Raw genomic sequence first — 57,671 nt, forward strand, 5'->3', positions numbered from 1 at the left:
ATATGCCAAAGAAAAAGGCATTATCACAAGCATGTCTCGTACAGGAAACTGCCATGATAATGCCCTCATAGAATCCTTTCATTCTCATTTGAAATCCGAAGGATTCTATGCACAAAATATAAAACAATCGAATAATGCTAGTATAATACAAACTGTGGATGAATACATCCACTACTATAATAATGAACGGATTCAGAGGAAATTAGATAATATGTCACCTATAGCTTATAGGAAACATGTTATCTAGGTGTTTTTTCTTTGTCTCACCAAATGGGGCCAGACCATCCCCATTAACTCACATATACATAGACTTTATTTGTGGATTTCCCATTTTTCATTGTGAAATATACATTTAAAAAGCGTACTCGAAAATAAGATATTATTTGTAATCAGAACATTTTCTTCAACAAGTGTTTATTGAAAAATACCATAACTAGTAGTAGTTCTCTCCACTTTCTCTTAAAAATTAGCATAGTTTGTATGAATTCTATATCGAGTAGAAGACACTCTATCATATAAAGATAAAATAGTAGGTTAATAAACAAGCCATTTTTTTATTAAAACATAGAATAATATGAACACTATTGAAAGGAGGTAGAAATAAATGTCCTGGAAAAATGATTGCTGGAGTTCTCAGAAAAAGCATTGTTGTGATGATAATTGGAGTTCTCAGAAAAAGCATTGTAATGATGATTGGTGGAAATCTAAAGAAAAGTGTCATTGTGATGACGATTGGAGTTCTCAGGAAAAACATTGTAATGATGATTGGTGGAAATCTAAAGAAAAGTGTCATCGTGATGATGATTGGAGTTCTAAACGAAATAAGTGTCGTTGTAAATGTTTCTTTATTTGTTGCCATTGTAAAAGAAAAAATTGGTAATATTTTTAATGTCAACGTAAAGGAAAGAATATGTCTTTTGGAACCAATCGGACTTTTCCGGAAAGTTGATCCCTCACCTACTTCCTTGCTTTTGCTGAATTTTTAGATGGGGGCATTACTGCCCGGCAAATACTAGAATGTAATATATAAAAAGCTGACTGCTTATAGTCAGCTTTTTATATATTAACACGTAAAGGTTTAAACAGACATATAAGCAGTCACGCTTTGTCATCACCTTGTTGTTGTAAATTAGTATTTCTACATTGAATAGACATTCCATAATATCGTATTTTGATTAAAACTAAAAAACATACTTAACACTAATAGTAAAATTTTTCTTCTTCATCAAATTCACTTCTTTTCTTTTTATAAACATAAAAAAAAGGATCTCTATTTATATAGAGATCCTTTCTAACTTTATAATTTACTAGACTGTAACCCCTGAATAAACGGAACTACCTCAGGATTTACAAGCGATGATAAATCACCTAATTCTTTTCCTAAGTAAGCTGCTTTAATAACACGGCGCATTACTTTAGAATTACGTGTTTTCGGTAAATCTTCTACAACGTGGATGTCTTTAGGACACAACGCTTTTCCAATATGAGAGTTTACTAAACTCATTAATTCTTTCTTTAATTCTCCTGTGAATGTTACATGATCTCTTAACACTACAAAACAATGACAAACTTCACCTTTTACTTCGTCAGGTACACCAATTGCAGCAGCTTCGATTACATCGTTATGTTTCACAAGAATAGATTCATATTCAGCAGGTCCAATACGTTTACCTGCAATATTTAACGTATCGTCTGAACGCCCTGTGATGATATATTGTTCACCATCGTAAATGACCCAGTCACCGTGGACCCATTTATTTTCAAAACGCGACCAATATGTGTTTACGTAACGTTCATCATCTTCCCAGAAGCTTTTCGTCATACCTACCCAAGGTTTCTCTAAGCATAATTCTCCGACTTCATCTCGAATTGGTTTACCTTGATCATCCAGTACGACAGCTGCCATTCCTGGTAAAGATGCGTTAAAACTAATCGGTGCTATTGGCTTAATAAGAACATTACCGAAAATCCCACCAGAGATTTCAGTTCCACCTGAGTAGTTACAGATTGGGACATTTCCTTTTCCAACTGTTTCAAACAGCCACATCCATGGATCAGGATTCCAAGGTTCTCCTGTTGATGCGAATACTTCCAAACTCTTTAAAGAATGTTTATTGACATACTCATCACCTTTTGCCATCAATGCTCGGATTAACGTTGGCGAAATACCTAGATGAGTAATCTCATATTTATCAACTGTCTCCCATAACCGGTCTGCTTCTGGGAAGTCTGGAACACCTTCGTACATAACCATCGTTGCTCCATTAATGAGTGAACCGAATAATAGAAACGGCCCCATCATCCAGCCCATATCAGTTACCCATAATACACGATCACCTTGTTTAATATTCATTCCAAATCCTGCATCAAAAGCTGCTTTCAAAGGAAATCCTGCATGCGTGTGTACTGTTCCTTTCGGCTTACCAGTCGTTCCTGATGTATAAATGAGCATTAATGGATCATCACTTTGCATTTCCTCGGCATGTATGAATGGTTTTTCTTTTTCTAGCGTACTCCACGAAAAATCATAGTTATGTGGTGTAAAATCATTTCCTGCATGACGAACGATAACAACTTGTTCAACAGTTGGGCAATACTCACAAGCTTTATCTACTTCATCTTTTAAAGAAACAATTTTACCGCGGCGTGAAAATCCATCTGCGGTAATAATCATTTTTGAACCTGCCGCTTGCACACGTGTCATGACTGCATCAGACGCAAAGCCTGAGAATATTGGTGAAATAATTGCTCCGATTTTCATTACAGCTAGCATCGCAACAACTGTTTCTGGAATCATCGGCATATAAATTGTTACACGGTCACCTTTCTCAATACCCGCGTGTTTCAAACCATTTGCAACACGACTTACCCAGTTGTCAAGCTCTTCATATGTAAATGATTTTGAAGTTCCATTTTCCCCTTCGTACTGAAGTGCTGGCTGTATTCTCGTGTCTTCATCCGCAAGCCAGCGGGATAAAGCTGATTCTACAACGTTACATGTTCCGCCATTATACCACTGTGCAAACGGTGTACCATTTTCTAAATCTAACACGTCTGTATAAGGTTTCATCCATTGATAGCCTACTGCCTTTTCTGCCTCTCCCCAAAACCAAGCTGTTTCCTCGATAGATTTATTATAAAAAGTTCCATAATCTTCATATCCCAATGATTTCATCCAACCATATAAACGTGTTTTTTCCTTGTACTCTTCTGTTGGAAACCAAACTGCTTGTTTCAATGTTTTCCCCTCCTTAACTTTTTGAGCAAGAAAGCCCTAAATAGGGCTTTTAAACTGGATATACAGGATGTTTACGATCCGTGAATACTTGATATTTACTCATATACATTTCGAAACGTCCTTTTAATTCTTCACGTAAATTGTTTGGATGAACAATACCATCAATCACCATCTCTGATGCTAAATGATAAATATCAATATCTTTCTTATACTCTTCACGTTTTTCAGCAATGAAGCTAGCACGCTCTTCTTCTGGTAAAGCTGCAATTTTATTTGCATATACAGCATTAACCGCAGCTTCTGGACCCATTACCGCAATAGAGGCTGTCGGTAATGCCAGGCAACAATCTGGTTCAAATGCTGGACCTGCCATCGCATATAAACCAGCACCATATGCTTTACGAACAACGATAGAAATCTTCGGTACAGTTGCTTCACTCATTGCAGAAATCATTTTTGCACCATGGCGAATAATACCAGCACGCTCTACTTTTGTTCCAATCATAAATCCTGGTACATCCGCAAGGAATAATAATGGAATATGATATGCATCACATAAATTAATAAACTTAGCAGCTTTATCAGCTGAATCATGGAATAATACGCCGCCCTTCATACGCGGCTGATTTGCAATAATACCAACAGGCTTACCATCAATACGTGCTAAGCCTGTAATTAGCTCTTGAGCAAATAATTTTTTCACTTCATAGAATGAACCTTCATCAATAACTCTATTAATGAGATCTTTCATATTGAAAGGAGCATTTTGATTTTCTGGAATGATTTGTTCTAACGTTTTATCGAATTGTTTCGGTTCTTGAGGTGTAACCAATGGAGTCTTTTCTAAGTAGTTATTTGGAAAATATGAAATGTATTGTCTTGCTTGTGTAATCGCATCTTCTTCTGTCTTGCATAAAACATCTCCGCATCCTGATACAGAGCAATGCATACGAGCTCCGCCCATCTCTTCTAAAGTTACCTTCTCACCGATAACCATCTCAGCCATACGAGGAGATCCTAAATACATAGATGCATTTCCTTCTACCATCATTACAACGTCGCAAAAGGCTGGAATATAGGCACCACCAGCTGCAGAAGGTCCAAATAATAAGCATACTTGAGGAACTTTACCTGATAATTTCACTTGATTATAGAAGATTCTTCCTGCACCACGGCGCCCTGGGAACATTTCTACTTGATCTGTAATGCGCGCTCCAGCAGAGTCGACTAAATAAAATAACGGAACACGTAGTTTTTCAGCTGTTTCTTGAATACGTAAAATCTTTTCAACTGTGCGTGATCCCCATGATCCAGCTTTTACAGTAGAATCATTGGCCATTACACATGCAGTACGACCATGTATTTTACCCGTTGCCGTTACAACGCCGTCCGCAGGTAAGCCTGTTTGTTCACAGTTAGCAAATAATGCATCTTCTACATATTCGCCATTATCAAATAGAAGCGCTAAACGATCTCGAACAAATAATTTTCCTTTTGCTTTATTTTGTTCATGATACTTTGGTGCGCCGCCTTGTTTAATCGTTTCAACTCGTTCTTCAAATGAATTAGATTGTTGTTTTTGATCTAACATATTTACTCCCCCTTATACGTTGGTGTGCGTTTTTCCTTAAATGCTTGTAATCCTTCTAATCTATCTTTCGTATGGATTACACCTTCATACGCTTGTTTTTCCATTTGTAATCCGGTATGTAAATCAACTTGAATACCATTTGAAATTGCCTCTTTTGCTAATCGAACAGCAATAGGTCCATTACTAGCAATTTTCTCTGCTATTTCAATCGCTTTCTCTTCAAGTAAATTAGCTGGTACAACAAATTCTACTAAACCATATTCTTTTGCTTCTTGCGCTGAAATACGTCTACCTGTATAAATTAATTCTTTCGCTCTACCAACACCAATTAATCTCGGTAAGCGCTGTGTACCACCCGCTCCTGGTATAATTGCAAGTGTCGTTTCAGTAAGACCAAGACTTGCAGATTCAGCAGCAATTCTAAAATCACAAGCTAAACTTAATTCCGTACCACCACCAAGTGCGATTCCATTTATAGCAGCAATAACTGGCTGTGGTAATTGTTCAACCATCTCCATAGTCGTGCGAATCATACTAACAGCATGGCGAACTTGTTCCTCATTCATACCAGCACGTTCTTTTAAATCAGCACCAGCACAAAATGCTTTTTCACCAGCACCTGTTAGAATAACTACACGCGTATTGGACTCTTCACTTATTTGAGTTAATATGTTTTGTAACTCTTCTAATAACGCTAAAGATAATGAGTTTGCTTGTCTTTCACGATATAACGAAATCTTTACAACGTGAGGTGTTACATAATCAACTGAAATGTTTTGTAATTGTAGCATCTTCTCACCTACTTATCGTTTTATGTTGAAGCGCTCTATACACATGACTCGGTAATTGGATATTTAGCTTACTTTGAATAAATTGACTAGCTCGCAATAACTTTTCTTCGTCTATATTCGTTTGAACTCCTAATTTATGGAGCATATGTACTAGGTCATCAGTAGCAACATTACCTGATGCTCCTGGTGCATAAGGGCAGCCCCCGAGTCCACCACAAGAACTATCAAATGTTGTAATACCGTATTCTAATGATTTAACTACATTTGCTAGAGCCATTCCATACGTATTATGAAAATGCATGGCAAACTGCGAAGCATCATACTTCTTTAATAGATGTTCTAATACTTGTTCTACTTGTAATGGATTCGCTACACCGATTGTATCCCCAAGAGAAACTTCATAAATGCCGTATGAAAATAGTTGATTACATAATTCGTCAACTGCTGTGACACTTATATCCCCTTCATAAGGACATCCAAATACAGTAGAAACATAACCTCTTACCTTTTTCCCTTCGAATAATGCCTGTTTTGTTATATCTTCGATTACTACTAACGCTTCTTTAATCGATTTATTAATATTACTTTTATTATGAGATTCACTTGCTGATAAAAAAACATTCACCTCATCTACATTTTGCAAAAAAGCTCGTTCCAAACCATTTTGGTTCGGAACAAGCGCAGCATATGTAACATTTGGATCCCTTTTCAGCTCAGAAAACACATCATTTGCATCCGCTAATGCTGGGACCCATTTTGGGTGAACGAATGAGGAAACTTCAACATACGACAATCCTGCTTCTGTAAGTAGTTGAATCCATTTTACTTTATCTTTTGTGCCAACAATCTTTTTTTCATTTTGTAAACCATCACGTGGTCCTACTTCTTTAATGACAGCAAAATTAGGTAGTTTCAATTCGCTTCCCCCTATATCTCCCTATTCAATTTCTAATAATACATCTCCTTCATTTACAAAATCGCCTTCTTGCACATTAATTTTCATAACTGTGCCGGCTTCTTCTGAAATGATTGGAATTTCCATTTTCATAGATTCTAAAATGACGACATCCTGCTCTTCCTCTACTGTATCTCCTACTCCTACAACAATCTTCCAAACGTTTCCTGCCATCGATGCGTATACTTTCGTCATCATTTTTTCCCCCTTAATATTGTTAGATCTTATTTTTTAACGAGTTGTTTCGTTACAAAACCCGTTGTATAAATACCCGCTTTGAACACTTCGTCTTCCAAAACTTGCAGTAGCATTGGCGTGTTCGTTTTAATACCTTCTACTTTTAATTCTTCTAGAGCATCATGTAATTTCGAAATTGCTTCTTCACGAGTCTCGCCATGTGCAATGACTTTCGCAATCATTGGATCATAGAAAGGTGTAATCGTTACATGATTTTCTAAGAAGTGATCAATTCGTACATTTGACGGTAATGTTAAATCTGTAATTTTCCCAGGTGACGGGAAGAATGTTTTCGGATCCTCTGCATAAATACGAGCTTCAATGGCATGACCACTACGTTTTACATCATCCTGAGTAAATGATAGTTTCTCTCCACTTGCGATAAGGAGTTGCTGTTCTACAAGGTCTAATCCCGTAATTTCTTCTGTCACTGGATGCTCTACTTGTAATCTCGTATTCATTTCTAAGAAATAGAAATTTTTCTGATTATCTACAAGAAACTCAACTGTACCTGCATTTGTATAGCCAAGTGCTTTGGCAGCTTGTACAGCAACTTCTCCCATCGCCTTTCGTGTACCTTCATCTAAAAATGGTGAAGGTGCTTCTTCGATTACTTTTTGATTTCGGCGCTGTACCGAACATTCACGCTCCCATAAATACACTGTGTTACCATGTGTATCTGCTAAAAGCTGAATTTCAATATGATGCGCATCTGCTATATATCGCTCTAAATACATTTCTCCGTTACCGAAGAAGTTTTGCGCTCTTGTTTTATTACTTTCAAACGCTTTGTTGAGCGTTTGCTCAGTTTCCATCAACTGCATACCAATGCCTCCGCCGCCTGCGGATGCCTTAAGCATTAATGGATAACCAATTTGTTTTGCAATTTCAATTGCTTCTTCAGCAGTTTCAATATTTGTAGTAATACCTGGGACTACTGGGACATCTGCTGCTTGCATTGCGATACGTGATTCAATTTTACTTCCCATCTTCGTAATGATTTCTTCTGAAGGACCGATAAATACGATTCCTTCTTCTTTGCAGCGAACCGGAAAAGACGGATTCTCTGATAATAAACCATAACCTGGATGAATGGCTTCTGCATTTGTCTTCTTAGCTATTTCAATAATTTTTTCAAGGTTTAAATAGCTTTCTTGAACACGCGGTCCACCTACTAAGTAAGCTTCATTTGCCATTTTCACATGAAGGGCATTTTCATCTGCTTCAGAATAAATAGCAACAGTGCGAATGCCAAGTTTTTGACAAGTTTTCATAATACGAACAGCGATTTCCCCGCGATTCGCAATTAATATTTTTTGAAACATAGTGATTCCTCCCTTTTATCTACATCCTAAATGTCTAGCAATTACGAGACGTTGAATTTCAGAAGTTCCTTCACCAATTTCTAATAGTTTCGCATCACGAATATGTCGTTCAACTTCATATTCACGCATATAACCATATCCACCATGAATCTGTACTGCTTGATTCGCAATACGGCTTGCTGCTTCCGATGCAAATAGTTTTGCCATTGCCGCTTCTTTGCCGAAAGGTTTATCGTTATCTTTTAACCAAGCTGCTTTATGTACTAAATTGCGTGCTAGCTCTACTTCAGTCGCCATATCAGCTAATTTAAATTGAATCGCTTGGAAATTAGAGATTGACTTTCCAAATTGTTGACGTTCTTTCGCATATTGTAATGCACGTTCAAAGGCTGATTGCGCAATACCAACTGCCAATGCTGCGATTGAAATACGCCCTCCATCAAGTGTATATAAAAATTGTTTAAAGCCTTTATTTACATCACCAAGAATATTTTCTTTCGGTACACGAACGCCATCAAGTACGATTTCACAAGTATTAGAAGCGCGAACACCCATCTTATCGTAAGGACTTGAAATCGTTAATCCTTCACTCGTAGTAGGCACGATAAATGCAGAAATACGTTTTCTACCATTCTCTTCAATACCGTTGACAGCGGTTACAATAATTGTATTTGCATACTCTGCGTTTGTAATCCAACACTTCTCACCACTGATTACATACTCATCACCATCTAATACCGCTTTCGTTTGAGTACCACCTGCATCTGATCCAGCATTCGGCTCCGTTAATCCGAAGGCACCTAATGTTTTACCTGACGCCATTGGAACTAAATACTTTTGTTTTTGTTCTTCTGTACCGAAATAATAAATTGGAGAAGCACCTAATGAAATTGTTGCAGCATAGCTTAAACCGGTGCCACCACAAGCGCGACCAATTTCTTCAACTGCTAACGCATACGATACCGTATCGCCACCTGAACCTCCATACTCTTCTGGGAATGGGATGCCTAATAATCCTAGTTCGCCCATTTTTTGAAATGTTTCATATGGAAACTCTGCAGTTTTGTCATAATATACAGCTTTCGGTGCGATTTCCTTTTCAGCAAAGTCACGTACCATTTCTTTAATCATTTGTTTTTCGCGAGTTAGAGTAAATTCCATTCCGCTACACACCCCTTATCGAATATTGAGTTTCGACAGCGTGCGAGTTTCTACTACAAACATAACAACTTAAAAGACAAGAATATTAGTTAGACAATTGCTACAATTCTGTCATAACTTAATTTTAAAACAGATTCTGTACTAATGCACAAAAAAATTCCTACATTGTTCTACAACAACATAGGAGATTTTGTGTCGAATTATGTAATTTATTGTTTAATAATCTCTACCTTTTCCCGAATCAGAAATTTCTACTAATGCTTCAGGGTATGGTTCGAAATACGTTTGTCTTAATAAATACTTTTCATCAAATCGAATAGCCCATGATTTTAATATTGTAAGTAAACTACTAAGTGGTATTTTCTTTTCTGCATACTTTTGTAACAGTTCTATAAAATGATCTTTTTCTTGTTTTTTTAACTTTGTTTTAAAATATCCAAAAATGTGCTCGCATACATTTACATTCGATGTATAACGGGGCGCACGCATAAATAATTCATATAAAGTCTTCTCATAGTTTTCAAATACCACTTCAATCTTTTCATTTTTGTGATTTGCAATTATACGCCCTAATTCCTTTTGTTTCACCTGATTATATGCCATAAATAAATATTTATTGTCCGACTGAAACGATACAAGTTCTTTCATATTTTTATTGTGTTTAATCATTTTGTAATATGCGATTGTAAATAACCTTGTAAAGAAATGCTCTCTAATAATAAAATTCGACAATCTACCTTCCTCTTCAATAGGAAGATGCGAAAATTTTTTTACTACTGCTCCGCCAAATAAGCCAGCTCCTTTTCCCTTTGCTGGCGCTTTTTCAAAACCAGAATAAATTTTCACATCACGCGTACCACAACTTGGTGAACGATTCTTTAAAATAAAACCATCCACATCCGGTATCGTTTGTAAAAAGTCATTTGAAAACTGCTCCATTTTTTCAGTTACATCTTCTCGTGTCGACGTTTGCACAAGTCTATTCTCACCATTTTCTTCTACAATTCGTATCGTTTCACGAGGAGTCCCCAATCCAATCTCCACTTCTGGACAAACAGGTATAAATGTAACAAATGGCTGCAAATTTCGTATTGTTACATCTGGAATCATCTCTCCATTATAACGACAAGCATCAAATTCTAAACACTTACTTACGACGATTGTAGGTTTTGCAAATTGTCGCATCTTATTACCTCCTTATTGCTAGCCCGTATAATATAAATTGTACTAAGATTAACATTTTAAGCAAAGTTTGATTCAGTTATTTTTATGAGAAATATATATCCAATGATATATTAACAATCATTCAACTCTATTTTCTATAAATGTGCGCCCTATTAATGAGGGTTTAGATATTGTGAAATGAATAATACACACATGCTTCGGAGAAATTAATGATTAAGAAAGGAGGGATTGTTATGAAAAAGAAATTATCATCTATTTTAAGTGTTTTAGCACTATCTATTATGTTTTTAGGTACATCTACGCAAGCTGAATACGATGGAAATAATATGAATAGAGTTAATAACACTGATATTTCAACTCGAGTAAATGACAATAACTTAGACAGAGTTAATAATGATGTAAGAACTCGAAATGTAAATACAACAAATGATTTAAATGATAATCGTGATAAAAATAATAATTGGGCTTGGCTTGGTTTATTAGGACTAGCAGGATTATTAGGTCTTAGAAGAAGAGACAAAGAAACACGCTGATTTAGAATGTTTTTAGTAAACAAGTACTTATTTATCAAAAATATATAATGAAAATAAATCGCCTTTTTAAAGGCGATTTATTTTTACTAAAAAGTAATGTATGTATTTCACACTTCAACGATTAAAATCGTGGAGTTAATCCATACAATATAAATTGAATCGTATTTTCAATTTCCGCTTCATCATTCCATTTTTCTTCAGGCAATAATAAAAATCGTGTTAATAATAAACCTAATACAGCTGATAAAGTAAGACGTAGTACGGAAGATGGTGGTATCTCAATAATTTCCCCTTCTTCTTGAAATTTCACAATCAACTTTTTGAAATGTGAAAACAGTTCTGTTTCTACTAATTGCTGTATTTCATTTTTCAGTTCTGGTTGGAATGGCACCTCTTGAATTAATATTTTTATCATAGGAAAGTGTTTTTGAGCAAATTTAAACCTATTATGAATTACAACCCTTAAAAGTCCTTCGTATGATTCATAATCCGATTTAAATATTTCTTTTGCAAAGGTTTGTACGAAAAATGGTGCAGCGAACTTAGTTAAAGTTGGCATTACGACCGCTAGTAATAAATCTTTTTTTGTTTTATAGTAGCGGAAGATGGTTCCTTCCGCTACACCAGCACGCTTTGCAATTTCACTTGTTGAAGTTGAAGCGTATCCTTTTTCTCCAAACATATCAACAGCCGCCTCTAATATTCGCATTTGACGTTCATTTCGTTTATCCGTATTAGTTGCAGCTATTAATTCCTCCAGCCAATCCTTCTGCATTTATAAAGCTCCTTTTTGTCATTATTATATTTTGCGATGTTTCTTTAAAGCAAATACATTTCCTACTGCAAATAATAGTGAAAAAAGTAATAATACAGTAAGATCTAATACAATCTCTGTAAACCCTTGATTCCGAATCATCACTTGTCTCATTGCGTCAGCGCCGTATGTGAGTGGAAATACTTTCCCTAACATTTGTAGCCACTTGTTCATAGATTCCATTGGAAACAATCCAGAAAAGAAGATTTGTGGCACAATAACAAGCGGTATAAATTGAATCATTTGAAACTCATTATTTGCGTATGCCGATAAAAACGTACCTAATGTTAGTGCAGTTAAAGAGAGCATACATGTAATAAGTAACGTTAGCCATATGGAGCCAGCTACGTATAAATCTAAAATATAAACGGAAAAACTTACGATAATAATGGATTGTATAAAGGCAAAGATTCCAAAACCAATAATATAACCTGCGACTATTTCCCATCTTCTTACTGGGGTGGATAATAACCTTTCTAGCGTACCACTTAAACGTTCTCTTACGAAAGATACACCTGATAATATAAATACAAAGAAAAATGTAAAGAAACCAATTAATACAGGACCAAGCCCATCAAACATCGTAAAGTCTTTAGAGCCATGTAAATAATTTACTTCAGGTTTCATAATCGATACATCATTCTTCTCTGTGCTTTTTTGCAATACTTGAAGTACAGCACGATTTTTTGACGAATCACTACCTTCCAACAGAAGTTTCATTTTTCCATTCTCTATTCGAAATACTGCATCTACCTTTTGTTTTTCCAACTCAGAAATCGCCTTTTCCTTACTGTATTCATAAATTGACGCTTCTTGATTTTTCATCACTTTTACTATTTGAGCGGGCATATCAACAACAGCAATTTGCGGTATATAGTCTTTCTGTGTAAACACTAGTGACAAAAGCCAAAGTAATAACATCGGTGCTCCAAACATCATTGCTAACGAACGCTTATCTCGAAAAAATTGACGAATAATACGTATGATTACACCAGTAACTCTCATGATGGCACTACCTCTTCTAGCAAAAAGACATCTTCAATCCGTCCAGATGACACGCGTTTTTTCAATTCTTCAGTTGTTCCAACCGCAACTAGTTTCCCTTCTCTAATTAACCCTAGACGCTCACAAAATTCAGCTTCATCCATAATGTGCGTCGTTACAATAATCGTTGTGCCTTTCTTTTTAAGATCATAAAATTTTTCCCAAATCGTTTTTCTAAGAAGCGGATCTATCCCCACTGTAGGCTCATCTAAAATTAATATTTCTGGTTCGTGAAGGAGCGCTATTGCTAATGATAAGCGTTTTTTCATTCCACCTGAAAATTGTTGTACTTGCTTTTTCATATACTGTGACAATTGTACAAGTTCAAAAACCTCTGCAATTCTTGTCTTTTTACGTTTTCCCTTTAGTCCATACATCGTTGCTATAAAATCTGCATTTTCATATGCTGATAATTCTTCGTATAATGCATCCGCCTGGGCCATATAACCAATTCGTTTCATCTCATTTAAATTAGGCATATTAGTATTATTAACAAGCACTTCACCTTTCGTTGCCTCATTAATACCTGCAATCATTTTAATGAGCGTTGTTTTACCCGATCCAGAAGGTCCAACAAAACCAAAAATCTCTGCTTTTTCAACTTGCAATGAAAGATTGTGTAACACTTCTTTTTTTCCAAAACTTTTTGATACAGTCCGTAAAATAATTGAAGGTTGTTGCACGTTTCATCCTCCTTTTCTAATAAAAATGAGTGAGTACTCACTTTTATTTTACTCTTGCTTAATTATATGTCAAACTTCGTTGATTAGTATGTATGTTCAATCACCGATATTAAACAATGAAACAGAGTCGACATTAGAATTTCATTTCCTAAAGTCGACTCTGTTTCATTTAAACTATAAATTTCACTTTACGTTTTTAAATTCATATACTTCCGAATTCTAGCAACGTCTAAAGAATATTCGATAACTAATTGCTGTAACGGTAAAATAACTGTGTCAGGATATAAATGTGCATATTGTAATGTTTCTGCATATTTTTCTAACCTTTTTTCTAAATACTTTATTATTTGATCAGGATGACTTACTAATAAACATTTACAATAATAATGGATTTGTTCCTCAATCGCCGTGTATTCTTCAATTTCATATTCTTTATGCATGTGTACACCCCTTTAAGTTTTTTATATGAATTACTTATCACAATTTTCACTCGACAAATTTTAAGTTTTTTGATTATTTACACTATAACAAACACTGAGGGTCAAATTTTGTTACTTTATGTAACGTAGAAAATTTTTAACAAAATTGTAATGTTTACTCCTGCAAAATACAGAAAGCCCCTTTACTCATTTTTGTATAAAAAAAATCGTACAGCTTAATTTAGCTGCACGACTACAATTTCTGGCCTATTCAAAATCCTTTGCGGAATGATACTATTTCCTAATCCTCTACTCACTACCATTGATGTATTTTGTTCTACATATAAACCCGCTGTATATTTAGGTAAAACACCTTGATTTGGAGCAACTAATCCACCGATAAATGGCAATCTAACTTGCCCTCCATGAGCATGTCCCGATAAAACCAAATCCAACCGCTCATTCGTATATTCCTTTATAAATTCAGGCCTGTGGGATAATAATACATTATATCTATCTGGCTGCATTTCAATTTTTGCTTTTTTAATTTCATCTATTATAATATTTCCTTCATCACGGTTTCCAGTACCAAACTCTGGATCATCAATACCTAGCAAGTTTATCTCTTGCTCACCCTTTCGAATGACTACATGTTCATTCCTTAAAACATTGACACCATATTTCTTCAACTCTTTTTCTAAACTGTTATACTTTCCAGACCATTGTTCATGGTTTCCTGTCACAAAATATACAGGATACTTCTTTACCATTTCTCGTATTAATTGCATACTAACTTCTGCATCGTATGATTTACTGTCAATTAAATCACCCGTAATTGCAATAATATCTGGGTCTATACTTTTCATTTTTTGAATTAACACATCTTGATTATCGCCAAATTTTTTATTGTGTAAGTCTGAAATTTGTAGAATTTTATACCCTTTAAAAGAGGATGGTATTTTACTAGAGGTTATTTTAATCTCAGTTATACTTATTAAATTGTTCTGTAAAAATAAAAAGATACTACAACCTACTAATGTAGCAATAAGTAATATACTTCTTTTAATCTTCTTGCTCATATTCCCTCCTAAAATCTTCATCAATACTACAATTCTCAAAAACATTTCAATAGATTATTCTTTTTATCTAACGGTTCTCTTTTAAAGTGAAATCGATTTAACTACGATAATCAAGTACAAGTTTCTAATTTTAGGAACTGAAGAACTTATATCACTCTGTTGAAGTAAACATGCCCGGTTCTGTTCTAATCGTAACTCTATCATATAACATTAAAGCCGAAATTCCCAAGTTAAGGAATTTCAGCTTTTTGAGTTCGTATGAATATCTTAGTTTTAGTTCTATGTACCTTGCAGTTATACAACTTAGTACATATCAGTTGTATATCTATATGTGGTGAGGTTTTTATCTTTTTCAATAATCAACTATGTATAAAATATTTAAGTTAGTTAATACCCTTAATGGATATCATGCTTTTTAAAGTTTCCGCCTTGTACTTCCGCAACATCATATACATTGACAAAGGCATTTTCATCAATTTCATGAATAAGTTCCTTCATTGTTTCTAAATTTTATAATTATGTAGCGTCCTTCCATTCAGACTTCAATATTGAATATTGATATTCATCAATCCACTGGCCTTTTAGCATGTAATTCTGCAATAAATGACCTTCTCTCCTCATCCCCACTCGTTCTAGTACAGAAATAGACTTATTATTTCGAACGTCCGAAAATGCAATCACCTTATGTTTTCCTAATGAATGAAATATGTAACTCAATAAGGCACAAACAGCTTCAGTTGCATAGCCTTTTCCCTGATATTCTGGAGAAAGAGTAAATCCGATTTCTACGATGCGAGGTTCATTTACAAGTGTGTGAAGTGCACAATCTCCAATTATTTTGTTATTTTCAGTTAAAGCAATTGCGAACTGGAACCAAGTACCTGGTAGATTAGGATTATTTTTAACTTGTTCATTTACAAACGTTTTAGCCTCATGATATTGATAATTAACCCATGACTGAAATTTAGCCACTTCTGGATTAGAACGATAAAAATGAAAGTAGTTAGTGTCATCCATACTAAACCTTCTCAAAACAAGACAATCTGTTCTCCCAAAGACTTGATTGTCATTCTCCATAGCTATTCACCCTCTTTTCTACATTAATTATATCTTTATAATACATAGGTATAAATAGGTATAAATAGTTTACATGCTTATAAAAAAAGCGATTCTTTTCACATTAAAAAGAATCGCTTTCCAAGTTCTTATTTTTAATTATATTACATAAAGAATTGAAAGATTATTACTTAAGAGCCTTAACTATAACTTCCGTTGCCTCTGCAATGAGTTGATTATCATAGGTAGCCTCTTTCTCATCTTTACTAGATAAAATTGCGATGATAATTGGTGCTCTATTTGGAGGCCAAACGATAGCAATATCATTTCTTGTCCCGTAACTGCCAGCACCTGATTTATCTCCAACTACCCAGTCAGTTGGTACGCCTGCACGAATAAGTTTGTCCCCTGTAGCATTTCCTTTCATCCACTCTGTAAGAATTTTACGTTTTTCAGCTGGAAGTGCATTTCCGAGCGTAAAAGCTTTAAGATTCGTAGCAATTGCTTTCGCTGTACTAGTGTCACGAATGTCTCCTGGAATAGCTTCGTTTAATTCTGTTTCAAAGCGATCAGACATAGTAACCCGATCCCCCATCTTTCTAAGCGCTTTTTCATATCCTTTAGGTCCGCCTATTTTATTAAATAAAATGTTCCCTGCAGTATTATCACTTGAACGAACAGCAGCCTCAGCAATTTCTCCTAGTTTCATTCCAGTATCTACATGTTTCTCTGTAACAGGTGAATAATCCACTAAGTCTTCTTTCGTAAATGTGATTACTTCATTTAATGTATCAATTGAGTTTTGCTGTAGTAATACTCCTGCTGCTAAAGCCTTGTAGGTTGATGCGAAGGCGAATCTTTCGTTAGATCGATAAGAAATTGTTTGATTTGTACCAGTATCAATCGCATATACACCTACCCGAGCATCAAATTTTTTCTCAAGTTGAGAGAACTCTTTATGCGTCGCCTGATTTGTATGTTTCACTTGTCCAGTCTTTTCTTTCGCTTCAACTTGCAGTGCCCCTCCTGTAAAAGCTTCTAGGCTTGTAATACTTAAACCTAATATACCAACGCATATTCCTATTTTTAGCATCCTCTTATTTTTCAAAATCATCATTCCTTCCAAATTTTTAGCACCTTTTTATACGTACACATAATAGACAATCACCTAACCAAATTTGTTCCATAAACTAAAAAAATTATAGCTAGTATGAGAGTTATTAACAAAATAAGAGATAGTAGCTACGACGCCTCTATCTCCTATTTCATATTTCATTTTTTTACTTATAAATGGCTTTATATGAACAGGGTCTTTCCCTGAGAAAAGTACTCTAATTTTGCTTAGAACTACCTGTACTAGTAGCTTCACCATGTATACGTTGCTGTTTCAAATCAAAGTATACATCTAAAACTTCCTTTCCAATTATAGAATTAATTCCATTTTTATCATCATGAAGCCATGGAACTACTACAGAAAATGCTACTTCTGGATTATCATATGGAGCATATCCAACTAACGTTAAGTTGTAACATTCCATACGTTCTCCTTTTGCATTTCTACCAATCGGGTCATCTCCACCATATACAGTTTGGGCTGTTCCTGTCTTTCCTGCTGGTTTATATGGCGCGTTTTTGAAATATTTCACGCCAGTTCCATCACCTTCTTGGAATACCCATCTAAACCCTTCTTTTATCCGATCAATATGTTCTTTCTTCATATCAATTCGATTTAATACGACAGGCTCTATGGAACGTATAACTTTGCCAACCTCTTCTTTTATTGATTGTTCTCGTATTTCTTGTACAATTTGAGGTTGCATTCTATAACCACCATTCGCAATCGTTGAAATATATTGCGCTAATTGCAACGGCGTATACGTATCATACTGACCGATAGAAAAATCTAGTAAAAACCCAGGTTGACTATCTACTTTTCTCGTTTGTCCAATTATTTCATTCGGTAAATCAATACCTGTTGGGACACCTAAACCAAATTGCTTGAAATAATAGCGCATCGTATCAAATGCTCCTTGTTTAATATCCAATGAGCCATTTGGTACGTAATTAACTCCCGCAATTTTTAAAGCTGTCTGGAACATGTATACATTCGAAGATACTTGTAAAGCCCGTAAATCATTAATATTACCAAATCCGGATACATTCCACGATTTCTTAGCTTGTGTACCTTTAAATTTCATCGGCGCGTCATAAAATTGATCTCCTGGATGTATTGCGCCTGTCTCATATCCAGTTAATAAAGTAGCACCTTTTACAGCTGACCCTAGCTCATACGAAGTTGTCATGTTTCCTAATGCCAAATCCTCAACCTCTATTTTCCCTTCTTTTTCTACAATCTTTTTGCCTGCCATTGATAAAATTTGTCCGTTATTTGGATTCGTCATGACAACAAAAGCTCGATCGAGCAGTGGCTCTGAACTCTTAAAAGCTCTCAAGTTTTTCTCTATACTTTCTTCCACTTTCTTTTGTAATTCCATATCAATCGTTAATGTTAAACTATTACCACTTTTTCCTTTAGAGATTATTTCTGTGCTAACAATGTTTCCTGATTTATCAGTAATATTTTTCACTTCTTCTTTTGTGCCGTGTAATACATCTTCATATCGTTGTTCAATATAACTTTTTCCAACACGATCATTACGGTTATATCCACGTACTAAATAAGAATCTAAATTTTCTTTCGGTAATCCTTCTTCACTACTCGTAATATTTCCTAATACAGAACGAAATAAATTACCGTTTACATAATTACGTTCCCAATCAACAGTTGCATCTACTCCTGGAAAATCCGCAAGATTTTCGCTTATCCGCGCATACTCTTCATCTGTTACATCTTTTTTAATGATTTGTGGTGTTAGTTGATAACCTGAACTCATTTTACTTTTAATAGCTAACACCTTTAAATCTTGTGCTGTTAATTCTGCTAATTCTACCTCTGTAACACGACCTCGTCTTAAGTCTTCTATTTTTTTATCTAACTCTTTTCCCTCTATACCCTTTTCTTTAAACTTTTCTATATCTTTCTTAGTAATCTTTGTCTCCGCACGTTTCGAATTCAACTGCATCCAAAAATCTTTTTTATCGATATCTGTTAATTTATTTATATCTTGTTCAGGCATTTCAAGTACTTTCGCCAAGTCTTTTGCTGTTTTTAAAATATCTTCACTCGTAATTCCCTTCACCCTTGTATACGTAATTGTGCGAAGAGATTTATTATTAACAACTGTTTTCCCTTCTCGATCTAAAATTTGTCCACGTGGAACTGGAATACTAGTTATTGCATTTTGACTACTTTCCACTTGGTTCTTATAAGCCTCTCCCTCAACGATTTGTACCTTTCCTAGCTGCATAATAATAGCTGAGAATAGTACAAATATGCAAAGGAACATTATATTTAATCGAATAGATATATATGTCTTCTGCTTCTTGCCTTTTTGTTCTTTCATAAATCCTCCATTTAATCCTTTCAGAAATTGCTACAAATACTAAAAGCATTCCTTCTATATTAGATACCGATAATCGGTTATAAATATCGCCTCAATTTTTTGCTTAATCCTTGTAAGCAACCATTCCTTTTCGTTTAGCTACGGAATTAATAACTCTCCCTTCCTGTTTTCTCTCTATTTTTTTGCCACTTGCATGAGAAGTGCTAAACTGTATAATGACTCTTATTAAACTTACATATAAACTTGCTAGTAAATTTTCATGCTAATTATTCCTTTCTTCATGCTGTAATACTTAATAGACAACCTAAACAATACAGTTGTTCCACATTTACAAAAAAAATAATTAAATATAAGATGAAATAGGCTACATAAGGGAGGGTTATATGTTACATACAAAAAGATGGAGATTTTTTGCGGTTTTTTCTATCGTAGGTTTGATTTTACTAATTTTATTAAAAATCAACTTCATTTCAATTACTATCGCAACTTCTTCAGCTGAAAGAGGAAAGATTTTTGATCAAAATGGTGTAATACTAGCTACAAATAAAAAAGTTAAGTCTCTATATTGCACTTCTAATGACGAAAAGCTATCGAAACAAGATACATCAAACACATTAGCTTTTTTTAATCAATTTTCAAGCCAGTTTCAACATGATATTTCTACAGAGAACATAAAATCTCAATTACAACAATCTTGTAAAAAGCAGACTATGAATGATATACCGTTATACTCTGATATAACTGAGAATGAACTTGCATTCATAAACAAAAACAAACCCAATAATGTAATAATTAAAGATGAATGGATTCGATATTATCCTAAACACGAAATTGGTTCACAAGTAATTGGGTATGTAGAAAATGACCTTAATTCAAAGCATAAGGCTGTTGGAAAAAGCGGGATTGAGCTGCAATATGAAAATGATTTAAAAGGAAAACCAGGTAAAACTCTTATTTTTAAATTGAATAATAAAAAATTCTTATGGAATATTCAAAAAGTACAAAAAGGTAAAGATGTACGGCTAGCTTTAGACTCTGAGTTGCAGCAAAAGGCAGAAGAAGCATTAAGATCTCAAATTAAGAAAACACCTGATGCTAAAGCTGGTTATGCTGTAGTAAGCGATGCAAAAACTGGCGCAATTTTAACTATGGCCAACACGGCAGTTTTTGATCCAAATATATTAAATACACGTGTATCTTCTAGAAAAGAAAACATTAACTCTCTTTCGCAAAATAAAGCAATTCAAAAATTAAAGTATGGTGAATCTTATGTAAATATGGCTTCTACTATAAAACCACTCACTATTTTAATTGGATTAAACGAAAAGCTTTTCCAACCCGAAGATACTTATTTAGATAAAGGGACTTTTCAGTATGATAATCAAAATAACATTACGAATGCACCTGGAACGCCAACAGGTGAGATTACACCGAGGCAGGCTATCATTAATTCATCTAACACATTTATGACAGCAAAAGTAGCTCTGCCCCTATTCAACCAAAATAATGGGAATATAGAAAAAGTGGCACATATATGGACAGATTATTTAATGCAATTCGGCCTACGTTCTAAAACCGGGATTGATTTACCCTTTGAAGAAGACGGACAATATGAATTCCATCCATCTAATAAGTTTGAAAATGGAATCTCCGCTTTATTAAACGCCTCTTGGGGAGGAAATGAAGTTCATACCCCTCTTCAACTCGCTCAATATGCAGCAACTTTGGCAAGTAAAGGTGATAAATATAAACCTCAAACTGTAAGTGCAATTATTAGTCCGGACGGTAAGGAAACAAAAAAGTTTAAACCAATTTTAGAAAGTTCAAATCGTTACCCGATGAACTTTTGGAGTGTCGTACAAGGTGGAATGAGTCAAAATATAGAGGAAATTAAAAAGTTGCCCTTTGACGTCGCAGGTAAAACAGGTATTACAGGTTTTCCGAATGAGCAAGAAAGAATGATAAATCATTCTCTTTTCATTGCATATGCTCCTACCGAAGATCCACAAATTGCCGTTTCTGTCGTTATTCCTGGTAGTAATTCAGAAAAAAACATCGCTGCTCTCGTTACATCAGAAGTTTTAAAGTCTTGGAATATACTTCAAAAGAAGGATAAAGATAAAGAGGAAGGTTCATTAAAGTGAACCTTCCTCTTTTACCATATAGATTCTATATTCGTTATTTCCCATATACCTTCATGATTCTTTTCGAACATGAAAGAATATTTAATATCAGTTAAAATATACTTTTTTTGTACATATCCAGTAGTATCACCGTTAATAGTCGATATTTTTATATATCCATCATTCTGCACTTTTTCCGGGATCCAAGCTTTTACCATTTCATTAGATACTTCATATAAAACTTTTGATTCTCGGTTTGGTTCAGCTAAAATTTTCGTTTTGTTTCCAGTAACAGTTGCATATATAAAGTGTTCTTGCTTTAATTGATTACTTTCTGTCATTCCACTTGGCACTTTGTAAACTTTCTTCTTATCATTTACAAATTCTCCCCCCATTGCAAGGGCGACTTGCAACTCATGAAAAATATCTTCATCAAGCTTCAATTCATCCTTCTTATAACTCTTCCCTTTAAATAGAACTTCATCATTTAACGCTTTGTACAAGTCATTTTCATTTTTTGAGTTCGTACTTTGATATAGTTCATTCATAAATTGTTTTAGTGATGGATCTTGAGCAGACTCATCTTTTGTTTTAGGCTTAATTTGAGTACTACTTTGTACTGGTGATTTATTATCATCAGGCCAAGGTTGTTGAACAATAAAAAATAACATTGTACAAATCAACACAACTACAACAGGCAATACTTTTTTACGAAATGGTCTCTTATTTGTTACAGAATCCACTTCACTATTTTGATATACCGATTGCTTTATTTTAGAAATAAATTCTTCTTCATCTTTACGATTCTCCATTGGGCCTTTTTTTATTTTTCTATACCAGTCAGGATTTTGTTTATTGTTCATCACTACTACCCTCCCCTATTAATTTTGAAACCTTACTTCTCGCTCTACTTAATCTCGATTTTACAGTTCCAATGGATACTCCTAATGTTTCAGCCATTTCTTCATATGATAATTCATATTTTGCGTCCAATATAATTATTTCACGGTGCTTTTTAGGTAGTTTTAATACAACCTTCCACACCTCATTCATCTCTTCTTGGTTAAAAAATTCTTGTTCTGCTGACAGGGATTGCTTATCGTCACTAAAAAATCCTATTAAAGATATCCTTTTAAAATAGGAGGATTTCAAATAGTTTATTGCCGTATTTCTTGTGATTTTTAAAATCCACGTTTTAATAGATGACTCCTTTCGAAATGAATTCCAATTTTTAAACACCTTTATAAATACATCTTGCGTGATATCATCTGATAAGTGTGGATCTTTCGTAATAATAAATGAATAATTCCATACATCTTGCCAATAGTCTTTTATAACATAGTCCAGCTCATCATGATTACACTTTTCAATAAACGTCTGTTCCATTTCCACACCTCAAACTTATTTGAATAAACATAAAAACTGCCCTCACTTTTATTATGGTTTCAATATATAGACAAGATACAAGTTTCATTTGTTCCATTGTTTATCTTTTTTCAAGCAGAATAATACTACTAAAAAACAAGTAAAGCATACAATGATAAAATTCTACTCATGAAAATCTGTTTTTTGAATTTAACGTAACACTCCACTTGTCCATTTCAACTTGCTATACTCTTCTATTTATCATTAGCAATGCCAACTTTTCAGAAATGAAAATTAAGATAAGGTATTAACTTTCTAGAGTCGCAACAAAAAAGCATTCTCGATTAGAAAGAATGCTTTTTTGAAATTTCATTGCTCTATATTTTCCCCAATTTATATCTTTGAGTTAAGCAAACATGTAATAAATGTAGTCAAAAAATTCACCTTATAATTAAGTATTATTTCTGAAATACATGTTTTACTTTTTCACCTGGAACGTTACTTCCCCCTCTTCCTTTTACATCTTCAATCATCATTGTAACAATCATGTCTGGCGCATTTGCATCGAAAGCTGCGAACCATCCCAGTTCTTTTCCGTCTGCTTCTTTCGACTCTTTCAGTTCTGCTGTACCAGTTTTACCAGCAAGCGTTACACCATCAACCTTTGCAATTCTCCCTGCACCATCAGGGTCATTAATGACTTTGATTAATGCACTCTTTAATATTTCTTGATTCTTTTTAGAAACCACATTTTCTTTCCAATTCCCTGCTACTTTTGCTTCTTTTAAAAGATGTGGCGACGGAATATTCCCTTCATTCACAATCGGTGCATATGTTAATGCTAAATGAAGTGGCGTCATTAATACTTGTCCTTGTCCATAGCCCGTGTCTGCTAGTTGAATATCGTTTTTTATCCTATCTTTTGCAATGATTGAAATAGGAAATTCGTATTCGATTGGTAATTTTTCATAAAATCCGTACTTTTTAAATTCCTTTACATACTGATCTTTTCCCATTTTCAAAGCTTGTTGAGCAAAATAAATATTATCAGAATACTTCATTGCCTTATCAAAATCAATTGGACTTGCATCCTTTACACGCGTTACATAGTAATTTCCCCAAGATGAATCTTTTGTCCACTTCAATCCTTGAATTTTAAATTCTTCCTTCGGATTTATTGTGTTTGTTTCCAAACCAATTGCACCTGTGATCGTTTTAAATACGGAACCTGGTACAAATGCTTGTGTAAAGCGATTCGTCATTGGTAGTTTCGAGTCGTTACTCCATGCTTCTCGTTGGGCTTTCGATGCTCCTCTAACTATTATATTTGGATTATAAGCAGGGCTACTTACAAGTGCGATTGTTTCACCTGTTTTAGGATTGACCGCTGCACTAGACCCTGCTTCAGTTTTCATCTCATTAAAGATTTTTTCTTGAATTGCAGCATCAATTGTTAACGTAACATTTTCTCCTTCTTTTGCTTCTTTTTTTGCTACGTTTTTAATCTCTTTCCCCTTCTCATCTTCTATAAATACGCGTCCACCCTTTTCACCACGCAATTTATTTTCTAACACTTTCTCTAAACCAGTCTTACCTACTAAATCATCTGCTTGATAACCTTGTTTTTGAAGTGATTTTAACTCCTCCGCATTCACCTTTCCTATATATCCAGTTAAGTGTGCCGCTGCTTCACCTAATGGATACGTACGAATATTTACTGGGTGAGATGAAACTCCTTCTAATTCAATATAATCATTCTGTCTAGTTCCCTCTTTTAAAATGCCAATTGGTACAAAGGAGTCTGGTTTTATCCATTTCGCTGTGAGCTTTTGTTCGACCTCTTCTATAGACATATCAAGTAATTGTGCTACTATTTCTTTCGTTTGCGCTGCTGTTTCGCCTAGTTTCTCTGGAATAATTCCAACCTCAGTCGCTTTACCATTCGTTGCAAGCCCTTTTCCATTTCGATCATATATTTCTCCGCGTTTTCCTTGCTCTATTTGCATACGTACTTTGTAATCTTTTTTCATACCTGGAAAGATGAAGTCTGGTGTCCAATCTATTTCCCAAGACTCTTTATCTTTCACAAGTTTTGCTTCATGGATGAATGAAACTGGTCCTACATCCGTATCCATCTTAACTTCAAAAAGAAAAAGCTCTTTATCTTTCGTATTCTCTCCTTTCATTTTAACTTTTAAATTATTAGCTCCAATCCCCTCATAGATTTTTTGATATTTTTCTGTGAATTCTTTTTTAGAAATCGATTTTTTGGCATGGTCTGATAAATGATCATACATATTTGCAAATTTTCTATCATTCCATAAATTGATATATTCTTCAAATGCTTGTTTTGGTGGTTCGTTTTTATTACATCCTACCAACAAAACTGCGAAACAAACGAAAAGCAGCATCCATAATTTTTTCAATTCAATCTTCTCCCTTAGTTAAAAATGATGATTCCTTTCGTAATTTATTTAATAAAAAATGTTTTAACGCTTAATAGACAGTGTAAGTAATGACATTGTTCCATATTTACAAAAAAATTAATATCTATGTTCATTTTAATACAAAAAAGGCAGGCATAAATATATGCCTGCCTTCCGTTCCCAAAATCAATTACACCCTAAAACAACGTGTGGTTAACCAAATCCAGATACTCTTCTACACCCTATTTTTTACTTTTCTAAAATAATTCCTGCTATTTCATTAGCATATTTTTTAGAGTCAAATCCATCATAGTTACTTAGTACTACAACAGTCAAATATTCTTTTGGAAACCGCATGAAGTATGAACGATAACCTGCCCAGCTACCTGAATGTTCCAAGTATCGACAGTTAAAACCTTCTGCAAGCCTTAGCCCAAAAGCATAATCTTCATTGTCAATAATCGTTTCCCCAGTTGGAGAAATTTCCGGACCTATTTCGCTCATTCTTTTAACAAGTTCTTTTCCGCCAACGGTACCTGTAGTTAAATTTTCTCCCCACTTTACCAGGTCTTCGACTGTTGCATGAACTGCCCCATCACCTGTATGTTCCCAAGGGCTTTCATAGACCATATATGCTCCTTGTTCATTCTTTGAATACCCCCTAGCAATTGATATAGTAGTTGGGTAGCAATCTACAATTGTTGTGTCTTTCATATTTAAAGAATCAAAAATACGTTCTTTTGCAAACTGACGTAAAGACTTCCCGCTTACCTTCTCTACCACCAATGACAATAAAAAATATCCTGTATTGCTATACTCAAATTTTGTGCCAACAGGGAACCTTGCAATTTGATGACCATTAAGGTGTTTTAGCGATTGTTCCACAGTTAATATATCAGTAAATTTAATATTTTCTGCATGAGCCAATTCCATATAATCAACTAGTCCGCCAGTATGATGAATTAGATGCCTCAATGTTACTGGTTCAGCATATGTTCCTATAGAAGGGACAAACTTTACAATTGAATCATCTAAACTCAATCTTCCCTCTTGTTCTAAGAGTAATATAGAAAACGCTGTAAATTGTTTAGAAACTGAGGCGATATTAAAAACGCTCTTTGTGGTTATCGGTAGATTTTCCTCTATAGAAGCTAAGCCAACTGCACCTTTATACGTTACTCCGCTATCAAAACTGGCCATATATGCAAAGCCAGGAACTTTTGGTGAAAACTTTTTTAATAATTGTTTAATCAATGTATGCGTCTTTTCATTATATGTATTATTCACCTTAATCACATCCCCTTCTCTTTGAATGGTTAGGAATACAATAAAAAATACTATATATATAAAATGTCAAATTCTCCTTTCAAAATTTAAACTTTTTAATGCATTATGCCAAGTACTAAAGGAAAGCAAAAATTATTAAAGAAATTAATAGTCTACCTTAGGATTGCTCTTAACAGGTTAAAAGCTTTTACAAACAAATTTTAGCAAACAATGTCTTCCCCCTCTTTTTTTATGACAGTTTTTTGATTGGAATGAAAGCCAATAGAATTAATTATTGAAATATACAAAAAATCTTAATATAAACAATATTTTACAGCGCTTCTTCTATAACGTAAATATTCATTTTAATTTATTTTCCACATAACAAAATATTCTACTTGAGAAATTATTGTTCCGTGGAAATTTTTTCTTTTTCACCAAATGGAAGAAGAATCCAGACTGTTAGCGCTTTTCGTATTACTCAAACCTGATAACAAGCATGCGTTCTCCGTCAAGTGTACTTCAGCAAAAGTACTAAATCCTGGAGTGTCACCTGTATGCCTCCCAATCGGAACACAGGTTGGAAGCTTAGTTTCATCCTTATAAATAAAAAAATAGGGGGAGCCTATCGTGACAGACTCCTCCTAAAATACAACTCTCGTATACATATCGGAAATGAATTTATTTTACTAATAGTGAATATTCACCATTTTTATCATCAAATTTATACACATTCAGATAATATTTCCCTGGTTTCGCTACGAATTTTCCCTTTATAGTATTTCCTTCATCTTCACCACAAGCTACATAATTTTGCATATCTGATTCATGATAAAGTACCCATGTCATCCCAATATTTTGTTCATTTACCACAGAAATCTCTACTTCTTTTGGATCTGTAACATTAAACGTATAAACATCTGTTTGATCAGGAGTAACCAGATTTCCTTTTACAAGCGTATTAAACGGGAGTATCTTCTCTTCTTCAAGGGACCCGCCTGTTTGCGGATCTTGTTTTACAGTAACTTTTGTCTGTTCTATACTTTCTTTTCCTCTACTATCTTTCACAGTTAGTTCCACAGTATATGTTCCTTTTTCTCCATATATGTGGGTAGGATTCGCTTTTGTACTTGTTATACCATCCCCAAAGTTCCATAGATAAGAAATAACTTTTCCATTTTCACTTGTTGTACCATTGCTATGGAATTGAATTTCTTCATTTACTATCCCGCTGTATGGTCCATTCATATTTACTATAGTAGTCGTTTTTTCTTTTTCCTCTGTCGCAACACCATGGAAAACAATATCATATTCAAATTGATTAGCTGCATTCACACGATAGTTTACAAAATAGGATGTAACTGTTTTATAACCGCTCCACCCTTTTTGGGATAACTGCTCTAAAGTTTGATTTACTTGTTTACTCATCGTTTTCCAATCTTCAGACTCACCTTTTGATATCCCACCAACGTACGTGCCTTCCACGCTAAATGTGTTAAAGAATTGCGACTCATGTTTTGTAATTTTTGCATCTTTTATATTTGCTACATCTACAATTTCGTTTTTCACTTCAGCTAACGGCTTTGGTGCGTGTTGAATTAAATAATCATTTGTTACTTGAGGTACATTATATTTATCTTGATTATCAGTCAACTGCTGCATATATGCTTGATATTCTGCATTCAATTGTGTATTCAATTGTGTATTTTTGCTTAATAATTCACGATACGCATCATAATTTTTCACATCGTTTGCACGGATTAAATCTTGAAGCTTATCAAATGTATCAAATTGATGATTATACAAATAAGACTGTAGTGCAAAGGAATACTTATAAAAGTCCCAAGATCCATATTTGGCGAACAAAGTTAACGGCTTGCTGGATCAGATGATAAGCCACTTATTATACTTTTACGTGGAACAACATTGTTTGTACGTGTAGATCCTGCAAAAAATTCTGCATTCCCTTCTTGGAACCAAGTTAACCGTTCATTTTGATACATTTCTCCGCTTCCAAATAAACCAGGAACCTCATATCTTCCTTGTAAATAATGAGTGAATTCATGACGGAACAACTCTTCTAAACTATAAATACTCTGCTTTGGCGTACGCTCATATGTAAAGAAAGTCCCCTTCTCTTCAATATAAATTCCACCGTTGTTTGTTTCATATCCATATAATTGTCTATTTAATTGATATTCATCTGGATTATTATAAATTACTATTGTTAGTACATCATCAGCATTACCCGGTTCTAGTGCTTTATCATTTCCAATTACACGGTGATATTGTGCTTTTACTTCCTTGGCTGCCCAATATAATCTCTTAATTTTTTCTTCTGTTACTTTATCTCCCGTCTTAAAGACAATAGATCCGTCATCAAATATAATTTTTTTCAAATACGTAGAAATATGGTTTAACCAGTAATCAATGATCAGATCTTCTTAACTTAAGTAAACCTAAATCTATTTGTCTCCATACAGAAAGAGATAAATAGTTTTGTTCCTATTCATGAAATAGTACAATATATGCAAAATTACATATCTAATTAATTGCTTTTAATGTTATATTTTAATAGCGATGAATGCTATTATTTCATAAGTTGTCAACAAGCGTTATGTATGTATGAGAAAAAGGAAGGAGCCAAATAGGCCCCTTCCTTTTTCTACTAATTAACTAAATTACTCTCTGGTAAAAATTTAAATAGTAATGCTCATTTACAGGCGTCTCATTATGCATTAAACATGCTAACTTAGCTTGCTGTCGGAAAAAATAAAAACGATAGCATTAAGTTATTAAGAGACAAAAATTCATCAACACGAAGACAGCTTTGTCTTGGCTAGATAAATTTGGTGATAAATACAGGAAGTAACTCTTACGATTCAATGATTCTTTTTCCTGCCTTCTACCCTTGCCACTTCTGTTTCATGACTTGTAAATAGAGATCTTCAAACTCGTTAAAATGGACGCGAAAAACACCTAATGTATCGATATAAGCAGAAATCACATCTTTTTCATTAAAATGGATACCTTCCTGTGCTAAGTCATAGCTATCATTAAGGCTGTATAAATCAAAATATTCTTCTTCCCAATACAGGCCTCTATTTACTAGTAATCGAGTAGAGCAAGTAATAGCTTGTTTAATATTCCATTTCTGAGCTACTAACTTTTCATTTAAGACTGAAAGAAGGATGTTTACCGAGGGGTTTTCATCAACTATGCGGCTATATGACAGTAAAGCCGATTCTATATATATCAGCTTTGCTTTAGACATTAAAGATATCTCCATAATTTCATATGGCGGGTGATCATTTGCTTCAATCAACCTATCGCACCATGAAATAACCTCCTCTCTATTCCAAAGTCCGCAGCCTAGTCCTAATGCATACAAGTGGGCTAAAGTTTGATAAGATTTCAATATGGTTCACCTTCAATTTAACTGTATAGTGGTATTGCATTCATTTTGGAAATAATCACGCTTAGTAATAAATATAATAAGCTGCCCAAACGGACAGCTTATTTGCATTAAAAACGCTACACATGAACTTTTTCTTTTTTTCGACGCACAAGCCACCAAACTAAAGATAGCAGTACTAGGGGAAACGGAAATATCTGAATAAACAAAAATACTTCCCAAAAATCGTGCATCGTACTACCAGGGGAATCTGTTGCCATCCCGCCAATAAAAAAAGACAATGGAATGACAAGTATATTTATACCTAAGCTAATCATTAGGAATGATAGATTTTTCTTCCAGATTACTGGTAATGCAGCCACGATTAATAAAACCAATGCAGTACCCAGTATAAGAAACAGTGCTCCAAATAAAAATACAAAGTATAAAATAGCATTGATTAAAGGTTCCACAATAGCCCTCCTAAGGATTCATTCTATAGAAACACTCATGTTATTTAGAAAGTCAGGATGCTATACCTCTTAGTTGTCTTTCAATTTCTTCATCGCTATAGTCTTCATTTATCTGCTTAGAATACTTAATCTACTTGCTTATATTCTGGACTGCGTTAGGACATATGTTTCTATTGTACAACCAGCTAGCAAGAAACCCACACTTATCCCTGCTAATACGGTACCTTTAAAGGCTCTGTTCATATTCATTTGCCCCTTTTATCTTTTCGTATTTTTTCTCCATCCATAGACAGTCCATTATGAACGTTTTCATTATAAGTATTGTCTGCTCCTTACTATCTGTTTCGGCCCTGATTCTTCTCGTTTACCGTTTCAGTATTACGCTTCAATTCGCATTATCATCACATAAAAAGGACATACCTATTCATATATATACCTTTATTATTTTATATTGAAATAAATAATGGTTCAAAGTTATTTTGTGAAAATTATACAAAAATTAATAATTCATCAATTACCCAACAATAGATAATATGGATAAAGAAAAAATACTAGAGAATATCACATTGTAGTAGTCTCTAGTATCTTTTCATAGTATTTTAGCGGCTATGCAATACGGAGGGATAAAAAAGGACCTCTTACGGAAAGATAAGAGGTCATCAAAAAGATAAAAATGTTGTATTTGAAACACGCGAGTTTCTAATTCACATCATAACACAATATATTTGTATATTCAATATATACATTAAAGATAAGGAATATTACATCATTGAAGATTACGGTGAACCAGGAGATAGTGTTGAAAATGAACCTACTTTGCGCAACATTTTCCCGAAAAAGTATGCGGATGTCGCACCTGCTAAGACATTTTGAATAATCTTTGCAGCTGCTACATCAACGGGTAATTTATTGTATTTCCAATCTAGAGAATCAATTGTCCAATCCCATACTTTTAAAACTAGTGAAATAGATCTTTTTAATTACATACTTAATTTATTTTTTAATGTCCAATATTTTTCTCCATTAGCTTCAAAAGAGAATTCTACCCATCCATTCGGATCTTCACGATAAATAAAGATGGTTGTTCCAGGAGTTACTGTACCAACTTTATTCTCCTCGACAGCTACATCTGGTCTACTTTTAATTTTTAATTTAAATGGATAAGGTACCTGATAGTAAGTAGCTGATAATACAACATTTGAGCTTGAACCGCCTGCATACATTTTATATGGAATTTCATTAGATAACGCGTCGACATCTAATGTTTCAGGATTCTTTGGTAATTTTTTTGCATATGTATAGTCTTCTACACGAAACGGTTTAATACGTTCCATAATACCCGCAATTTTCTTAGCCCAGCCTTTATCTGATGCATATTTCACGTTCATGCCAGTTAATGTTGACCCGTTATAATACATACCACTTTCTTCTAAATATCTTTCTCGTACATAATTAGCGTTATAAGCAATGCTATCGCCGTAGCTTGGTAAATATTTCGCATATTTAAACGGGTCTCCATCATATGCACGTAGACCGAATAAATTATGTTTTTGATATGCAATTTCTGATTTTCCGTATCCAGATTCTAAAATCGCATGCGCCGCTAAATAATGAGCACTCACGCCATATTGATTTTGCGCATTGATAAAATCTTGTCCATGTCCAACTAAGGGACTATCTGAATGATATTTTGCAATAAAACTATCAATCTCTTGAGCTGTAATTTTCGAAGCCACTGTTAAATTTAAATCTTCATATGAGGTAGCAGTAGTAATCTCTTTTTCATCGTTTAAATTTTGTTGTAACATATCTGTTTTTGCAGTAAGTTGAGCAGCTTCAGCACGTGTTATAAATCTATTTGGTTGCCAACCGTTCTCGGTACCATTAGAGATTTTTAAATCTATTAAAATATTGGCATATTTTTCTCCCCAATGACCTTTTAAATCTTCAAATCTAACCTGATCATTATGATTTGGTGTGCTTTGTAGTTTATATGCATTTACTAGCATCGTAGCCATAGCAGCGCGAGTTACTTTTCCGGATGGATTGAAGATTCCATTACCTTCACCTTTAACAATCCCAGCTTTTTCAGCAGCAGCAATATAAGGAGTAGCCCAGTGATTTTGTGAATCTGTAAAAGATGGTTTTGCATTAGGGTCAATTTGTATCCCTAAAACTTTTGTCATAATCTTTGTAGCCGAAGCTCTGTCTAAGGAATCATTTGAACCAAAAGTTCCATCTGGATAACCATTTAATACCTGTTTATCAACTAAATAGTTAACGGATTTATCAGCCCATGTAGGAACATCAGGGAATTTATGAGTATCTGCTAAAATATTAGAAGAATAGGATAATATAACTCCTGCAAGGATACCTGTTGCAATTAATTTATGCTTCATTAAAATAAACACCTCTACCATTGTATTTATCAAATTGAAATTTTCTATTTTTATATTTACATGTTTGTAATAATAATAAAATCGTATTATCACGCATTCAATTTAATGTAACGAGTATAGTTACTTATATACACAAGTGTCAATGAATTTCTTTCACAAAAATGCATAATTTTTACATTATTTTGCAATTGAATTATGTATAAATTTTGTAAAGGACCTTTTGATAGATTTTACCTGAATAAATCTCTTTATTTGTTAATTTGCCAATCTTTCTTGTTTACTATTAATCAATTAAAAAAAGAATTTTTTTTGTTTAAGAGCTACTTTAAAATCTTAAGTTGATGGATGTGTGAACGTACCGCTACTAAAATTCTTGCTTTTAAATCATTATTACTGTATTATATTTACGTATCAATATAAGGATTATATTATATAAAAAGGAATCAAATCTATAAGTAAGATTTAAATCCTTTTCGAAATCAAAAAGACTTTGTCAAAATCTAATATAATTTATGCTTGTCTTTTTAATATGTATCTAGTAAAAACATATTTTTTATCCATAGAATTCTGTTTTCAATGATAGGAATTAGTGTTCTAAACAAGAAACCGTACAAAGTGATCTGAAAAACCTGAGAGATATTGTATGTAGTTTGCTCATCTCCAGGTACTACAATAAAAGAGCCTTACCTTTCTAGGCAAGACTCTACTAGTTTAGTTGTATACTATTTACATGATAACTAAGAAACAGAAAACATATAACACCAAATAACAGCACCCTATTACTCCTCCTACAGCTAATACCTGTTTTACCCAACTCTTAAATTTTTGATTACTGTAAATCGCTTGCACTCTTTCCATATTTCCTCCTATTAAGCAGAACCCTTAAAGACTCTCACCTCGCTATAGTACCATTAAAAAATGAATAATAGAGATCTAATGTATAAATATGCAATATTGCATACGAAAATGTATTGTTATAATTGTAAGCGCTTACTATAATAAGGTTATAAAGATTTATTACATCTTAATACGAAAAAGAGGAGAGAATAATATGGAAATCGCAATGGCAGTTTTAAAATTTATAGGTGGAGCAATCCCATTAATTCAAGAACTACTAAAAGCATTTATGTAAATTCACTATTTAGCAATTATTTATAAAAATTATTATACAAATGATCTGTATATCAAAAATGAATTGGTTTACAGATCATTTGCGTGATCAAGGTCCCTTTAACATGACTAATGGGCCTTTTTAAAATTTTTAAATAATTAAGGTTACGTCACATCACCATCAAGTTAGCAAAATAAAACGAAACTTTAACTTGATGGTGATGGGGTAACAGTTGTGATTTAGAGATAAGATCAGATTATACAAAGTTTTGCACGTCAGCGATACCGGAAATAAACTTCGCCTTTAGTAGCAAGAATCCCCAATAAAGATAGTCAACTTGCCTATTTAGGAATAAGAGTGTCAATTTAAATAATGCATTCTGAAACACTACTCTTCTTCTAAAATAGCGTAATAATATTCATCCCACCATTCATTCCCATGTGGTATACACTTCCTGAAATAGCCTTCTCTTCTCATTCCAATCTTCTCCATTACTCGATATGATGGGGTATTTTGTGGCTGACATGTAGCTATAATCCTATGTAATTTCATTTCCTTAAAGCCATATTCCAATGTAGCTTGTGCTGCTTCAGAAGCATATCCTTTATTGAAATATTTAGGATTGAACACCCAACCAATCTCATATGTATGCTCACCAAAATATTTATGAAAAACTATATGACCAATCAGAATATCTTTATGAATTAATACTACAGGAAAGTTCTTAGCGTTTTCACCAATGTTTTCATTCACAAAGTTTCTTGTATTTTCTTCAGTAAAAACCCCTTCAGGTATGTATTTCATAACATTGATATCTGATGTATACTCATGAACAGCTTGCCAATCTTTGAACTCAAATTTCCGTATTAATAATCTTTCTGTTTTTATAAACATTTACTTTTCCCCCTCAAAAAATTGCAACTATATTTTAAATCCACATTTAACCCTTAAAACAAAAAGAACTTGTAGGACTCTCTACAAGTTCTTTTTGTTTTAAGGTGAATATACGAGCCAAACAAACTATCTTACAGATTGACTGTAGAAACTTTAGGGGTAATGCTTTGACAAATATATTATATAACAAATATTAACATCCACAGGATTTATTTTTGAAAATTATGTGAATTAAGAAAGGAAGTAGTTTTTTCTTAGCTATTATTATTATTAACTGACGGTATCATTATATTTTATTCTGCAACTTATTTAGAAGAGCTATGTACATTTCGAAGAAGTTCTTCAATAAGTTTTGTTTTTTCATTTACCTTTGTGGCATATGTGAAATCACCATAACAATATGGATACCTAAAATTATTTTTATTTCCACCACAAGTATACATCGCTGGATTTTGATCAACTTTCATCTTAGAAAACTTTTTGGCTGAATCCTCCGAGTGTTGTTTAACTTCTTGACTAGCAACAAAATCAATATAACCTGGCCCCATATTATAGCTTTGAATAATTGTATCCATGCTAACATCCTTGTCCGTTCCATATTTGTACATTTTAGCAAAGTGTTTTACCCCTTGTTCAATGCTCAAGCTTGTCTCTTGAATTTCATTTGGCTTTAATCCAAGTGATTCAGATGACTGCATAGGATCGTTTCCCTCACCTCTACTCTCTTGATACATAATTCCTAATAAAATTGGTGTTTTCTCTCCTAAATTATATTTTTCTAATTCTTTTTTTAAGGTAGACTCATATTGCAATACACGTTTTTCGGTGGCTTGCGCTTTATTTTGTTGAATATTGGTTTTATGATTAAAATATAGCATTCCAAGTATTATTACTAAGCCTAAAATACTAATAAGGAACACTTTTATAATTTGTTTTTTACTTGTATCCTTCATATATTCCTCCTCGTATAAAAAATTAAATTTTTCAAAGGTAATTGGTTATTTACAAACTATGTAATGAACATCTATCTCCCGCCCTTTTTAGACTCAAACATCAATACTTTAAGGTTTTAAGTTTAATATAAAAATTTAAAGATAAGGTAAAGATAAGATAAAGATAAAATAAAGGGTATTTTTTAGCGTACTTTAAAAGATATTGCTACAAAGGGATATATGGGACAACTTGTTGATATGAATGGATTTAGTGATAATTGAAAGGTTATTGTACAAGTTATTAATTATGGAGACATCATTCCAGAAGATTTAATCCATCTTTTCAATATGCTTTATATAAAAACCACAACATAACATATAATAAAAAACGGCGAACCCTCCACCTAGGAGAATCCACCATCACAAATAACTGATTATTTCACACCTAGTTTTTTTGCTTTCTTAGGGATCCCGTCTTCCAGCACTTCCTCTCAAGCTGTTACACCTGGAATATAATGTGATTGCATTTGAAACAGGGCTTTGGGAAGCAGCAGCTGTTCAGCAAAATTTTGATAACTCAACCGCTACAGAAGCGATGAAACAATCCTTATACTCTGTATGGAAAACTGAGGAACTTGAACAATTATTTACCTATATGAAAGAACAAAAAGAAAAAGGAAAGCCACTCACATTAGCTGGTTTTGATATGAATTTGTTTTATAGATCTTCATTCCGCTCTTATGCAAAAGAATGGTTGCAAAAAGTAAATCCTGAAGTAAAGAGTGAATTTGATACAGCAGTGTCAGAGTTGATTGAACTGGATAGGTATTACAATAAAAATAAAACATATCCCTATGATCGGTTTAAAATGGAGATACAGCCCGTAATTAACAAGTTTGAAAAGGTTAGAATGTTTATTCAGAATCATAAATCTGAATTGATTCAAGTTACACCACATCCTACGTATGATGTGAAAGTCAGAGGTGGCATCTCCTCACCTAACCTGACAGACTATTCTTTTTATATCCGAGATCAAAAAATGGCACAAAACTTCGCATGGCTAACTGAAATGCAGTATGGAAACAAACTGGCCCCCTTTAACAAGTAATAATTTGTTCTGCACCCATGTTGATAATTCTTCTGGTAATCGGAATGTAACGGAACCATGTTGCTCTTTTATAATGACATAGGGATTGCGGAATTCTTCTTGAATGCCGATTCCAATCACTTGATACAATTTCCTGCACTGACTCGGAAACAATATATTTGGAATGTCTAATGATTCAATTTCATGAAAAGAATGACGGAATCTCACATCCATTGCAAATACCATCACACCAACTCCCAGCTATACGTAAAACACAATTAGTATACCGATGAGATCTATGTTGCGTGCAGAAATCCCCGTTTTCTCCCCAGACTTATCTACAAGAATAAAAAAGGAATCACAAGATATGTTCCCTTTTCACTATTTGTTTTCTACACTTTTAATTCCAAGATTTCTAGATGCTGAATAGATCCGCCCCCTGGCAGGTAGACATCTTCCTCCTTCAGCAGGTATACGGAACTTTCCGTTTCTACTAGTGATGGAAGATTGCGCACGCCAAATAATAATACTTTTCCCCTATTGCCCAAATGACGTGGGGTATGCATGGAAATCGTAAGGTTGTTTATGCATGTAATTGTTCCTGTTCTTAAACATTTTCGGGTATCTATTTTTATTATGTTTTGCTTTTGTAGTATTTCTTATTTTTATTGTTTGATTGTTATGACTGGCATTTGCTCGTTTTCGGAAATTTCACTGTAACCAAAATAAAGTAGAAAAAACAATAAAATAATTGTCCAAATAAATATAAACACTTTATAACTATACTTCATATGAAAAACCTCATTTTCCCTATATAAGTGAATGTACATACACCCTATAAATCTAATTACATAAATTATCGGATGTTTTAGTAGTAGAGAATCATTAAGTATTAGGAATTGTTATTCATAAACATATCCAAGAATTCTTCAAAAAAATATCATCTAGGCATTTTAACATTTCATCAAAATGCACAGATGATATTTTGTACGTTTAGCTTGGTAATGCTTTTTATGTAATGAATTCTTATCTCTATTTCGCCTTAATGTTTATATGTACAAGAGTCTGTGTAGCAATTAGACTGTACTTTAAATATGTACTCAATTGTGTGTGGGAAAGGAAGCACATTTTATTTAAAGTGGTTACTTTAAAGCCCTTAATTAGTTGGTAGTCTTCTTCATTCAGACAAAAAGGAAATTTAAAGTGTGCACGTACTTTCAACTCAGACTTTTTACTACACACACTCCTATACACATAACAATATTTATAGTTTTTGTAACATTACGGAAATAACAAGAAATAATACCGAAACATTTATGATACATTGTAACAACTTAGTAATATTACTGTAACATAACGTGTATAATCGCACAATACTTTTTAACTGAAAATCAATAAATTTATGTAAGTACCCATAACATATTACATATTGTTTGTGAAACCTTTTAATGAACAAGTATAAGTGGATGGCGGGAATTGAACCCACATCAGAGGTTCTGGAGGCCCCTGTTTTACCCTTAAATTATACCCCCTCGTGGTCGGAATGACAGGACTTGAACCCGCACATTCAACGGCTACTAGATCCACAATCTAGCAAGTCTAGCATTTCGCCACAAACTCCATAAAAATAGAAAAAGACCACCGAATGTACTCGATTGTCTTTTTGCCATGCATATCTGCACAAGAAGTGTATACTTCAAACCCTTTAATATTTTTAGCTATGAGCATACTTATAAAACTCTAAAAACTATTTGATAATCTTTTAGAATCTAACTTTCTTTTAATACTATTTGCTATTTCTTCAATATTTTCATTTAGAAAGAAATGATTACCTTCAAAAGAATGAAAAGTACACGTTTTACTTGTGTATCGTTCCCATTTTATTACTTGATCATATGTAGTAAATTCATCATTTTCCCCATTAAATATAAGAAAATCAATATCACATGGTTGTGTATTTTTGTCATGAATATACGTCTCAACGATTTTAAAATCTGCTCTTAGAATAGGGAGAAAGATCTCCATTAATTCTTCTGATTGCAGTACCCCAGATGGTGTACCTCCCATTGCAATAACTTCTCTTTTAAATTGCTCATTAGAAAGATTGTGTCGGATATTTCTTATTTTACTATTTGGATGATTTCTACCGGACAAAACAAGAAATTCAGGCGATACGTTTTTAGAATCTTTTATTTTTCTGGCTACTTCATAGGCGATCAAACTTCCCATGCTATGCCCGAATAGAATGTAGGGCGAATCATCTATCTGCATAACTATTTTATTGTAGACATCATTTACTGCCTCTTCCATACTTTGGTACAAGTTTTCTTCAATTCTATATCCTCTACCAGCTAACTCTACCGGGACTACCTCAATATATGGATTAAAGTGATTTTTCCATTTTGCGTAACTAAACGCAGATCCCCCAGCATGTGGAAAGCAAAAAAGTTTAGTCTTCTGCATTGATTTTCTCCTTACTTTCAAATTTGTATATAGTTTGGCAAATTGTATAAATGTCTTTAATTATTATCTCTTGAGGAAATTCATCTCTTGTTGCACAAGCAGATAACTTATAATTTGGATCAATGTTATATTGTTTAAAGTAAAAGTTTTTAGGTATATGCTTGTATGAAATTGAAGTTCGTGATTCTTTTTTTATAGAGAATGAATTTAATGGGGTATAAAGCCCTTTTCCAATCGTTTTTATATAGCTTTCTTTTAATGTCCATAAATCATAAAAATAATTAATTTGTTCATCAGAATTCATATTAGATATATCATAAAATTCTTCCGCTGAAAAAAATTCTTTTGCTAATTTAAAAGCCTCTATTTCTGAAACTTTTTCTATATCAATACCCACATTAAAATTAGCAGTAGTACAAACCACCCATTCTCCTGAATGAGACACATTAAAATGAAAGTCAGAAAAGTTTTCAACAAAAGGTTTTCCATACTCATTATATATAAATCTAATTTCTTCATTATTAATTTTATACTTTTGGCAGATTAGAGATCGGATTAGTAAATCCCCTATCAGGGTCCTATTAATGTCGCATGAATTTAATAATCGCTTCATTCGCTCTTTCTTCCCGTTTGAAACCAAGTTACTAAGTTTCTTAAACAAATGACTTTCAATATTCTTTGGTATTTTCACAGCGTGAATTTGTATGATAAATCACGTCCTTTTTTAAAGAATGGCTTCATATATGAACGTTACAGAAACTCAAATTAACTTTATTAAATTGCATATACAATAGAAAAGGTGCATATTTACATATCAATGAAAATATGCACCTTCCCTCAGTAATATCATCAGGCATTCGCTTCTATTACAAAGATTTCTATGTCTCTACCAATTACTTTTTACATTATCCCCTTAAAAAGTAATGCTCTTAATATATTCATTATTCCCTACACTTGATATGCAGGTATTGGTCTCCCCTTTTCGTTCATTGCTTTGCATCTTTTATACTCTCTACTTTTCCGTTAATAAAATGGACTTCTCTTTTATTCCTTCAAATTCATTTAGTAGATACATAGCTATTTTTTCAACTGCAGGTGAACCTACTATTTCCTCATGTGATCCAGGGACTGAATACCTATTTACTCTACCTTTTAATAAAGGTCCCCAATCTGTAAACAACTCTTTTCCTTCCTCAGCACTAAAGTAGAGAACTTCTCCAGAGTATGGTATTAAATCATGCTCTGCCATTAAGTTCAGGCATTTCCTATGAGCATTGATAACTTGCTTCAAATTCATAAGATCTGCATCAGGCGGGAGTACTCCCTCCATAATTAATCGCTCCACAAGCATATCTTGTTTATGGATGAGGCCTTCTTCCTGCTCAGTAAAATCTCTAGGAATGAAATGCTCATATATATATGAGAGCATTTCTTCTCTTGTTTTATAGTCCTGCTCTGAAGGTACTTTAGTATCCATTAGTATCAACAACTCAACTTCCTCACCTTGATTCTTTAGTACAGTTGCGATTTTATAAGCAATTGCACCGCCTAAAGACCATCCTCCAAGACGATATGGACCTTCTGGCTGAACACGTTTGATTTCTTCGATGTAAAGTTGAATTACTTCCGGCAAAGTTAACTCGTCAATTTCTTTCTTTTCTATAAGAGGATTCTGTAAACCATAAAATGAACAATGGTTCTTAAGCAATCTTGCTAGTTGAATGTAACAGAATACATTCCCCATAAACGGATGAACGCAGAAGAAAGGTCTTTTCTCTGATTCTTGTAGTGGAACTAGCGCTACTACTGATTTCGTCATATCATGCTTATCACGAATAAGGCATGCGATTCCTTCCACTGTTGGATTCTTAATCAATGTAGACACCTTAATCTCTTTTCCAAACTTCTCCTTAATTTTTGAAATCAATTTAATTACAAGGAGAGAATGTCCCCCTCTATTAAAGAAATCATCATTTACATAGACATCTTCTATCTGTAACACATCCTGCCAGATTTTAATCAACTGATATTCAATTTCATCCCTTGGAATGATTGGTGTAGACAAATTATTTTCTCTTTGAATTGTTAAACTGTTCAATGCCTTTCGATCAACTTTTCCATTCGGTGTAAGAGGAATCTTGTCTACCTTTATAAAGTGTGCGGGAACCATATAATTCGGTACTTGTGTCTTGAGATATTCACGCCAGTCATGCATACTTCCATCTCCAACTACATAAGCAACCAATCTCTGCTCTCCTAATTTATCCTCTGTTACCAAAACTACTGCTTCTTTTACCAATGGATGCCTCTCTATACTCGCTTCAATCTCTTCAAGTTCAATACGAAAGCCCCTAATTTTCACTTGATTATCAATTCTTCTCAAGTAATCTAAATTACCATCAGGTAAATAACGAACCAAATCTCCCGTACGATATAAACGCTCTTCTTCATTAAATGGATGACGGATGAATCGCTCTGTTGTTAATTCTGGACGATTCAAGTATCCTCGCGCTATACCTGCACCACCAATATATAGCTCACCTGTTACACCAACTGGAACAGGTAACAAATTTTTATCTAATACATAAGTTTGAACGTTCGGCAACGGACGTCCAATTGTAACTCTCTTACTATCTATTTCGATATGATAACACGTTGCATCAACCGTACATTCTGTAGGACCGTATACGTTATAAAAATCAATTTTTTCAGTCTCTACTAGCTGTTTCCATAATGACGGCATGATTGCTTCACCACCGACTAATATCTTACTTGGTACATGAACATCAGCACTTGTTTCTAGTAATCCTCCATCTATAAGTAATTGAAGTAATGAAGGTGTCATATCAAACATTTCCAATTTATTCTCCCTAATATAAGACACAAATCGTTCCGGATTAGTGCGAACTTCACTTGGGATAATATATAAACTTGAACCATACAGCAGCATTTGTAATTGCTGAATAGATACATCAAAGGCAATTGACGCATTCAAACCGACGCGCATATTACTAGGTATGTCATGTGAGAAAACTTCTTTTTGTAAACCATAGGATAGGTTTATTACAGAATGGTGCTGTACTAAAGCCCCCTTTGGATTCCCTGTCGAACCAGAAGTATAGATAACATACGCTAAGTTTTCCCCTGTTACCTCACATATTGGTGAAAGTTTGCTTTCTTGAGAAAGCATTGCTTGGTCCCTATCTAGGCAAACTGTCTTGATGTCTTTAGGTATCCATCCTAGTAATACCTCATTTGTAACTAACACTCTAATTCCCGTGTCTTCTAAAATATATTGCAGGCGGCTTTCCGGATTCGATGGATCTAATGGAACATAGGCTGCTCCAGCCTTCCAAATTCCCATGAGACCAACAACCATCTCAACTGAACGCTCAAAGCAAAGGCCAACTAATGACTCTGTCCCAATTCCACATTTCTGTAAATGATGGGCTAATTGATTAGCTCTTTCATTCAGCTCTCGATATGTTAGTTGCTGTTTTTCATCTACCACTGCCAACGCGTCAGGCGTACGATTTACTTGCTCTTCGAATAGTTGATGGATTGCATTCTCACGTGGATAGGATATAGTATTATTATTCCATTCTTCCAATAGCTTTCTTTGTTCAGCTTCCGTAATATATACTAGCTCCGATAGATTTTGATCAATGTTTTTGAGCATTTGCATTAACACTTGGTGTAAATGACCCAGCATTCGTTCAATGGTTACTCTATTAAACTTACTACGGTCATACATTAACTTTAACGATAACTGGATTCCTGGAACTACAGCTAACCCTAATGGGTAGTGGGTTTGTTCTACCCCTTCCAATTCACCAATTTCCAGATTTTCTGAAGACTCCTCTTTCACTGGATAATTTTCAAACACATATAAACTATTGAACAGCGGTATTCCTCTAGGAACTTCACTCCACCCCTGAATCTCTGTCAAAGAAGCATACTCATATTGTCTTCTTTCTATCTCTTCCTCTTGTATCTTCTGCAACCAATCTATTAATTTTATATCATCCATCAATTGAATTCGCGTCGGTGACGTTGTAATGAAAGGACCTACGATGTTTTCAACATCAATAATCTCCGTAGAACGCCCTGAGCTTGTTACACCAAAAACAATGTCATTTTCTCCACTATATCGGCTCATGAGATATGCCCATGCACCTTGAATTACTGTACTCAAAGTAAGTTTATTGCGTTTCGCCCATCCTTGTAACGCTTGAGTCTGCTCTTCTGATAAATACGTAACCTTCTCTGTGTAACCTTTTTCTTCCTCTTTACTTTCTAAGCCCAGCAAAGTTGGCGCAGTAAAACTTTTTAGCTTCTCTCTCCAGAATTGTTCCGCCTGCTCCTTATCTTGCTCTCTTAACCATTGGATATATTTCTTATATGGTGAGGACTTAGGTAACTTCACAGCTTCTCCATTCATTCTCTTCTGATAGACTGTAAGTAATTCATTAAATACTAATGGTAAACTCCATCCATCCAGTAAAATATGGTGATGGGTCCAAACAATCCGATATTCTTCCTCACCTTCTTGAATGACTGTTACCCGCATCAATGGTGCTTCATCAAATTGGAAGGCTTGTTTTCGATCTAATGCCAAAAAGACTTTTCTTTTTTCCTCTATCTCTTCACTTGTCATTGTACGCCAGTCTTCTTTGTTCACTTTAAATGGGATATTTTCATAAACCACTTGTACAGGTTCTTCAATTTCGTCCCATACAAATGCTGTACGAAAAATTTCATGCCGCTGAATTACAGATTTCCACGCCTGCTCAAATGTAGAAATATTCATTTTTCCTCGAATCATAAAACTCAATTGCACTATATACGGTGCAACATGTTCATCCCCTTGGTCATGCAATGTGTGGAAAATCATACCTTCTTGCAAAGGTGATAGTGGATATAAATCAGTAATCTGATTGTTCTTTCCGCGATGCATTTTGTTTAGTACATTTGTCAAACCTTCTTGGCTAAGATTAGCCATTGCAAAATCCGAAATGGTCAGTGCAGATTCTCTATCTGAAAATTGAATCAATGTACTCAGTTGATATAGCATATTCTGTGCAATACTTTGAATCGTTGATTTGGCAAATTGTCCAACATTGTATACCCAAGTGAACTGAAGTTTTCCATCCGTTACAACCCCAATTACATCAATTACATGCGATCGCTTGGAACCGGCAGCATGATCTAAACGCTTAAATTCGTTCTCCGGGATAAACATTGCATCGCTAGAAAACATTTGGTCAAATTGTCCAAGATAGTTAAAACTAATAGACGGTGTATATTGGGAGCTTAATGGCTCACACATTGTTGTGTTCATGTAACGCAACACCCCATAATCAACACCCTTATTAGGAATTTTGCGAACTTGTTCTTTAACTGCTTTTAATGCTGCAATTGGGGTATTAGCACTAGTAATATTTAAATGAACTGGGTAAATACTTGTAAACCATCCCACAGTTCTCGATAAATCAACATCTTCAATAATCTCTTCTCGACCATGTCCCTCTAAATCTACGCTCAATATCGGCTGCCCCGTACATGCTGCCGTAGCTTGTACTAATGCTGCTAATAATACTTCATTGATTTGGACACGGTGAATGCTTAAAGTCTCTTGCAATAACATACGGGTCTCATTCTCATTTAACACCACAGTAATTTCCTCAGTTACTGCGCTTACTGGATTACTTATAGTACCATCTACCGGCAATTTAACTACGTCTTGTTCAGCCTGCTCCTCCCAGTAATGTAGCACTTCTTTTGATAGTCCAGTTTCAGCGTAATGATGTAATTTCTCCGACCATTCTTTAAAAGATGTACTCTTCATAGATAATTGAATTTTCTGACCTTGGACTACTTGCGTATATGCTGTTTGCAAATCTTCCAATAAAATTCGCCAAGAAACACCATCCACGGCTAAATGATGAATTGTCCAAAATAATCGGCCAGCGTGCTCACCTTCATCAAAATACACCATTCTCATTAGCGGACCCTCATGTAAATTCAAACTTTCTTGTGCAACATTAATCTCTTTTTGAATAACCTGATGCCAATCCGCTTCCGGCACTTCGTCTAATGAAATGACAGTAAGCATCAATTGTTCTTCTATTCCTTCATTCCACTGTTTCCAAACCCCATTAGGTAAACGTTCATATCTTAAACGCAGAGCATCATGATGAAGTAGAAGGTTACCTGCCGCCTTTTCCAGTGATCCTATGTCCAATTTCTCTTTCGTTCTGAAGAACATGGATTGATTCCAATGATGTGGGTTAGGATGATTTTGTGCAAAAAACCTTTGCTGAATAGGTGTAAGTATCGTCTCTCCAGTTATAATTCCTTGTTCAGCTTGTACACCTTGTTCTTCTTTGACTACTTGCGCCAACTCAGCAATCGTTTGGTGTTCAAATATTTGTTTTGGTGTCAATTGTAAACCAGCTTGCTTCGCGCGCGCGACAATCTGAATGCTAAGAATTGAATCTCCACCAATTTCAAAGAAGTTATCATTCATACCAATACGTTTTGAACCTAGCACACGTTCCCAAATGATAGAAAGCTTATGTTCACGTTCATTTCTTGGGGCCACGTATCCTTCTTGTGTTCCTTGATAATCTGGTATAGGTAACGATTTCCGATCAATCTTTCCATTTATGGTTAGCGGTAATTCTTTCATTTCGACAAAGTAGGAAGGTATCATATGGATTGGCAGCTTTGTTTTAAGATACTCTCGCCATTCTTCTAAATTGCCTTCGCCCACTACATAAGCTACCAGCCTCTTATCTCCCGACTGATTTTCCCTAACCATTACAACTGCCTCTTTTACCAAGTCATGCTCTTGTAAAGTCGACTCAATCTCTCCAAGTTCAATTCGAAATCCTCTAATCTTCACTTGATTATCCATTCTTCCCAAGTAGTCTATATTACCATCAGGAAGATATCTCACAAGATCACCTGTTCTATATAACCTCTCGCCTTCTTTGAATGGATGAGAAATAAATCGTTCGGATGTTAACTCTGGACGATTCAAGTACCCCCTTGCTAGACCTGCTCCTCCGATATAAAGTTCCCCCATCACACCAACTGGAACTGGCAACCTATTTCTATCTAATACATAAGTTTGGATGTTAGGCAATGGACGCCCAATTGTTACTCTCTTACTATCTTTTTTGATATGATAGCATGTTGCATCAACCGTACATTCTGTAGGACCATATACATTATAAAACTGGATTTTATCAGTCTCTACTAGCTGTTCCCATAATGACGGCATAATTGCTTCACCACCAACCAGTACCTTACTTGGAACATGAACGCAATCGCACGTTTCTAACAATCCGACATCTATAAGTAATTGAAGCAATGAAGGTGTTATATCAAAGATTTCTAACTTGTTCTCCCTAATATAAGCTACAAACTGCTCCGGATCACTTCGTACTTCGCTTGGAATAATATACAAACTTGAACCATAAAGCAGCATTTGTAATTGCTGAATAGATGCATCAAAGGCAATTGACGCATTTAAACCGACATGCATGTTAGATGGTATCTCATGTTCGAAAACCTCTTTTTGTAAACCATGCGACAAGTTTATTACAGAATGATGCTGTATCAAGACACCCTTTGGGTTCCCCGTCGATCCCGAAGTATAGATAACATACGCTAGGTTTTCTCCTGTTACTTCACATTTTGGTGAAAGAATGCTTTCTTTTGAAATCATTGCCTGATCCCTATCTAGACAAACTGCCTTGACTTCTTTGGGGATCCAACCTTCTAATGACTCATTCGTAACTAATACTTGAATTTCAGTGTCCTCCAAAATATATTGTATGCGACTTTCTGGATATGATGGGTCCAATGGAACATATGCTGCTCCAGCCTTCCAGATCCCCATAATACTAACAATCATCTCAACTGAACGCTCAAAGCAAATTCCAACTAATGATTCAGTCCCAATCCCACATTGCTGAAGATAGTGGGCCAATTGATTAGCTTTTTCATTCAGCTCTCGATATGTTAACTGCTGTTTTTCATCTACCACTGCTACCGCATCAGGTGTACGATTTACTTGCTCTTCAAACAACTGATGAATCGTACTTTCCCGTAGATATGCTACAGCATTATTATTCCACTCTTCCAACTGTTTTTGCTGTAATCCTGATAATATAGGCAACTTAGCTAATGATTTATCAGGATTCTCCACGATTACATTCAACCAGTTTCCAAAATGTTCAGCCATGGATTCAATAGTTAAGCTGTCAAATAAATCAGTTCTATAAACAAAAGTAAGTAATAAACCCTCTTCCACTTCTGCAGCTGTTAAACTTAAATCAAACTTAGCGATTGGAGCATTACTTTCCATTACTTCTATATTTCTTCCATGTAGTTCTGGTAGCTTCTGTCCCGTATTTTGCAAAGTAAACATGGTTTGGAAAATCGGAGAATGGCTTGTATTTCGTTCAGGTTGGATAACCTCTACAATTTTCTCAAACGGAACATCTTGATACTCATACGCCTTCAATGCTTTTATCCGTACTTGAGATAACAACTCTTGAAATGCCGGTGCATTACTTAAATCAGCTCGATAAACCAAGGTGTTGACAAAGAAACCAATTAGCCCCTCAATTTCTCGATAATTTCGATTTGCAATTGGGCTGCCAACAATAATATCCGTTTGTCCCGTATAACGAGCAAGGAAACTTTGATACGATGCCAATAAGGTCATGAAAAGTGTGGCCCCTTCTTGACGACTTAGTTCGTTTAATTTATCCAGTAATGAGCGTGACAACAAAACATTATGAGTTAATCCATGATGGGTTTGCACTGGCGGACGCGGACGATCCATTGGCAACATTAAGACTGGTAGCTCACCAGATAATTCTTCCTTCCAATATGCAAGTTGTTGATATAGTACTTCATCTTTCAACCATTCTCTTTGCCACTGAGCAAAATCGGCATATTGAACTGGTAGTGGTTCCAGCTCTGCTTGTTTTTCACCAATCGCATTCTCATAAAATGCCATCCATTCTTGAAGTAAGATTTCCATCGACCATCCATCTGAGATAATATGATGCATATTACACAGAAGAACCCATTCTTCTTCTGAAATTCTTATGAGTTTCCCACGGAACAATGGCCCTTGTTCTAAATCAAATGGAGATTCGACTTCAGTTTGAATCCATTGCTCCAACTTTCTTTCTCGCTCCTCTAATGAAAGCTTAGTTAAATCCATTTGGAGAAGCGGACGGAAAACGTACGGTTGAATCTGCTGCACAGGATAGCCATCCTCTTCATAAAATACAGTCCGCAAAGATTCGTGACGCTCTATCAACTGATTCCATCCCAACTCCAATGCTTCAGGTAACCAATTCCCTGTAAGGCGGCATGCCATTGGCATATTATAAAGTGCACTATTAGGTGCAAATTGATCAATAAACCATAAGCGCTGTTGGGCATAAGATAGTGGAATATTATTTCCGCGTTCCATCGGCACCAATGGTGGAATTTCTCGTTTTTCGCTCCCCTTACGTAACTGATCTATTCGTTTCGATAATGCCTCGACCGTTGAATATTCGAACAGTTCACGTACCGGTAATTTGATTTGAAAGACTTCCTGTAAGCGTGAGACCACTTGTGTAGCAAGTAGAGAGTGACCACCAAGCTCAAAGAAAGAATCCTGAACACCAATTTCTTTTATTCCTAGCACTTGACTCCACACTGAAGCGATAAGTTCTTCCAGCGGAGTTCGTAGGTATACAGTATTTTCGACGGATTGTTCACTAAGTATAGGCAATGCCTTCAAATCAAGTTTTCCATTCGGTGTAAGTGGTAAAAATTCCATCTCAATAAAGTTTGTTGGAACCATGTAATTAGGTAAATGTGTTTGTAGATGTTCTCGCCATTCATGTAAACTTCCTTCACCAACTACATAAGCTACTAATCTCTTGTTACCTTGATTATCCTCTCGTACCAATACAACTGCTTCCTTCACAGAAGAATGTGCCTGCAAAACAGCTTCTATTTCTCCCAATTCAATCCGGAAACCACGAATTTTCACTTGGTCATCTATACGTCCATGGAACTGGAGATTACCATCAGAAAGATAACTTGCTTTGTCTCCTGTATAATAGAGACGTTCTCCTGACTTGAAAGGATGTGGAATAAATTTTTCCTTTGTAAGATCCGGACGATTAGCATATCCACGTGCAAGACTCTTCCCTCCAATATAGAGATCTCCAATTACACCAATTGGTACTAGCTGAAGATGAGAATCTAACACATAAACTTCTGTATTCGCAATCGGTCGACCAATCGATGGCGTACCTGTTGTCACTCCTACAGGTACATAACAATCTGTGGTAACAACGGTATTTTCCGATGGACCATACTGATTAATTACCGCAAAAGGAATATCGTTAGATGGGTACTGCGTTAATTGATCCCCACCAGTAATGATAAAACGAAGATCCGTTTTATCTGGCCAAGATAATTTCAAGAGCCTTTCCAGAATAGGCGTAGGTGCAAAGCTAGCTGTTATTCGTGAATCGATGAGCCAGTCCCTTAGTGCTTCTGGATTAATTCTCAGTTCCTCTGTTGACAAGTAGAGTGCTGCGCCAGCAGTTAGATACGGCCAAATCTCCTGGACAGCCGAATCAAAAGCAACCCCTGCAATCTGAGTCGCACGATCCTCTGCTGAAATATGATAAACTTCCTGATGCCAAGAAACCATATTCATTAATGAGCGATATTCAACCATGACACCCTTCGGTTTTCCTGTAGAACCAGAGGTATAGACAATATAGGCTAAGTTCTCTGGATTTATTTGACGTGTAGGTGCGATTACGCTTTCCACCGTTAATTCTTCTAGCCTCACCATTTCGACGTGTGCGAAATGTCCTTCTTGCCCTTCCGCCGTCACTACAAATTGAATTCCTGCATCTTCAATCATGTATTCTAACCTTGATTTTGGATACAACGGATCTAAAACGACATAAGCTCCACCAGCTTTTAAAATGCCTAGTAAACTTGCCATCAGCTCAGCTGACCTCGGAAGATAAACTCCTACCACTGACTCTGGGGCTACTCCCTTTCGCTGTAAAACATTTGCCAACTGATTTGCTTGTGCATCCAGTTCACCATAAGTCCACTGTTTTGTTTGATCAACTACCGCAATCGCATCAGGACGCCTTGCTACTTGCTCCTCAAATTTGTCGCAAACAAGACCCTGATGAGACATTTCCATTACAGTGTCATTCCATGTTTCTAATAACAAAGTACGTTCGGGTTCTGATAGCATGCTCAGGTCATGCAACGGATTTTGTGGGCGATGAGAAACTTCATGTAGCCATTTCTCAAAGTGTCCTGCCATCCGTTCAATAGTAGTAGCATTGAATAAATCCTTATTGTACTCAAAAGTAAAAAGTAATCCCTCTTCCGTCTCAACTGCCATTACACTTAAATCAAACTTTGCAATTGGACTATAGCTTTCTATCATTTCAATACTTCTACTAGACAACACCGGTAATTCTTGTTTCATATTTTGCAAGATGAACATAGTCTGGAAGATTGGCGAATGACTTGTACTTCGCTCCGGTTGCACAACTTCTACAATTTTTTCAAATGGAATATCTTGATATTCATACGCCTTCAATGCCTTTTGACGAACCTGATACAGTACATCTTGAAATGTCGGTCTACCACTTAAATTAGCTCGATAAACCAGCGTGTTAACGAAGAAACCAATTAGTCCTTCAATTTCTCTATAATTCCGATTCGCAATTGGGCTTCCGACCAGGATATCTTCTTGTCCCGTATAACGAGATAGAAAACTTTGATATGCAGCTAAAAGCGTCATGAAGAGTGTAGCCCCTTCTTTTCGACTAAGTTCATTCAATTTATCATGTAGCGTGCTTGGCAGAACCAGAGTGTATATCGACCCGTGATGAGTTTGTATTGCGGGACGCGGGCGATCCACAGGAAGTTGGAGTACAGGAAGCTCCCCAGACAATTCTTCCCTCCAATATTGGAGTTGTTGATCAAGCACCTCCTCCTTTAGCCATCCTTTTTGCCACTGAGCAAAGTCGGCATATTGAACCGGTAATGGTTCAAGTTCCGCTACCTTTCCATCCGTTGCTTTCTCATAAAATGCCATCCATTCTTCAAGTAGGATTCCCATTGACCATCCATCTGAAATGATATGATGTAGAGTACAAAGGAGTATCCATTCTTCCTCTCCCACGTGCAAAATACTTGTCCTGATTAATGGACCCTCTGTTAAATCAAATGGCACTTCTGTTTCTTGTTGAATTAAACGTTTAACTTCTTCTTCTTGGTCTTCAGAAGAAAGCATAGTTAAATCCGTTTTCGGAATTGATTGAAAAGCATACGGTTCAATTTGCTGTACGGGTTGACCGTTCACTTCGTGAAAGACCGTCCGCAGTGATTCATGACGTTCTATTAGTTGATTCCATCCCGTTTCCAATGCTTCAAGTAGCCAATTCCCTGTAAGGCGGCATACCATTGGTATATTGTAAAGGGCACTATTAGGTGTAAATTGATCAATGAACCATAAGCGTTGTTGGGCATAAGATAGTGGGATAGCTTCTCCTCGTTTCATTGGTATCAGCGGCGGAATCTCTCGTTTTTCATCTCCTTTACGTAACTGATCTAATCGCTTTGCCAGTGACTCCACCGTTGTATATTCAAATAGTTCACGTACTGGTAATTCAATTTGAAAAATTCCCTGTAAACGTGAAACTACTTGAGTAGCTAGTAGTGAATGACCACCGATTTCAAAAAAGGAATCCTGAACATTAATATTTTTTATTCCTAACACTTGGCTCCAAACGGAAACGATAAGCTCCTCCACTGGTGTTCGTGATGAAGTAATATCTTCACTTATGAACTGTTCTTCTAATTCCAGTAAGGCTTTCCGATTCACCTTACCATTTGGAGTGAGTGGCATAACTTCAATTTTGAAAAAGTATGCCGGAACCATATAATGTGGCAGTTGCTTCTTGAGATATTCACGCCACTCCCCAGTATCGCCTTCACCCACTACATAAGCTATTAACTGCTTATCTCCTGGTCGATCTTCCTTCACCAACACGACTGCCTCTTTTACAGATGAGTGATCATGTAAAGCTGCTTCAATTTCTCCCAATTCAATTCGGAATCCTCTAATTTTAACTTGGTTATCTATTCTTCCAATATATTCTAAGTTACGATCATTCATATATCTCACCAAGTCACCCGTTCGATATAATCGTTCCCCATCCTTAAAGGGATGCGGAATAAAACGTTCAGTAGTTAAATCCGGTCGATTGAAGTAGCCACGTGCTAATCCTACTCCTCCAAGGTAAAGTTCCCCTGCCACACCAATCGGGACGACTTGTTGATATTGATCTAACACATACAACTCTGTATTATCAATCGGACGACCAATCGGAATAAGCATTGGTTCTTTTTCTAAATCACAATCGTAATAAGTCACATCCACAGTTGCTTCAGTAGGACCATACAAGTTAATTAACTTTGTTTGCTGAACATTGTAAAAGATCCCCTTAAACCGGCGAACCTGCTCAGTGTTTAACGCTTCTCCACTAGTAAAAACTTGAATTAAAGACGATACATCCCTTTTCGAATTATATAGTTCCATATAATCTAAGAAAGTAGATAACATCGACGGAACAAAGTGCATGGTGGACACGCGATATCGTTCAATATACTCCTCAATCACCGCAGGATCTTTCTCTCCTCCTGGTGGAAGTAAACAAACACGTGCTCCTACAAATGACCACCAAAATAATTCCCATACAGAAACATCAAATGAAAACGGTGTCTTTTGTAGGATTGTATCCTCCCCGGACAATGGGTATTTTTTCTGCATCCACTGTAGGCGGTTGATAACGGAATGATGTTCAATCATTACCCCCTTTGGATTTCCCGTCGAACCCGAAGTGTATATAATATAGGCTAAGTTATTTGCTGTTACTCCACTTACCGGAGCTAAATTACTCTCTTTAGAAATCATCACTTGATCCCGGTCTAAACAAATTGCTTGAATATCTTTAGGTAACCAGTCCTGTAGTGCCTCTTTTGTTAACAGCACTTGAATTTGTGAATTCTCCAAAATATATCTCAGGCGGTTTTCAGGATAACTTGGGTCCAGTGGGACATAAGCCCCACCTGCCTTCAAAATCCCAAAGAGACCGATAATCATATCAGGAGAACGTTCAATACATATACCAACCAATGATTCAGGTCCGATACCTCGTTTTTGTAGAAAATGTGCCAATTGATTCGATTTTTCATTTAGTTCTTGATACGTTAGCTTTCCACCCTCATAAACTACCGCCACTGCATCAGGTGTCCGTGCAACTTGTTGCTCAAATAGCTCATGAATCATACAATCATGACCATAAACTACGTCCGTATCATTCCATTCTTCTAAGAGTTGTTTTTGCTCAGTATCCGATAACATTGACAGCTTTGTATATGATTCATCTGGATGATACGTGATTTCATTTAGCCAGTTCTCAAAATGTCCTGCCATACGTGCAATGGTACTACTATCAAATAAATCCGTGTTGTATTCAAATGAGACGAATAGACCTTCTTCCACTTCATAGGCAGTTAAGCTCAAATCAAATTTAGCAATAGACATATTACTTTCTACCATTTCAATACTTCTATCAGGCAAATCTAGTCGTTCTTGTTTTATATTCTGTAGCGTAAACATGGTCTGAAATATAGGGGAATGACTCATGCTTCGTTCAGGTTGCACAGCTTCTACCATTTTTTCAAATGGTATATCTTGATATTCGTAAGCTTTTAACGCCTTTTTCTTTGTTTGGTTCAAAATCTCCCGAAAAGTAGGGGTGCCACTCAAATCTGATCGATAAACCAATGTATTAACAAAGAAACCAATTAATCCTTCTACTCCCTTATGGTTCCGATTTGCAATCGGGCTACCAACTAGAATATCTTTTTGTCCCGTATAACGAGCGAGAAAGCTCTGGTATGCGGCCATTAAAGTCATAAATAAAGTGGATCCTTCTTGTCGACTTATATCCTTCAATTGACTGAGCAATTTATAAGGAAAAATCACGTGATGCGCAGCCCCAGAGTAAGTCTGCTTAACCGGTCGAGGTCGATCCACTGGCAGTTGTAAGATAGGAAGCTCACCAGACAATTCTTCCTGCCAATACGTAAGCTGACGATTTAGCACATCACCTTGCAACCACTCCTTTTGCCACTTCGCAAAGTCTGCATATTGAATAGATAATGAACTTAATTTAGCAGGATTTCCGCCTGTTTCTTCTTCATAGAAAGCAAGGCATTCATTCATGAATATACCAATGGACCAAGCATCAGAAATAATATGATGCATCGTACACAGTAATAACCATTCATCCTTCTCTAATTGAACAAGCTGATTACGAATTAAAGGACCATTCATTAAATCAAATGGTTCTTGCGCTTCTCTCGCAATTAAACTATCTACCTCTTTTTCTTTTACTTCTAGAGGAAGTTGAGAGTAATCCCTTACAGATAATGCGCTAGGAAGGAATTCGACAATTTGTTGCACAGGCTGTTCTCCTATTTCTTTAAAAACAGTTCGTAATGATTCATGACGTTCAATGAGTCGATTGAATCCCTTCTCTAATGCTTCAGGTATCCAATTTCCTTTTAGATGCCATACTGTTGGAATATTATATAAAGAACTGTTTGGGTTAAATCTGTCCATAAACCACAAACGTTGTTGTGCATAAGACAACGGGAGTGCTTCTTTATTCTCCTTTTTTTGCATTTGCTTCTGAAGCCATGCTCTCTTCTCAGGAGAAAGTGAACTCAGCTTTGCAAGTAAATCACTTCTCATTTTTTTACCCCTTCCTCAATCAAATTACTCTCGAATATCCCATGTGCTTCTTCCTCTGATAGCTCTTCTAATTGCTTAAGCAGTTCTAATAATTCTTCATCATTACTGACTTCTGCTTCTTTTTGAATATAGTCTTGAAGACTTACATTCTCCTTACTATCATTCTGCATTTCTTGATTTTTGTTATAGAGCAATTGATCAATCTGTTCTGCCAATTGCTGCACCGTATGAAATATAAATAAATCATGCAATGGTATCTCGATTCCAAAAGCCTCTTTAAGATTGGAAACAGCTTGCGTAGCAAGTAATGAATGTCCACCAATTTCAAAAAACGAATCCTGAATTCCGATGTTTTCCATACCTAAAACTTCATGCCATATCGAAACAATTGTTTTTTCCGTAGACGTACGAGGGGCAATATAACAACTCGCTATCTCCTGCTTCTCTGGTGCTGGTAAAGCCTTCCTATCAATTTTCCCATTAGGAGTGAGTGGAAATGCATTTAATCCAACAAAATAGGATGGAATCATATAATTTGGTAGTTGATCCTTGAGATAATCACGCCACTTTTGAGCATCCCCGTCTCCTACAACATAGGCGATCAAACGTGGATCGCCAGGATAATCTTCCCGCACCATTACAATAGCTTCGTTAACTAATATATGCCTTTGTAATGCCGCTTCAATTTCTCCTAGTTCAATCCGGAACCCACGAATTTTTACTTGATGATCAATTCGTCCAACATACTCCAAATTTCCATCTGGTAAATACCTTACTAGATCTCCAGTCCGGTATACTCGCTCTCCTTCTTTAAACGGATGCGATATAAAAAGATTTTGCGTTAAGTCAGGGCGGTTTAAATATCCACGTGCTAACCCTGATCCACCAATGTATAGCTCACCAACTACACCAATTGGAACCATTTTTTGTTCGGCACTTAGTACATATACTTCTGTATTGAATATTGGTTTACCAATTGGTGGTACCCTATGCATGACACCCTTTTCTAATTCCATATACGTGGAATACGTAGTATCTTCGGACGGTCCATATAGGTTGTACACCTTTTCGATTGTACTTCTCTCGTATAAATCTTGAACAAGCGAATATGGCAATGGTTCTCCAGCCAAATTCATCACCTTTACCGAAGAAGGGATTGTTTTTGCTCGAACCAGTTCCTTCGCTACCGATGGCACAGTATTAACCAAAGTTACACCTTTGGTAGACAACTTCTCTAGATGTAGAGCATTTTCAGTGACAATCACCTTACCACCCATCGTTAAGGGAACAAATAATTCAAAAACGGATAAATCAAAAGATAGCGAAGTTGAAGCTAACACTCCCGCTAATTCCTTTCGGGAATACGTGCGATGCGCCCAATGAATCATTGTTACTGTATTCCTGTGCTCAATCATTACTCCCTTTGGATTTCCAGTGGAACCTGAAGTATAGATAATATAGGCTAAGTTATCGCCCGTCACTTCACTCATACATACCGTAGTTACTTCTTGTTCTATTTCTGCTCGATTACGATCAATACAAATCACGTCAACAAATTTAGGTATAACCATTTTTTGTTGTAACTTTTCCTGTGTCACCAGTACCTTTATTTGAGTATCCTCTAAAATATATTGCAGTCGACTTTCCGGATACGCTGGATCAATTGGGACATATGCTCCTCCTGCCTTCATAATTCCTAAGAGGCCTACAATCATCTCAGATGAACGTGTAACACAAATCCCAACCAATGATTCGCAACCTACACCATTTTTCTGTAAATAATGTGCCAACTGATTCGAGCGTTCGTCCAACTCTCGATATGTTAGTTCTTCATCTTCGCACACTACTGCAATTGCTTCTGGTGTTTTTTTCACCTGTTCTTCAAACATTGTATGAATCGTACTTTCTTCCATATCTATAACACGCGATTTATTCCATTCCTCTAGTAGTTGCTTATATTCTACTTTCGATAACATATTCAGTTCTGATAGTACACATTTTGGATGAGAGACAATTTGATTTAACCAATGTTTAAAATGACTTGCCATACGCTCAATGGTTGTATCATTAAACAAATCAGTATTATATTCAAAGGTTAGTGATAATCCTTCTTCCGTCTCAGAAGCAAATAAACTCAAATCAAATTTGGCAACAGAAGCATGGCTTTCCATGAGTTCCATTTGTCTTTCAGATAGCTGAAGAAACTCTTGTTTCGTATTCTGTAAAGTAAACATAGTTTGGAATATTGGTGAATGACTTGTATTCCGT

At 35.2% G+C, this 57,671-nt stretch carries 36 protein-coding genes and 4 pseudogenes (1 of these 40 running past the window's edge); 7 read left to right on the forward strand and 33 right to left on the reverse strand.

The window, feature by feature from the left end; all coding sequences use genetic code 11:
• Positions 1-247, forward strand: a 247-nt coding sequence (locus ACUN13_RS11690) for an IS3 family transposase (protein WP_445423784.1), incomplete at its 5' end; no start/stop codon positions are given.
• 337 nt (positions 248-584) lie between these two features.
• Positions 585-986, forward strand: a complete 402-nt coding sequence (locus tag ACUN13_RS11695; RefSeq protein ID WP_445423785.1) for a hypothetical protein — start codon at positions 585-587, stop codon at positions 984-986.
• Positions 987-1,297: 311 nt separating this feature from the next.
• Here ACUN13_RS11695 and ACUN13_RS11700 read toward each other — a convergent pair whose 3' ends face one another.
• The 8 genes from ACUN13_RS11700 to ACUN13_RS11735 all read right to left on the reverse strand — a co-directional run bounded on the left by ACUN13_RS11700 (position 1,298) and on the right by ACUN13_RS11735 (position 10,483).
• Positions 1,298-3,238 carry an AMP-binding protein gene (locus ACUN13_RS11700; RefSeq protein ID WP_025689312.1) on the reverse strand — a complete coding sequence of 647 codons (1,941 nt, stop codon included), beginning with the start codon at positions 3,236-3,238 and terminating at the stop codon, positions 1,298-1,300.
• A 49-nt stretch (positions 3,239-3,287) separates the two neighbouring features.
• A complete protein-coding gene (locus ACUN13_RS11705) occupies positions 3,288-4,829 on the reverse strand; it encodes an acyl-CoA carboxylase subunit beta (protein ID WP_000886744.1) in 1,542 nt (513 codons plus the stop codon).
• 2 nt (positions 4,830-4,831) lie between these two features.
• Entirely contained in the window at positions 4,832-5,620 is a 789-nt protein-coding gene (locus ACUN13_RS11710) for an enoyl-CoA hydratase (RefSeq protein WP_000939818.1), read from the reverse strand.
• A 4-nt stretch (positions 5,621-5,624) separates the two neighbouring features.
• Complete coding sequence (gene mvaB / locus ACUN13_RS11715; RefSeq protein WP_000775436.1) at positions 5,625-6,536, reverse strand: hydroxymethylglutaryl-CoA lyase; 912 nt, start codon at positions 6,534-6,536, stop codon at positions 5,625-5,627.
• Positions 6,537-6,557: 21 nt separating this feature from the next.
• On the reverse strand, positions 6,558-6,773 hold the full coding sequence (locus ACUN13_RS11720; protein ID WP_001987345.1) for an acetyl-CoA carboxylase biotin carboxyl carrier protein subunit: 216 nt from the start codon (positions 6,771-6,773) through the stop codon (positions 6,558-6,560).
• Between the two features lie 26 nt (positions 6,774-6,799).
• Complete coding sequence (locus ACUN13_RS11725; RefSeq protein WP_445423786.1) at positions 6,800-8,137, reverse strand: acetyl-CoA carboxylase biotin carboxylase subunit; 1,338 nt, start codon at positions 8,135-8,137, stop codon at positions 6,800-6,802.
• Between the two features lie 15 nt (positions 8,138-8,152).
• Positions 8,153-9,298 carry an acyl-CoA dehydrogenase gene (locus ACUN13_RS11730; RefSeq protein ID WP_000397279.1) on the reverse strand — a complete coding sequence of 382 codons (1,146 nt, stop codon included), beginning with the start codon at positions 9,296-9,298 and terminating at the stop codon, positions 8,153-8,155.
• Positions 9,299-9,514: 216 nt separating this feature from the next.
• A complete protein-coding gene (locus tag ACUN13_RS11735; RefSeq protein WP_088344632.1) occupies positions 9,515-10,483 on the reverse strand; it encodes a YbgA family protein in 969 nt (322 codons plus the stop codon).
• 233 nt (positions 10,484-10,716) lie between these two features.
• Here ACUN13_RS11735 and ACUN13_RS11740 point away from each other — a divergent pair, with 233 nt between their 5' ends.
• Positions 10,717-11,016, forward strand: coding sequence for a WGxxGxxG family protein (locus ACUN13_RS11740; protein WP_000728157.1), 300 nt, complete (start codon positions 10,717-10,719; stop codon positions 11,014-11,016).
• A 121-nt stretch (positions 11,017-11,137) separates the two neighbouring features.
• Here the strand turns inward: ACUN13_RS11740 and ACUN13_RS11745 are convergent, their stop codons facing one another.
• The 9 genes and pseudogenes from ACUN13_RS11745 to ACUN13_RS11785 all read right to left on the reverse strand — a co-directional run bounded on the left by ACUN13_RS11745 (position 11,138) and on the right by ACUN13_RS11785 (position 19,575).
• On the reverse strand, positions 11,138-11,791 hold the full coding sequence (locus ACUN13_RS11745; protein WP_001168184.1) for a TetR/AcrR family transcriptional regulator: 654 nt from the start codon (positions 11,789-11,791) through the stop codon (positions 11,138-11,140).
• A gap of 24 nt (positions 11,792-11,815) precedes the next feature.
• A complete protein-coding gene (locus ACUN13_RS11750) occupies positions 11,816-12,835 on the reverse strand; it encodes an ABC transporter permease (protein ID WP_025689303.1) in 1,020 nt (339 codons plus the stop codon).
• Positions 12,832-13,557, reverse strand: coding sequence for an ABC transporter ATP-binding protein (locus tag ACUN13_RS11755; protein WP_001187071.1), 726 nt, complete (start codon positions 13,555-13,557; stop codon positions 12,832-12,834). The genes ACUN13_RS11750 and ACUN13_RS11755 overlap by 4 nt, the downstream gene beginning before the upstream one ends.
• Before the next feature lie 188 nt (positions 13,558-13,745).
• Entirely contained in the window at positions 13,746-13,997 is a 252-nt protein-coding gene (locus tag ACUN13_RS11760) for a hypothetical protein (protein WP_000548621.1), read from the reverse strand.
• A 215-nt stretch (positions 13,998-14,212) separates the two neighbouring features.
• A complete protein-coding gene (locus tag ACUN13_RS11765) occupies positions 14,213-15,055 on the reverse strand; it encodes a metallophosphoesterase (RefSeq protein ID WP_025689289.1) in 843 nt (280 codons plus the stop codon).
• 396 nt (positions 15,056-15,451) lie between these two features.
• Positions 15,452-15,553: pseudogene (locus tag ACUN13_RS11770) on the reverse strand (DUF2179 domain-containing protein); the annotation flags it as partial.
• Between the two features lie 18 nt (positions 15,554-15,571).
• The gene (locus ACUN13_RS11775) at positions 15,572-16,132 is read right to left on the reverse strand and encodes a GNAT family N-acetyltransferase (RefSeq protein WP_025689288.1); all 561 of its coding nucleotides are present in this window, start codon (positions 16,130-16,132) and stop codon (positions 15,572-15,574) included.
• 166 nt (positions 16,133-16,298) lie between these two features.
• On the reverse strand, positions 16,299-17,225 hold the full coding sequence (gene bla, locus ACUN13_RS11780; protein ID WP_025689286.1) for a class A beta-lactamase Bla1: 927 nt from the start codon (positions 17,223-17,225) through the stop codon (positions 16,299-16,301).
• Positions 17,226-17,442: 217 nt separating this feature from the next.
• Positions 17,443-19,575, reverse strand: coding sequence for a peptidoglycan D,D-transpeptidase FtsI family protein (locus ACUN13_RS11785; RefSeq protein WP_048656287.1), 2,133 nt, complete (start codon positions 19,573-19,575; stop codon positions 17,443-17,445).
• Positions 19,576-19,958: 383 nt separating this feature from the next.
• Between ACUN13_RS11785 and ACUN13_RS11790 the strand changes: the two genes are divergently transcribed.
• Positions 19,959-21,719, forward strand: coding sequence for a peptidoglycan D,D-transpeptidase FtsI family protein (locus ACUN13_RS11790; protein ID WP_025689281.1), 1,761 nt, complete (start codon positions 19,959-19,961; stop codon positions 21,717-21,719).
• 11 nt (positions 21,720-21,730) lie between these two features.
• Here the strand turns inward: ACUN13_RS11790 and ACUN13_RS11795 are convergent, their stop codons facing one another.
• The 7 genes and pseudogenes from ACUN13_RS11795 to ACUN13_RS11825 all read right to left on the reverse strand — a co-directional run bounded on the left by ACUN13_RS11795 (position 21,731) and on the right by ACUN13_RS11825 (position 30,622).
• Entirely contained in the window at positions 21,731-22,561 is an 831-nt protein-coding gene (locus tag ACUN13_RS11795) for a hypothetical protein (protein ID WP_025689279.1), read from the reverse strand.
• Complete coding sequence (locus ACUN13_RS11800) at positions 22,551-23,084, reverse strand: RNA polymerase sigma factor (protein WP_000438330.1); 534 nt, start codon at positions 23,082-23,084, stop codon at positions 22,551-22,553. The genes ACUN13_RS11795 and ACUN13_RS11800 overlap by 11 nt, the downstream gene beginning before the upstream one ends.
• A 437-nt stretch (positions 23,085-23,521) precedes the next feature.
• Positions 23,522-25,489: a penicillin-binding transpeptidase domain-containing protein gene (locus ACUN13_RS11805; protein WP_088344623.1), complete on the reverse strand. Its 1,968-nt coding sequence runs from the start codon at positions 25,487-25,489 to the stop codon at positions 23,522-23,524.
• A gap of 249 nt (positions 25,490-25,738) precedes the next feature.
• The gene (locus ACUN13_RS11810) at positions 25,739-26,776 is read right to left on the reverse strand and encodes a serine hydrolase domain-containing protein (RefSeq protein WP_100651621.1); all 1,038 of its coding nucleotides are present in this window, start codon (positions 26,774-26,776) and stop codon (positions 25,739-25,741) included.
• 660 nt (positions 26,777-27,436) lie between these two features.
• Positions 27,437-29,151: pseudogene (gene colA / locus ACUN13_RS11815) on the reverse strand (collagenase ColA); the annotation flags it as partial.
• A 509-nt stretch (positions 29,152-29,660) separates the two neighbouring features.
• Entirely contained in the window at positions 29,661-30,173 is a 513-nt protein-coding gene (locus ACUN13_RS11820; protein WP_000844534.1) for a hypothetical protein, read from the reverse strand.
• A 116-nt stretch (positions 30,174-30,289) separates the two neighbouring features.
• Positions 30,290-30,622 (reverse strand): hypothetical protein, encoded by a 333-nt coding sequence (locus tag ACUN13_RS11825; protein ID WP_000433525.1) that lies wholly within the window; start codon positions 30,620-30,622, stop codon positions 30,290-30,292.
• A gap of 747 nt (positions 30,623-31,369) precedes the next feature.
• On the opposite strand from ACUN13_RS11825, the pseudogene ACUN13_RS11830 reads away from it, so the two are divergent.
• Positions 31,370-31,477: pseudogene (locus ACUN13_RS11830) on the forward strand (peptidase M56); the annotation flags it as partial.
• Here the strand turns inward: ACUN13_RS11830 and ACUN13_RS11835 are convergent.
• Positions 31,465-31,578: pseudogene (locus tag ACUN13_RS11835) on the reverse strand (polysaccharide deacetylase); the annotation flags it as partial. The pseudogenes ACUN13_RS11830 and ACUN13_RS11835 sit on opposite strands and share 13 nt — an antisense overlap.
• A 24-nt stretch (positions 31,579-31,602) precedes the next feature.
• Positions 31,603-33,021, reverse strand: coding sequence for an S-layer homology domain-containing protein (locus ACUN13_RS11840; RefSeq protein WP_445423787.1), 1,419 nt, complete (start codon positions 33,019-33,021; stop codon positions 31,603-31,605).
• 946 nt (positions 33,022-33,967) lie between these two features.
• Between ACUN13_RS11840 and ACUN13_RS11845 the strand changes: the two genes are divergently transcribed.
• Positions 33,968-34,153: a hypothetical protein gene (locus ACUN13_RS11845; protein ID WP_001987408.1), complete on the forward strand. Its 186-nt coding sequence runs from the start codon at positions 33,968-33,970 to the stop codon at positions 34,151-34,153.
• A 366-nt stretch (positions 34,154-34,519) separates the two neighbouring features.
• Here the strand turns inward: ACUN13_RS11845 and ACUN13_RS11850 are convergent, their stop codons facing one another.
• Complete coding sequence (locus ACUN13_RS11850) at positions 34,520-35,026, reverse strand: GNAT family N-acetyltransferase (protein WP_000470150.1); 507 nt, start codon at positions 35,024-35,026, stop codon at positions 34,520-34,522.
• A gap of 305 nt (positions 35,027-35,331) precedes the next feature.
• Positions 35,332-35,979, reverse strand: a complete 648-nt coding sequence (locus tag ACUN13_RS11855) for a lysozyme family protein (protein WP_000655735.1) — start codon at positions 35,977-35,979, stop codon at positions 35,332-35,334.
• A gap of 496 nt (positions 35,980-36,475) precedes the next feature.
• Between ACUN13_RS11855 and ACUN13_RS11860 the strand changes: the two genes are divergently transcribed.
• Positions 36,476-37,066, forward strand: a complete 591-nt coding sequence (locus tag ACUN13_RS11860; protein WP_002042143.1) for an erythromycin esterase family protein — start codon at positions 36,476-36,478, stop codon at positions 37,064-37,066.
• On the opposite strand, the gene ACUN13_RS11865 is transcribed toward ACUN13_RS11860, so the two are convergent.
• The 5 genes from ACUN13_RS11865 to ACUN13_RS11885 form a co-directional block, all read right to left on the reverse strand.
• Complete coding sequence (locus ACUN13_RS11865; protein WP_002164541.1) at positions 37,019-37,291, reverse strand: hypothetical protein; 273 nt, start codon at positions 37,289-37,291, stop codon at positions 37,019-37,021. The two genes, ACUN13_RS11860 and ACUN13_RS11865, sit on opposite strands and share 48 nt — an antisense overlap.
• A gap of 1,494 nt (positions 37,292-38,785) precedes the next feature.
• Positions 38,786-39,508, reverse strand: a complete 723-nt coding sequence (locus tag ACUN13_RS11870) for a thioesterase II family protein (RefSeq protein ID WP_001172947.1) — start codon at positions 39,506-39,508, stop codon at positions 38,786-38,788.
• Positions 39,495-40,199 (reverse strand): 4'-phosphopantetheinyl transferase family protein, encoded by a 705-nt coding sequence (locus tag ACUN13_RS11875; RefSeq protein WP_002042141.1) that lies wholly within the window; start codon positions 40,197-40,199, stop codon positions 39,495-39,497. The genes ACUN13_RS11870 and ACUN13_RS11875 overlap by 14 nt, the downstream gene beginning before the upstream one ends.
• Before the next feature lie 321 nt (positions 40,200-40,520).
• Positions 40,521-55,403 (reverse strand): non-ribosomal peptide synthase/polyketide synthase, encoded by a 14,883-nt coding sequence (locus ACUN13_RS11880; RefSeq protein ID WP_445423788.1) that lies wholly within the window; start codon positions 55,401-55,403, stop codon positions 40,521-40,523.
• A protein-coding gene (locus tag ACUN13_RS11885) for an amino acid adenylation domain-containing protein (protein ID WP_445423789.1) crosses the window boundary here: on the reverse strand, positions 55,400-57,671 show its final stretch. 4,199 nt of this gene lie beyond the right edge of the window; 2,272 of the gene's 6,471 nt are visible here — the last part of the coding sequence; its start codon lies off the right edge, out of view; its stop codon occupies positions 55,400-55,402. Before ACUN13_RS11885 ends, ACUN13_RS11880 begins: the two co-directional genes overlap by 4 nt.

Source organism: Bacillus cereus group sp. Bce041 (genome assembly GCF_052646455.1).

What these genes read in the sequence shown, in the direction of transcription:
- ACUN13_RS11705 (WP_000886744.1), bottom strand. Translation starts at nt 4,829, where the DNA reads ATGTTAGATCAAAAACAACAATCTAATTCATTTGAAGAACGAGTTGAA.
- ACUN13_RS11710 (WP_000939818.1), bottom strand. Translation starts at nt 5,620, where the DNA reads ATGCTACAATTACAAAACATTTCAGTTGATTATGTAACACCTCACGTT.
- ACUN13_RS11720 (WP_001987345.1), bottom strand. Translation starts at nt 6,773, where the DNA reads ATGATGACGAAAGTATACGCATCGATGGCAGGAAACGTTTGGAAGATT.
- ACUN13_RS11725 (WP_445423786.1), bottom strand. Translation starts at nt 8,137, where the DNA reads ATGTTTCAAAAAATATTAATTGCGAATCGCGGGGAAATCGCTGTTCGT.
- ACUN13_RS11730 (WP_000397279.1), bottom strand. Translation starts at nt 9,298, where the DNA reads ATGGAATTTACTCTAACTCGCGAAAAACAAATGATTAAAGAAATGGTA.
- ACUN13_RS11735 (WP_088344632.1), bottom strand. Translation starts at nt 10,483, where the DNA reads ATGCGACAATTTGCAAAACCTACAATCGTCGTAAGTAAGTGTTTAGAA.
- ACUN13_RS11740 (WP_000728157.1), top strand. Translation starts at nt 10,717, where the DNA reads ATGAAAAAGAAATTATCATCTATTTTAAGTGTTTTAGCACTATCTATT.
- ACUN13_RS11745 (WP_001168184.1), bottom strand. Translation starts at nt 11,791, where the DNA reads ATGCAGAAGGATTGGCTGGAGGAATTAATAGCTGCAACTAATACGGAT.
- ACUN13_RS11750 (WP_025689303.1), bottom strand. Translation starts at nt 12,835, where the DNA reads ATGAGAGTTACTGGTGTAATCATACGTATTATTCGTCAATTTTTTCGA.
- ACUN13_RS11760 (WP_000548621.1), bottom strand. Translation starts at nt 13,997, where the DNA reads ATGCATAAAGAATATGAAATTGAAGAATACACGGCGATTGAGGAACAA.
- ACUN13_RS11765 (WP_025689289.1), bottom strand. Translation starts at nt 15,055, where the DNA reads ATGAGCAAGAAGATTAAAAGAAGTATATTACTTATTGCTACATTAGTA.
- ACUN13_RS11775 (WP_025689288.1), bottom strand. Translation starts at nt 16,132, where the DNA reads ATGGAGAATGACAATCAAGTCTTTGGGAGAACAGATTGTCTTGTTTTG.
- bla (WP_025689286.1), bottom strand. Translation starts at nt 17,225, where the DNA reads ATGATTTTGAAAAATAAGAGGATGCTAAAAATAGGAATATGCGTTGGT.
- ACUN13_RS11785 (WP_048656287.1), bottom strand. Translation starts at nt 19,575, where the DNA reads ATGAAAGAACAAAAAGGCAAGAAGCAGAAGACATATATATCTATTCGA.
- ACUN13_RS11790 (WP_025689281.1), top strand. Translation starts at nt 19,959, where the DNA reads ATGTTACATACAAAAAGATGGAGATTTTTTGCGGTTTTTTCTATCGTA.
- ACUN13_RS11795 (WP_025689279.1), bottom strand. Translation starts at nt 22,561, where the DNA reads ATGAACAATAAACAAAATCCTGACTGGTATAGAAAAATAAAAAAAGGC.
- ACUN13_RS11800 (WP_000438330.1), bottom strand. Translation starts at nt 23,084, where the DNA reads ATGGAACAGACGTTTATTGAAAAGTGTAATCATGATGAGCTGGACTAT.
- ACUN13_RS11840 (WP_445423787.1), bottom strand. Translation starts at nt 33,021, where the DNA reads ATGAAGCATAAATTAATTGCAACAGGTATCCTTGCAGGAGTTATATTA.
- ACUN13_RS11845 (WP_001987408.1), top strand. Translation starts at nt 33,968, where the DNA reads ATGCAATATTGCATACGAAAATGTATTGTTATAATTGTAAGCGCTTAC.
- ACUN13_RS11850 (WP_000470150.1), bottom strand. Translation starts at nt 35,026, where the DNA reads ATGTTTATAAAAACAGAAAGATTATTAATACGGAAATTTGAGTTCAAA.
- ACUN13_RS11855 (WP_000655735.1), bottom strand. Translation starts at nt 35,979, where the DNA reads ATGAAGGATACAAGTAAAAAACAAATTATAAAAGTGTTCCTTATTAGT.
- ACUN13_RS11865 (WP_002164541.1), bottom strand. Translation starts at nt 37,291, where the DNA reads ATGGTATTTGCAATGGATGTGAGATTCCGTCATTCTTTTCATGAAATT.
- ACUN13_RS11870 (WP_001172947.1), bottom strand. Translation starts at nt 39,508, where the DNA reads ATGCAGAAGACTAAACTTTTTTGCTTTCCACATGCTGGGGGATCTGCG.
- ACUN13_RS11880 (WP_445423788.1), bottom strand. Translation starts at nt 55,403, where the DNA reads ATGAGAAGTGATTTACTTGCAAAGCTGAGTTCACTTTCTCCTGAGAAG.